Raw genomic sequence first — 56,881 nt, 5'->3', positions numbered from 1 at the left:
GGTTGTGCGTTTCCCTGAGACAGCTCGGATGGCTTGCTGCGTCCGTCGGCCCCGTCGATTTCCGGGGGTGCGCAGGCGCATTTCCGTCCGAATCGTGAAACGTCACCGCGGCCACGCTATGGAGGTGCTGTTGTGTGGTGCAATCACTGCTTTGCGTGCTCGACCGCGCCGGATCCGAGGGTGTAAGGGATCACTCGAATGTCTTTCGCGAAGCGCGCTGATTTCCGCCTCAATGCCGCACGGCGGAAGGTGAGTTGATGAATGAGCGCACGGGAGTCATCGCTCGGGATCCGGCATGAATTGATTCACCCGTATGGCAAGCCGACCGCCAAAAATACGGGCAACTTCACTCTTGGGCGTGCATGCTCGAAAGCACATAACAATACGGCGAATGAACCGGTTATTTGCCACCGGCGTACGCGGGCTCACGAAATTCTCGCATCAAACGCGAAATGAGCGGTCGCAGTGAGCCGGTGTGTCGGGTTCGGCGGGTGAGCGGGTGATGCGGGCCCCGGGCCTTCAGGCCGATGCGTTGCCCCAGGACCTCGGAGGGAGGTCGCGGGCCGCGAGCACGCCACGAGCGGCAGCCAGGGCTTTCGACTCGTCGCGAATGCCGGTAAGCACGCAGAGCGTGTAGAGCGTGCCCTCGGTCCCGGGCCTGACGGTGCAGTCCCACTGGGACGCGTCGAGACTCTGCAGCTCGTCGTAGCGGTTGACCAGCTCGCGCAGGATTTCGGGATTGGCTTGCAGCACCATTGGCCTTCCTCGGGTCCGGGTCACCTCTGGTTTCTCTACGATGGTGCGGTGCGCGACACGGCGCCGCCACTGCGGCCCGCCAGTCGGGAATCGACCGCCACGATCCCCATGGTTCGCCTGCTCGTGCATCTACGCTGTCAGGGAATTCCGCCGTGACCGTCGTCCGCGGCGAAGGCGTCGCGCACAAGGCGTCGAGCTGCCTATTCCCTCGCTCGTTCGAGGAAAGCGTGGATTGACCTCGCCCTGGATCTCGCCGGCGGCAGCGCCCGCCGGGTACGGGAGCCCTGCCCGCGTAGATCCACCTGCGCCCCGAGGCGCGCAGCGCCGAAACGCGCAACCGGCGGCCGGCCTCCCTCCCCGCGTGCGGGCAGCCCGCACACGGGGAGAGACCGGTCCCTACCGGCCCGGCACCGTGTTCGGCGCCGGGGCGTAGCCCGTGGCCCGGGTGGTGAACGTCCCCCGGCCCTGGGTCCGGCTGCGCAGCCGGGTCGCGTAGCCGAACAGCTCGGCCAGCGGCACGGTCGCCGTGACCACCGCCGTACCTGGCCGTGCGGTCGAGCCGGACACCTGGCCACGCCGTGCCGCCAGGTCACCGAGTACCCCGCCGACCGCGTCGTCGGGCACGGTGACCGTCACCTCGGCCACCGGCTCCAGCAGCACCATCGCGCAGGCGCGCAGCGCCTCCCGGAGCGCGAACCGCCCGGCCGTGCGGAACGCCATCTCCGAGGAGTCCTTGGCATGCGTGGCGCCATCGGTCAGCGTCACCCGCAGCCCGGTCACCGGATGCCCGCCGAGCGGACCCTCGGCCAGGGCGTCCCGGCAGCCGGCCGCCACCGCGCGGACGTACTCCTGCGGAACCCGGCCGCCGACGACGGACGAGCGGAACTCGAACTCCGCCCCACCCTCGCCGTCCTGACCGCCGGCGTCCCCCAACGGCTCGACGGTGAGCACGACATGGGCGAACTGCCCGGCCCCGCCGTCCTGCTTGACGTGCCGGTACACCAGACCCGCCACACCGCGCACGACCGTCTCCCGGAGGGCGACCTGCGGCCGGCCGACCCGGACCTCAAGGCCATGGGCCCGGCGGATCTTCTCGGCCGCCACCTCCAGATGGAGTTCGCCCATGCCGGAGAGCACCGTCTGACCCGTCTCGGGGTCCGTCCGCACCGCCAGTGACGGGTCCTCCTCCGCCAGCCGCGCCAGCGCCGACATCAGCCGCTCCGTGTCGGTGTTCCGGCCCGCCTCGACCGCAACGGAGACGACCGGCTCGGCCACGGTGGGCGGTTCGAGGACCAGCGGTGCACCCGGCGCGCACAGAGTGGCACCGGCACGCGCGGCCTTGAGGCCGATCACCGCGACGATGTCCCCGGCCACCGCCTCGTCCACATCGACATGGCGGTCCGCCTGGACCCGCAGGATCCTGCCGACCCGCTCGCCGCGCCCCGCACCCGCGTCCAGCACCGTGTCCCCCTTCCTGAGCGTGCCCGAGTACAGCCGCAGATACGTCAGCCGGCCGGTCGGGGTCGCGGTCACCTTGAACGCCAGCGCGGCGAGCGGAGCGGCCGGGTCCGCGTTCCGTTGCGCCACCTCGCCGCCGAGCGTGCCGCGCACGGGCGGCACGTCCAGTGGAGAGGGCAGATAGGCCACGACGGCCTCCAGGAGCGGCTCGACCCCCCGGTTGCGGTAGGCCGAACCGCACAGCACCACGACGCCCTCGCCGGTACGGGTCAGATCGCGCAGGGCCTCGGCCAGCGTCTGCGCGGAGAGCGTGGACCGTGCGCAGAACTCCTCCAGTGCGACCGGGTGGAGCTCCGCCACCGCCTCCTCCAGCAGCCGCCGGCGCCGTGACGCCTCCTCCCGCAGCTCATCGGGCACCTCCCCTTCCTCGTACGTGTCACAGCCGTCGGCCCAGACCAGCGCCCGCATGCGCAGCAGATCCACCACTCCGGTGAACCGCTCCTCTTCCCCGATCGGCAGCTGGACCACCAGGGGGACCGTGTGCAGCCGCTCCCGGATCGACGCGACCGCGGTGTCGAGGCGGGCGCCGACCCGGTCGAGCTTGTTGACGAAGGCGATGCGCGGCACACCGTGCCGGTCGGCCTGCCGCCACACCGACTCGCTCTGCGGCTCCACACCCGCGACCGCGTCGAACACCGCGATCGCACCGTCGAGCACCCGCAGCGAACGCTCGACCTCGTCGGCGAAGTCGACGTGCCCCGGGGTGTCGATCAGGTTGATCCGGTGCTCCGCCCAGGTACAGCTCACCGCGGCGGCGAAGATGGTGATGCCCCGGTCGCGTTCCTGCGGGTCGAAGTCGGTGATGGTCGTCCCGTCGTGGACCTCGCCGCGTTTGTGGGTGGTGCCGGTGGCGTAGAGGATCCGTTCGGTGACGGTGGTCTTGCCGGCGTCGACGTGGGCGAGGATGCCCAGATTGCGAACGCCGTCGAGTGTGTTGGTGAGTCGGCGGTTCAGTTCGGTGCGCACGGTCCGTGGCCCTTCGGGGTGATCCGGAAGAAGACGGCGCGATCCCCGGACGAGGAGGCCTGTGATCAGGCCTGCGGAACCCCTGGCCCCGGCGCGCCGCGCAGGGCGCGACCGCCATGACGGCTCGTCAATGAGGGTGTGGGGTTCAGGCGTTCGTCTCGGGTGTCCGGGGCCGGCCGCGCAGCCGGCGCCGGGCGGAGGTAGACACCAGGATCACCTCGTACCGCGACAGGGGAACGACGACAGCGGTGCGGTAGCGCACGACAGGTCTCCCCTCACTGGTCACGGTGCGCGCCCCGACGACAGTGCGGCGCGCGATTTCGTTGTGAGTCTAGGAAGTTGGGCACGGCGGGGGAACCGGTTTTCCGGCCGCCCCCCGCGCTGTTGCCGGGCCGTAGCCGTCCGGGGACGGGGCCGTGTCACAGGGGTCGTGTGGCAGGGGCTGTGTCACAGGTGCCGTGTCACATCGGAAGGGAACCGCGCCCGGCGGACCGGGTGCGGGACCGGCACGCCCTGCGGCACCGCCGCAGCGCCCCGCGGCCGCAGCCGCGCCACTCGGCGGGGGAGACGCCCGCTCCCCGGCCGCCCCGGGTGATGAGCGCGTTCACCGGACCGTGCGGGTCCAGGGCCGTCGTCCGGGCCAGCAGGACGCCGATCACCAGCGGGGCCAGGGTGACGGCCAGCGTGGTGCCGGCACTGGTGACGTGCTTGATGCGGGGGCGCGGTGCGTCGGGAGCCATGGTCCCATTCGAGCAGCGGGGGACCGGTGCGGGATCGGGTGGCGTACTCAGTCCGGGCGGCTCGGGTACTCACCCGGGCCGCCCGGCCCCGCTCGGGGGAGTGGCTACGCCGTGGTGCCGGGGCCGGAACCCGCACCGGCGCCCGAGGCGGCCTTGATGCCCTTGGTGATGTCCTCAAGGACGGACAGGGCGGGCGCCTTGCTGTTGATGTCGAAGCCCGAACGGACGACGATCAGCATGTTCTCGGCCCGGGGGGAGGGGAAGGCCAGCGACTCGACGTACCCGTCGTCGCCGTTCTTCGTCACGACCTTCCAGCGCACCCGGTAGCCCTGCTGGCCGGCCACCGTGACCGCCTCGGACTTCAGCTCCTGGTGCGAGGTGATGCCGCCGTAGATCTTCTCGCCGTACGATTCCTTCGCGTTGGCGGCGATGTCCTTCCGGGCGGTGGCCTTCGCGGTCTTGGTGCTCAGCTTCAGCGCCTCTGCCGGTACGGAGAACACTCCGCCGCGCACGCACTTCTCCTTGGTGTCCCCGGGGCAGGCGTACGAACCCGTGGTCACCCCGGCCCCCATGCCCGACTCGCCCTTCCAGCCGTCCGGGACCGGGATGCTGATGCCGCTCGCCAGGTCCGTCGCGTAGCCGTCCTCGGTCTGCGGCAGCTGCTGCTCCGGGTTCTGGTCCCCGTCACCGTTGCCGCCCCCGCTGTTCCCGCCACCGCCGTCGCTGCCACCCGGCGCGCCGGGCTGGCGGCTGGGTGCGTCGTGGGAGGGCGGGCTGGACGGTGCGGTGGCCGTGTTCTCCGACTTCTTGCCGGAGTCATCGGTCAGCAGGTACACGCCACCGCCGATTGCGGCGAGCACCACCACACCGGCGGTTATGCCGGCGCCGATGCGTATCCGGCGGCTGCGGACGGCCGCCGGTGGCACGCGGAGGTGATCGGTCCACTGGCTGCCGTCCCACCAGCGTTCCTGGATGGGGCCAAATCCTGTGTACCCGGGGTCTGGATGCCAGCCGGGCGGGCTCGTCTGCGTCACGGCAGCCACCGTAGCCGGGTTGCGTGAGAATCCTATGAATCAGATGAGCCGGATGAATGGGACGATCGGTCCCGGTCCTGCGCGCCACGTCCGGAAGCTGGTTGTGGTCTAGACAATTGATGAGCCCGCTCGCTAGCATCCGCGACGGGGCGCGGTGGCCCGGCGGCAGCGGTTCGCCCGGTCCGTCGGCCACGGCACTGGTCCGTCGGCCACGGCAGGAGAGAGGGCACATGGAAGCGACCGCTCCGGACCGTCGGTTCGCAGAGGACTACCGGATCGCCCGGGAGATTCCGCGCGACGGACTCACCGCCTGGCGCGCGGCCGTCGCCGCCGAGGTGCCGTTGGCGCCGGGGGCGGTCGTGCTGGACGTCGGCGCCGGGACCGGGGCCTTCGCGGCCGCGTTCGCGGACTGGTTCGGGGTGCGGGTGCTGGCGGTGGAGCCGGCCGCCGCCATGCGCGCGCTGATCCCCCGGACCGCGGACATCGAGGCGCTGGACGGCCGGGCCGAGGCGCTGCCGGTGCCGGACGGGTGCGCGGACGCGGCCTGGCTCGGCTCTGTCGTCCACCACATCGAGGATCTGCCCGCCGCGGCACGGGAGATACGCAGGGCGCTGAAGCCGGGGGCGCCGGTGCTGATCCGTAACTCCTTCCCCGGCCGGTGCACGCGTGACCTGCGGGTGCGGTTCTTCCCCGGGACCGCGCGCATCGTCGACTCGTACCCGACCGTCGAGCAGACCTGCGCGGCGTTCGCCACCGCCGGCTTCGCCCGGGTGGCGCTGCACGCCGTACCGCAGGAGAGCGCGCCGACCCTGTCCGGCTTCGCGGACCGGATCCGGCGGGACACCGACGCGAAGCTCCGGTCCCTCACGGACGAGGAGTTCGCGTCCGGGATGCGGCGGTTGCGGCGAGCCGCGGCGCAGGAGCCGGACCGGCCGGCCGTCAGCTGGATGGATCTCCTGGTCCTGGCCTGACCGCGCGCACCGGACCCCGCTCCCTGATCCGGCCGGATCCGAACGCAAGAACCTAGGCTGCTCGCATGGGCGGAAACGATGACGAGGAGGAGCGGTCCGTGCGGGCCGCTGTCGAGGGCGAGCTGCGGCTGCTGGATCCGGCGGTCCGGGCCCTGCCCGACGCGGTGACCGAGCTCCTGGACCCGGAGTTCACCGAGTTCGGTGCGTCCGGGAGGCGGTACGACAGGACGTCGATCCTCGGCGTCACCTCCGCCGACGCCGAGGGGACGCCCGTCGCGGCCACCGTCACCGGCATGTCCGGCAGACTGCTGGCCCCGGGCCTCGTCCACCTGACGTTCATGACGGAGCGGGACGGGCGCAGGGTGCGGCGCAATTCGGTCTGGCGGCGCACGGAGTCGCGCTGGCGGTTGTACTTCCACCAGGGCACACCGGTCAACGCGTCCTAGCAGAAGGCAGTTTGACGACAGGCCCTAGGCTCCTGGAATGACGAACGCCAGCTGTCCCGCCAAGCCCCGGCCCGGTGACCGCGTCGCCGTGGTGTCCCCCTCGTCCGGGCTTCCCGGCATCCTCCCGCTCCCGTACGAGCTGGGGCTGCGCAGGCTCCGCGAGGAGTTCGGGCTGGAGCCCGTGGAGTACCCGAGCACCCGGAAGATGGGCTCCACGTCCCAGGAGCGGGCCGCCGACCTCCACGCGGCGTTCTCCGACCCCACGGTCAAGGCCGTCGTCGCCAGCATCGGCGGGGACGACCAGATCACCGTGCTGCCGCATCTGGACCGGGAGTTGCTGCGGGCCAACCCCAAGCCGTTCTTCGGATACAGCGACAACACCAATCTCCTGGTGTTCCTGGAACACCTGGGCATCGTCGGCTACCACGGCGGATCGGTGATGGTCGAGCTGGGACGCCCGGGGGCGATGCACCCGCTGACCGCCGAATCGTTGCGGGCGGCGCTGTTCACCCACGATGCCCATGAGCTCGTCCCGGCGAAGGAGAGCGGCCGTGTGAACGGCCGCTGGGAGGACCCGCGGACCTTCGACGATGAACCCGCCATGATGCCCGTCGACGGCTGGACCTGGCACAACGCGGGGCGGGTGGTCGAGGGCGCGAGCTGGGGCGGCGAGCTGGAGATCCTGTCCTGGCTGCTGATGGCGGATCGGGAGATACGGCCGGTGGCCGAGTACGAGGGCCGGGTCCTGTTCCTCGAAACGTCCGAGGAGATGCCCGGCGCCGATCAGGTGTACCGGATCCTGCGGAACATGGGGGAGCGCGGACTCCTGCGCCGGTTCCCCGCGCTGCTGATGGGGCGCGCCAAGCACTGGTCCTTCGAGCAGCCCCTCGACCCCGAGGCCGGACAGCGCTACCGCGAGCGGCAGCGCGAGGCGGTGCTGCGTGCCCTGAGCGAGTACGCCCCCGACACCATGGCCGTCTTCGATGTCGACCTCGGCCACACGGACCCGCAGGTGATCATCCCGTACGGCGGCCAGGTGCGGGTGGACGGAGTGGACCGGCGCATCGTGGTGACGTTCTGAGCCGTGTCCGCCAGAAAGCCGGACGGCACGGCCTCGCGGCGGGCCGGGCGTGTCAGAGCCGTTCAAGAAGGCAGGGGCGGTGGTCCTCTGCCGTCGCTGCCATGAACAGCACGACAGATTTATGGTCCGACCACACATGCTGTGTGACATAGTGGACGGTCAGGACCGGACCGGTCGGCAGCGGAACGGCTCCGGCCGGGGCAGGGAGTGGCGGATGCCCGTCGAATGGCAGCCCGTACGGCAGTCGCGCACCCATGAGCTGGTGCTCCAGAGCATCGAGCAGCGGGTGTTCGCCGGTGAGCTCAAGGCCGGCGACCGGCTGCCGCCCGAACGGGAGCTCGCCCCGGTCCTCGGCGTCAGCCGGTCCGCCCTGCGCGAGGCCCTGCGGGTGCTGGAGACCATCGGCGTCCTGGTGGCGCAGCCGGGCCGGGGACCGGACGCCGGGGCGCGGATCGTGCGCCACCCCGACGACGCGCTCGGGCGCCTGCTCCGGCTCCACTTCGCCCTCGGCAGCTACAGCCTGGAGGACGTGCTGGAGGCGCGGGTCGTACTGGAGCGGTCCAGCTTCGAGGCCGCCGCGCACCACGCCTCCACCGAGGACTTGGACGAGGCCGGTGCGCTGCTCGTACGGATGGGGGCGCCGGACGTCGGCGTGCCCGAGTTCAACGACCTGGACACCAGGTTCCACGTACAGATCGCGCGCAGTTCCGGCAACGAGCTGACGTCCACGCTCACCTCCGCCGTCCGGGAGTCCGTCCGGCCGCTCATCCTGCGCGCCCTGGAGGCCGCGCCGGACTGGCGGGCCACCGCCACCGCGCTCAACGCCGACCACACCGAATTGCTGCGCCTGGTGCGCGCGGGCGAGGGGGCGCGGGCCGCCGATCTGGTGGAGGCGCACATCCGGGGGCTGCACGGAACGCTCGTCGACGAGAAGCCGGTGTCCTGAGCGGGGCTGCCCTCGGCGAGGACTGATCCGGGCGTGCCCCGAACCCTTCCGTCGGCAGACCGCGCGTACTATGGTCCGACCATACAATGGTTCATGATTCTGTTCGGGGTCATGAAGAGGATCATGACGATCACGTGCAGAGAAACGATCGGGGAAACCCATGCGCATCGGACTCTTCGCCACCTGCCTGGGAGACACGCTCTTCCCGGAGGCGGTGAAATCCACCGCGGTGCTGCTCGCCCGCCTGGGTCACGACGTGGTGTTCCCGCCGGGGCAGACCTGCTGCGGCCAGATGCACGTCAACACCGGCTACCAGCGCGAGCCCGTCCCGCTGGTGCGCAATTTCGCCGAGCAGTTCGGTGACGCCTCCATCGAGGCCGTCGTCATGCCCTCCGGATCGTGCGCCGGCTCCGTCCGTCACCAGCACGAGATCGTCGCCGAGCGGTACGGCGACGCGGCGCTGCGCGCGGGCGTGGCCACGGTCAAGGCGAAGACGTACGAGCTGTCGGAGTTCCTCGTCGACGTGCTGGACGCCACCGATGTCGGCGCGTACTTCCCGCACCGGGTCACCTACCACCCCACCTGTCACTCGCTGCGCATGCTGAGGGTCGGGGAGAAGCCGCTGCGACTGCTGCGGGCCGTCGACTCGATCGATCTCGTCGAGCTGCCGGAGGCCGACGCCTGCTGCGGGTTCGGCGGCACCTTCGCGCTGAAGAACGCCGACACGTCGACCGCGATGCTCCAGGACAAGATGCGCCACATCGCCACCACCGGAGCCGAGGTGTGCACCGCAGGGGACTCGTCCTGTCTGATGCACATCGGCGGCGGGCTCTCCCGGATCAGCTCCGGCACCCGAACCCTGCACCTGGCCCAGATCCTCTCCGCCACCCGCACCTCGCCGTACGTCCCGACGGAGGCCGCCCGATGAGCAGCACCTTTCTCGGCATGCCCGCGACGCCGCCCCGCTCCCCGTACGGGACGGGCAATCTGCGCGGCGACCGGAAATTCCCCGCGGCGGCCCACGACGACCTGGGCAACGGTCAACTGCGCCGCAACCTCGGCAGGGCCACCCACACCATCCGCGCCAAACGCCTCAACGTCACCGGCGAACTGCCCGACTGGGAAGAGTTGCGCGACGCGGGCGCGGCGATCAAGACCGACACCATGAACCGCCTCCCCGAACTGCTGGAGGAGCTGGAGCGCAAGGTCACCGAACGCGGCGGCACCGTCCACTGGGCCCGGGACGGCGGCGAGGCCAACGAGATCGTCGCGCGACTGGTCAGGGAGACCGGGAGCAAGGAGGTCATCAAGGTCAAGTCGATGGCCACCCAGGAGATCGGTCTCAACGAGCACCTCGAATCCATCGGCATCGCCCCGTACGAGACCGACCTGGCCGAGCTCATCGTGCAGCTCGCCCACGACAAGCCCTCGCACATCCTGGTGCCGGCCATCCACCGCAACCGGGACGAGATCCGGGAGATCTTCCTCAAGGAGATCCCCGGCGTCGACCCCTCGCTGGACAACGTCCCCGCCCACCTCGCCGCCGCGGCCCGCGCCTATCTGCGCGAGAAGTTCATGACGACGAAGGTCGCCGTCTCCGGGGCCAACTTCGGTATCGCGGAGACCGGCACCCTGTCCGTCGTCGAGTCGGAGGGCAACGGCCGCATGTGCCTGACCCTGCCCGACACGCTGATCACCGTCATGGGCATCGAGAAGGTGCTGCCGCGCTACCAGGACCTGGAGGTCTTCCTCCAGCTGCTGCCGCGCTCCTCCACCGGCGAGCGGATGAACCCGTACACCTCGATGTGGACCGGAGTCACCCCCGGCGACGGGCCGCAGACCTTCCACCTGGTGCTCCTCGACAACGGACGCACCGCCGCCCTCGCGGACAGCATCGGGCGCGAGGCGCTCAACTGCATCCGCTGCTCGGCCTGTCTCAACGTCTGCCCGGTGTACGAACGGGCCGGCGGCCACGCCTACGGATCGACGTACCCCGGACCGATCGGGGCCGTGCTCACCCCGCAGCTCGCCGGCATGCACGCCGCGAAGGACGACCCCAACAGCTCGCTGCCGTACGCCTCCAGCCTCTGCGGGGCCTGCTTCGACGCCTGCCCGGTCAAGATCGACATCCCCTCGCTGCTGGTCGAACTGCGCCACCAGCACACCGAGCAGGCCGGCACCACCCCCGAACAGCTCGCCATGAAGGCGGCGGCCGCGGTGATGGGCAGGCCGAAACTGTTTACCGCCGCGCAGAAGGCGTCCGGGCTCGGCCGCGTCATCGCCGGACGGGACAAGAAGATCTCCCACCTGCCGCCGCCGTTCAACGGCTGGAGCGACAGCCGCGACACCCCGGCCCCGCCCAGTCAGACCTTCCGCTCCTGGCTGGCCTCCGCCGAGGGCGCGACGACGATGCGGGCGGCCGCCGACGAGCACACGCGCAACCAGCAGCAGAAGGCCGCCGATGAGCACACGCGCAACCAGCAGCAGGAGGAGGAGAAGTGACGACCGCTCGCGAAACGGTGCTCGGCCGCGTCCGGGACGCCCTGGCCCTGGCACCCGCCGCAGAGACCCCGATCCCACGTGACTACCGCACCGGGCGCACGCTCCCCGACGCGGAGCGCCTGGCCCTGTTCACCGACCGGCTCGTCGACTACAAGGCACAGGTCCACCCCTGCACCGCGGAGCGCACGGCCGAGGTCGTCGCCGAGGTGCTGCGCGAGCGGGGAGCCGGCCGGATCGGGGTGCCCGCCAGGCTCGACCCGCGGTGGCTCGCCGCGTACGACGGGCAGGTCCAGCAGGACTCCGCCGACATTCCCGCACCCGCGCTCGACGCCCTCGACGGCGTCGTCACCGCATCGGCCGCCGGCTGCGCAGAGACCGGCACGATCTTCCTGGACGGCTCACCCGACCAGGGCCGGCGGGCGCTGTCCCTGGTGCCCGACCTCCATGTCTGCGTCGTCGACCTGTCGGCCGTGGAGGTGGGCGTACCGGAGGCGGTGGCCCGGCTGGTGCCCGAGCGGCCGACGACCCTGATCAGTGGCCCTTCGGCCACCTCCGACATCGAACTCGAACGGGTGGAGGGCGTGCACGGCCCGCGCACCCTGGCCGTCGTCATCCGCACGGACGCCTGACAGGTGTGACGGGGCGGGGCGCGCCGGAGTGCGCCCCGCCCGTCGGCTATCCGTGCTCGACCGTCACCGGGCCGAAGCGGACCCGGGTCGTCGCCGCGTCCTCGGCCCAGCACACCTCGACCGTGTCCCCGTCGACGTTCACCCCGCTCACCACCGCGTCGAGCGCGGCCGCGCCGGGCTCCGCGGTGAGCGAGGCGAGCGCGACCAGCACCACCGTGCCCTCCGCGTCGGCGCCCAGCCGGGGCAGCACCGCCCAGGGCGTGTAGGCGGTGCCCTGCGGGGCGCGTACCTCGTCCTGTGACTCCCAGCCGTGCAGACCGTGCAGCGCGGACGTGACCGAGGACCCCGGTCCGGTCGCCCAGCCCGTCTCCTCGACCCGGGCGCCGGGAGGCGCGCCGAGCACCCGGTGCACCCGGAGCTCGTAGCGGCCGCGGACCACCGTCACGCTCTCCACCCGCAGTCCCGGCTCCGTGGCGGCGCCGCTCGCGAAGACCGGGCGGTGCCAGGAGGCGGCCCAGCCCCAGCCGTCGCCGCCGCCCGCGCCGAGCGGGCGGATGGCGCGGCGGCGGCTGCGGTTACCGCCGACGAGCACGGCCAGATGGTTGTCCGCGGCGTTGGCCGGGGCCGTGGGGCCGGTGACCGTCGAGTACGCCTGGCGGCTGTACAGCGGATCGTCCTGCGCCGCCGACTCGCCCTCGTGCGGCCTGACATGGTCGCTGCCGTGGTTGTGCAGCCGGACGATCCCGTCCGCCCGGGTCGACTGGACGAGCAGGCCGGGCGCGGGCAGCGCGAGCACCCGGTCCGGCCCCTCGCTCGGCGCCGGCTCCTCGGTCGCCGTCCACAGCGAGTGGTCCTCAGGGGCCAGCAGGGATACGAAGGCCTTGGACGCCCAGTAGGGGGACGAGGGACCCGAGTAGGGCTGGAGCGTCGCCTCGTGCGGCCCGTGCCAGCCCAGGCTCAGCAGCCCGTCGGTGCCCGTCGCGCCCCGGTCCAGGAAGTAGCGCAGCGCCCCGCTGATCACCCGGCGCGACGCGCCCGGCGTGAGCGGGGTGTGCCCGGTCAGCGCACCGAGCCCGACCGCCGCACCGGCCGCGAACCGGTAGGTGAGTGAGCGGCCGAAGTGGATCGGTGCCCCGTCCCCGCCGAACAGCAGGCCGAAGCTCTCCAGGTGTTCACTCAGCCGCGCCCCGTAGTGCGCGGCGAACTCCGCGTCGCCGGAGAGGTGGGCGTCGAGCACGGGGTAGAGGTGCAGCGCCCAGCCGTTGTAGTGGTCGAAGGCGCGGCCGTCGCCGTCCGCGTACCAGCCCTGTCCCCGGTACCAGACCTCCATCAGGTCGCGGGCCCGCTCCCGGGCCCGTGCGGTCTCCGCGTCGCCCCGGCCGACCGACTCCAGGAACCCGGCGACCGAGTACGGGAACAGGTACCAGTTGTTCGCCGCCGGGGTGTGCCGCAGGGCGCCGCGCAGCCACTCCTCCGCACGGTCCTGCACGGCCGGGTCCAGCCGGTCCCAGAGCCAGGGCCGGGTGAGCCGCAGCCCGATGGCGACGGAGGCGGACTCCACCATGGGCTGGCCGAAGACGGTGTGGTCGCGGATCAGCGGCCAGGACTCGGCGTCGTCCCGGCCCGGCGTACGGGTACCGGCCGCGAGCCCGTCCGCGTACCGCTCCAGCCAGCCGTGGGGGTCCTTGCCGCCCGCGCCCGCGACCCGGAAGGCGGCGGCGAGGAACGTGCGCGCGTATCCCTCAAGCCCGTCGGAGCGGACCCCGGACGCGGACGGGCGTCCCGGCAGGTCGAGCATCGCGCTGCCGGGAGTGGCCCACTGCCAGGCGGCCTTCAGCAGTCCGTCCGCGGCGGCCTCCCAGTGCGCGCGGGTGTAGCCGGTGACCGGGCTCTTCGCCCGGTCGTCGGCGGGGAGCTCCAGCGGGGAGTCGGGGTGCGGTCGGTTCATGCGAGGAAGGCCAGCCTTTCGCGTCGTACGGGATGGGCGAATCCGTCGCCCGCGGCCCAGCGTTCGCTCTCGCTCACGGCCAGATCGACGAGCCGCCGCCACTCGTTGCCCTGGGAACCCGCGAGATGCGGGGTGATCAGGGCGTTCTCGCAGTCCCACAGGGGGTGTTCGGCCGGCAGCGTGTCGGGGTCCGTGACGTCGAGGACCGCCCGGATGCGGCGCTGCAGCAGTACGTCGGTCAGCGCGTCCTGGTCGACGACGGCGCCGCGCGCGGTGTTGACGAGCACCCCGTCCGGCCGCATGGACATGAGCAGTTCACGGCTGACGAGCTTGCGGGTGGCGGGCAGCAGCGGGGTGTGGACGCTCACCACGTCGCTGCGTGCGAACAGTTCGCCGAGGTCCACCGGCCGGACGCCGAGCGCGGCCGCCTCCTCGTCGGAGACGTACGGATCGTGCAGCAGCACCCGCAGGTCGTAGGGGCGCAGCAGCTCGATGACCCGGCGGCCGATGAGCGAGGCGGACAGGATGCCCACGGTCCGGCCGTAGTTGCCCACCTGCGGGGAGGTGGCCAGCCAGTTGCCTCGGTGGCGCTCTGCGCGGTAGTCGCGGGCCCGTTCCAGCGCCTGTTTGCCGGAGAGCAGGATCATCGCGACGGTGTACTCCGCGACCGGCAGGGCGTTCGCCGCGGCGGCCGAAGAGACCTCGATGCCGCGATCCCAGCAGGCCTCTGTGATGTGCCCGCGCACGCTTCCGGCCGTGTGCGCGACGGCGCGCAGCCGGGGCGCGGCGGCCAGCGCCGCCTCATCGAGCGGCGGACAGCCCCAGCCGGTGACCAGCAGCTCCGTGTCCGCGAGCACGGCACGGGCCCGCTCTGTGGTGAAGTCGTCGAGCACGGGCAGCGGCGCGAGATCGCACACCCGCGAGAGCGCGTCCAGCGACGGAGCGTCCAGCAGGGCGGCCGCGGCATCCGGTTTCATCGCGACGGCGGCACGCGGCCTGCGCCGGGCGGCGGGGGTGGGAACGGCGGTGCTTGGCATCTTTCTCCTGGTACGGGGACGATGTGCGGACCGGTACGGCTACTTGACGGCGCCCGCGGTGAGCCCCGACTTCCAGAAGCGCTGGAGCAGCGCGAAGGCGAGGATCAACGGCAGGACCGCGAGCAGCGAACCCATGATGACCACGGGGTAGTACTCGGGTGAGACGGTGGCGGAGCTGTTCCAGGTGTACAGACCGAGACTGACGGGATACAGGTCCTGGTCGGACAGCATCACCATGGGCAGGAAGAAGTTGTTCCAGATCGCGGTGAGCTGGAAGAGGAACACCGTGACCAGCCCCGGACCGAGCATCCGCAGCGCGACCCGGAAGTACGTGGTGAGCTCCCCGGCCCCGTCCACCCGGGCCGCTTCCAGCACCTCGTTGGGCACGTAACCCTGGCTGAATATCCGCCCCAGGTACACGCCGAACGGGTTGAAGAGCACCGGGATGAACACGGACCAGAAGGTGTTGACCAGGCCGGTGCCGGACGCCATCAGGTACAGCGGCAGCGCCAGCACGGTCTGCGGCACCATCACCGCCGCGAGGACCAGGCCGAACAGCTTCTCCTTGTGCGGGAATCGGTACTTGTCGAAGGCGTACCCGCAGGCGATGCTGATCAGCGCGCCGAGCGCCGCGCCGAGGACCGCGTACAGCAGGCTGTTGCCGTACCAGCGCCCGTACACACCGCCGTCCATCGCGAACAGGTCCTTGAGGTTCTGCGCGAAGGAGAAGTGGTCGAGCGAGAGCACATCGCTGCCGAACAGGGCGTCGCGGTCCTTCGAAGAGGCGAGCACCAGCCACAGCACCGGCAGCAGTGTGTACAGCACGGAGATGGCGACTACCAGGTTGACGACGGAGCGGCCGAGCAGCCGGGGGCGCAGGGCGGCGGCGGTGCGGGCGGGACTCGTCGCGCTCATCGGACGTCCTCCTCTGGGGCGTTGGAGCGGTTGGTCCAGCGGGTCACGCCGTAGGAGAGCGCGATCGTGAGGACCAGCAGGACGACCGAAGCCGCGGCGGCCAGCCCGTAGTTGTTACGGGTGAACGCGGCGTCGTAGATGTACATGCTGGGCGAGAACCGGGAGCTGATCATCGGCGTCGACTGGCTCAGCAGCATCGGCTCGGTGAAGAGCTGGAGCGCGAAGATCAGGGTGAACATCGCGACCATCACGATGGAGGAGCGCACCAGCGGCGTCTTGACCTGGAGCGCGGTCCGGACCGGTCCGGCACCGTCGACGACGGACGCCTCGATGACCTCGCGCGGCACGGCCTGCAACGCGGCGTAGAAGACCACCATGTTGTAGCCGAGGTTGCTCCACAGGGCGATGTTCACGATCGACGGCACGACCGTGTGCACGCCGAGGAAGTCGATCGTGATGTCGGCCTTGCCGAGCAGGTCGACCACCGGGCTCAGACCGGGCGTGTAGAGGTAGAGCCAGATGACGGCGGCGATGATGCCGGGCACCGCGTGCGGCAGGAAGAGCCCGAGCTGCGCCCAGGAGCGCAGCCGCACCACTCCGGAGTCCAGCAGCAGCGCCAGTGCGAGCGCGCCGATCACCATGACCGGGATGTAGATGAGGCAGTACAGGACGACGGTGCCCAGGCCGCTGAGGAACGTCGGGTCGGTCAGCACGGCGGTGTAGCTGCGCAGCCCGACGAAGACCCGGTGCTCGGGGCCGAAGCCGAGGCCGGGCTGGTCGTCGGCGAAGAAGCTGAGCCAGACGGCGGTGCCGACCGGGATCAGGAAGACCGTCACCAGGAGGATGAAGAAGGGGGTCATCAGGGCGCCGGCCGCGCCGAGTTCACGGCGCCGGGCGGACTTGCGGGGGGTGCCCGGGGGCGGGGTGGGATTCGGCGACGCGGCGGAACCGGTCGCGTCCACGGGGGCGGAAGCCTGCGTGGTGAGCGGGCTGGTCATCGGTGTCACCTGCCTCTCTGCTGCTGGGATCGGGGACGGGCCGCGGATCTGCTGCCGGGTACGGGTACGGGCTGCGGGCTGCGGGTCCGCTGCCGGGTACGGGTACGGGCTGCGGGTCTGCTGCCGGGTACGGGTACGGGCCGCGGATCAGCTGCTGTGTTCTGTGGTGGACAGGCCCAGCGCCTTGAGGTCGGGCATCGTGCCCCGCTGTGCGGCGCGCACGGACTCGATGACCGAGCCCTGGCCGCCGCCCACCCGGGCGAAGCCGTCCTGCATGACCTTCTGGGTGGCGGTCATCCGGGGTCCCCACGTCCAGCCGTCCCGGATCTTGTGGGCCTCCTGGTCGAAGAGCGTGTAGATGTCCTGGCCGCTGTAGTAGGCGCGGTCGAAGGCCTTGCGGCCGACGGCGACGAGTCCGGGGGCGGCCGGGTACTGGCTGCTGGCCCCGCTGGAGAGCCGGGCCAGCAGCGCGTCGGGGTGCGCGACCTGCCACTCGATGAACTCCAGCGCGGCTTCCGGGTGGTCGCTGCTGCTGGTGACCGCGAACGTCGATCCGCCGTGGGTGCCGAGCGCCGGTTCTGCCCCGCGCCACTGGGGGAGGGGGGCGATGGCCCACTGGCCCTTCTGACCGGGCCTGGCGTTCATCTGCGCCCCGGCCTCCCAGGCGCCGCTGAACCGGACCATGACCTCGCCGGTGCTGAGCTGGGCGTCGTAGGCCCTGCTGTCCACCGGGCTCATGACGACCAGGTCCTCGTCGATCATCCGCTGCCAGTACGCCGCCACCCGGCGGGTCGGCGCGTCGGCCAGCGACACGTTCCAGGCGCCGCCGCGGGTGTCGAACCACTGGCCACCGGCCTGCCAGGCGAAGGAGGCGAACTGGAAGGCGCCGTCGGTGGCGAACGCGGAGAGCCGCCGGCCGGGCGCCTTCTCCCGCACGGTGCGGGACGCCTCCTCGAACGCCTCCCAGGTGCGCGGGACTTCGATGCCGTACTTCGCGAACAGGTCCTTGCGATAGTGCATCACCATCGGTTCGACGTCGAGCGGCAGGCTGAAGACGCGCTTCTCGAACGTGGTGAGCCCCAGCGCCTGCGGCAGCAGCTTGGCGCGCAGGCCATCGCTCAGCATGTCCGTGATGTCCAGGGCGACCCCGTCGATGGCGAAACCGGGGATCTGGGGGTACTCGATCGTCGCGACGTCCGGGGCGTTGCCGGCCCGGGAGGCGTTGCTGAGCTTCGCGTAACCGCCCTGGGGCCCGGAGGGTATCTGCTGGAAGTCGACCTGGATCGTCCGGTGCGTCCGGTTGAACGCGTCCACCACCTCCTTGCTGCCGCGCAGCGCGGACCAGAAGGTGATGTGCGTGGCGTTGCGGCCGGTCCCGCCGGCCTCGCTGGTCCTGCTCGTGCTCTTCGACCCCGATGTGCCACCGCTACAGGCGCTCAGGGCGCCCGCCAGCGGTACTGCGGCCATCGTGGCGAGCATGGACCGACGGCTCTGTCGACCGGGCATGGGCGCCTCCCGCGGCTCTCGATTGAGGACACGGGGAATCCTGTTCGGCTGATCGGTAACGGTCAATAGATCGCTCAGAAGAAAATTAAAGCGGTCAAACGATCAGTCTGTGGTGAGAGTGACCGCCTGGGCCGATCCGCGGACCTTCAACTCCGGCAGCAGCTCCGTCCGGCGCACCGGCCCGGCCGCACCGGCCGCACCGGAGAGCCGGTGGAGCAGCAGCTCGGCGGCCGCCCTGCCGATCTCCGCCTTGGGCGGCGACACCGCGGTCAGCGGCGTGCTGCCGAGGGCCGCGACCACGTCGTCGTACGCCACCACGGAGCAGTCCCCGGGCACGCGCACACCGTTCTCGGCCAGGCGCTGCACCAGCATCAGCGCGTCCACGTCGCCGTGCAGCACCGCCGCCGTGGCCCCGCGCTCACGCAGCAGTGCGGCCAGGTCGGGCGCGTGGCCGGCGCTCCCGGGGAAGACGGGCGGCGCCTGCCCCGCCTCGGCCGGACCCGGGCCCGGCACCGCGTTCGATGAGCTCAGCACGACCGTCCAGTCCGCCACCTCTGGGCGCTCGGCCGCGATCGAGGCGAACGCGGCACGCACCGTGCGGGCCGTCGGGCTGTCGTCACGGGCGGCCAGCACGATCCGGCGATGGCCCAGCGCCACCAGGTGCTCCACGGCCAGGTGCACCCCGTACCAGTGGTCGGAACAGACGGAGTCCAGGGCGTGCAGCGCGCTGCCCGGCCGGGGCCGCCGCTCCATCAGCACGGTCGGCACCCCCACGTCCGCCAGCCAGCCGTAGTCCAGCTCCTCGGAGAGCGCGTGGCGCCAGCGCGGTGCGATCAGCAGCCCCCGCGCCCCGTCCGCCAGCGCCCGTTCCACCAGCGGCCGTTCGGCACCCGCCGACTGCGGTGCGATGTGCAGCGCGATCCGGATCCCGGCCTCCTCCAGCACGCTGCGGGCGCCGTGCAGCGTCTCGTACAGGTACGAATGCCGCTCCGGCACGACCAGCGCGACCGCCCCGCCCTCAGCGGCCGGACCGTCGCCCCGCACGGCCGGTGAGGGCGCGGCGCCCGCCGGTTCCCGCAGCGGCCTGGCCACGCCGTGACCGCGCCGCAGCCGCCCGGCCCGGGTCAGCTCCTCGACGTCGCGCCGGACCGTGACCACGGAGACGTCCAGTTCCGCGGCGAGCACGCTGACCTTGACCGGGCCCCGCGACTCCACCACCGACATGATCCGCTGACGCCTGAGCTCAACCGGCTCCCGCATGCTGCTGGCCCCCTGCCGTACCGCTGCGCGTTGTTCGTTTGAACGCTTCCAGTGAGCGCTTGGAGCGCAGCATAGCCATGCCGCTTCCCCGGCTGGGTAAAGGCCGAAAATCATGGCAGATTACGATCTGTTTTCGGCATGGACACTCTCACGCTCTGGCAACTGGCGGCACTGGCCGCGGCATCCGCGCTCGTCGGCTTCTCCAAGACGGCCGTCAGCGGCGCCAACACGATCAGTCTCGCGGTCTTCGCGGCGGTACTCCCCGCCCGCGAGTCCACCGGAGTGCTGCTCCCGATCCTCATCGCCGGCGATGTGCTCGCCGTGCTCACCTACCGCCGCCACGCGCACTGGCCGACGCTGCTGCGGCTCTTCCCCGCCGTCGCCGTCGGCGTGGTGGCGGGCACGCTGTTCATGATGTGGGCGGGCGACGCCGCCGTACGGACCTCGATCGGAGCGATCCTGCTCTTCATGGCGGGCGTCACGATCTGGCGCCGCCGCCGCACCGCCGCCGGGAGCGGGGAGCCCTCGGTGGAAGCGGGCCCACCGGACACGGCGGAGCGGCTGAAGACCCGCTCGTACGGGGTGCTCGGCGGCTTCACCACCATGGTCGCCAACGCGGGCGGCCCGGTCATGTCGCTCTATCTGCTCTCCGCCGGATTCCGCAAGCTCGGCTTCCTCGGCACCTCCGCGTGGTTCTTCCTGATCGTCAACACGTCCAAGGTGCCGTTCAGCGTGGGCCTCGGACTGATCGACGGGCGCTCGCTGCTGCTCGACGCCTGCATGCTGCTGTTCGTGCTCCCCGGCGCCTGGATCGGCCGCACGTGCGTGGACCGCATCAACCAGATGCTCTTCGAACGCCTGGTCATCGGCGCGACCGTGCTGGGCGGCCTCCAACTGCTGCTGAACTGACGGGGCGCGTCACGGAACCGGCGGCCTCCCGGATCGCGGTGATCGAGGAGGGCCGCCGGTTCCGCGACGGGTCGAGGCGTCAGATGATGCCTTCCTCGATCTCCGCCTGCTCACGGGCGTTGCCGTACGCCGACGGCGTGCTGTACGAACGCCGCGCGACGAACCACCACACGGTGGCCAGTACCAGCACGGCGACCAGCGCGATCGAGGCGTAGTTCATCGAGTCGATCGTCACCGGGGACGACTGCGGCAGCAGGAACAGCACGGTGACGATCGAGACCCACACCACGGCGATCCAGCCGACCGGCTTCGACCAGCGGCCCAGGTGCCACGGCCCGCGCTCGAAGCGGTCACCGGCGCGCAGCTTCAGGAAGATCGGGATCGCGTAGGCGGGCGTGATGCCGATGACGTTGATCGCGGTCACCGCGCCGTACGCGGTCGCGGAGTACAGAGAGGGAACGGCGAGCAGTCCGGCGACGACGACCGACAGCCACACCGCGTTCACCGGCGTCTGGGTGCGGGCGCTCACCTTGCGCCACAGCGCGGAGCCGGGCAGCGCGTTGTCCCGGCTGAAGGCGAACACCATCCGGCTGGCGGCGGCGACCTCGGCGTTGCCGCAGAACAGCTGCGCCGCGATCACGATCAGCAGCATGGCCGTGGCGCCCGAGGTGCCCAGCGCGTCGATCAGGATCTGGGCGGGCGGCACCCCGGTGGCGCTGTCCTGGGTGCCCGCGTAGTCCTGGATCGCGAAGGTCAGCCCGGCGAGCAGGACGAAGCCGGCCACCCAGGAGACCCAGATCGAGCGGACGATGCCGCGGGCCGCGGAGACCGAGGCGTTCGAGGTCTCCTCCGACAGGTGGGCGGAGGCGTCGTAGCCGCAGAAGGTGTACTGGGCCAGCAGCAGGCCGATCGCCGCCACGTAGAGCGGGTTCTCCCAGCCGGTGTCATTGACGAACTCGGTGAAGACGAACGACGGCGACTGGTGGTGCGAGGGAACGATCGCCAGTACGGAGACGATCACCGCGACGCCCGCCAGGTGCCACCACACGCTGATCGAGTTGAGCACGCTGACGAGCCGCACACCGAACAAGTTCAGCACGGCGTGCAGCAGCAGGATGCAGAGGAAGATGACCATCGTCCTGCCCGGGGTGGGGGTGAACCCCCACTGCAGATTCATCAACGCCCCGGTGAACAGCGCGGCCCCGTAGTCGATGCCGGCGATCGCGCCGAGCAGCCCGAGCAGATTCAGCCAGCCCGTGTACCAGCCCCACTTGCGGCCGCCGAGCCGGTCCGCCATGTAGTACAGCGCTCCGGAGGTCGGGTACGCGCTGGTGACCTCGGCGAGCGCCATGCCCACGCAGAGCACGAACAGGCCGACACCGGCCCAGCCCCACAGCATCACCGCCGGCCCGCCCGTCGACATGCCGAAGCCGTACAGCGTCATGCAGCCGGACAGGATCGAGATGACGGAGAAGCTGATGGCGAAGTTGCCGAAGCCGCCCATCCGGCGTGCGAGCACCGGCTGGTAGCCCAGCTCGCGCAGCCGCTGTTCCTCGTCCTTCGGCGTGTTGGCCTCGGAACCCGTGTGGGGCGAGGTGGATATGGACATGGGGGGACCTCCGTGAGCGGTGATGGTGCGGGGGACGGTGTGCTGGGGACAGAGAGGGGACGGCGCGGGCGCGCGGAAGGGCGGTGCGGGTGCCTGCTCAGCCGTGCGGTCCTCTGCCGGGGTCGCGGGCCGCGGCCAGCGCGCGGCCGCGGGCGCGCAGGAACACTTCCTCGGCGCCGCCGGGGTCCTTGGGGCCGCGGGTGCGGTAGGCCCAGGGCACCGAGGTGAAGTAGGGGCCGAGCTCCCTGAACACCGGTGCCGCGTCGGCGAACTTGAGCGCCCCCCACAGGGCGTGCGCCAGATGGTTGAGGTCGAGCAGCGTATGGCCGGCCGCAGGCGTGCGCAGGAACCAGATCTCCAGAGCGCGGACGGCGTCGCGCTCCGCGTCCTCGGTCACCCAGTGCAGGTCCAGGGCCTTCTCGTGGCCGTGTTCGCGCCGGTAGCGCTCGACCCGCACATACAGCGGAAGCACATGGAGCGCGGACCCGTCCGGCGCGGAGGAGGCCGCCCACTGAACGAAGTTGACCGCTTCGGAGAGGGAGCCGCCTGCCTTGCGCGCGTACACGAACTGGAGCATCCGGTGGTACGCCTCGCGGTTGTACGGATCGCGTTTGTCCGCCTCCGCCAGCAGGCCCCAGGGGCCGGGGAAGAGCATGGGCCCCGGCGGACGCAGCCGGTGCTCCTCCAGCCGCTGGCGCTCGTCCAGCTGGGAGAGGGCCAGCAGGCACACCCAGGGGACCGGGTCGGCGGGCGAGGCGTGGGCGGCAGAGCGGCAGGCCTCCCAGGCCTGCTGCCACAGCTCCTGGGCGCGGCCGTGCCCCTCGCGGTGGGCCCGGACGGCCCGTTCCACGACGACCCGGGCGTGCATCACGGTGGCCGCGACGCTGCGGGGCTCCTCGGTCAGCCAGGCCTGTACCGCGTCCGAGCCCGCGGCGACGGCTCCGAGCACCTGGGTGCGCTGGGTCCACAGGGTCCAGTCCGGGGTGCCCTCCAGCAGATCGCGCATGGAGAGCCAGCGCCCCGTCCGTAAGTCCTGTAACGCGGAACGGAGTTCGTTGTCGTGGCCGGCCGGATGGTAGACCGGCCGGAAATCACTGTTGGCCATGGACGTGCTCTGGGCATGGTGTCGTTCTCATCGATCCTCAAGGACGTGGGGGGTGAAGCACCTGTTTGAAATATGAACTGCTTTAAAGCGTCCGGTTGTTGTTCGGCGGTGAGTGTAGAGCCCATTGCGCCGAACCCCCGAATGAATCGTGGATCTTATTCAAGTCACGTCAGCGAATGGGAGGTTGGACTTCAAAGGACGGTTCCGGACATACGCATTTGGGGTGCTTGACTCAACCGCTGGGCTGCACCACTCTGGGGTCCCGCCACCGAAGATCACGATTCCGTTCAAGCGCCGGAGCTTGCGTACCGCTGGAGAGCCGATGACAGGGCCGGTACTCGCCGTGGACCAGGGGACCTCCGGCACCAAGGCGCTGGTGATCTGTCCGGAGCGGGGTGTGATCGGTTCCGCTTCGGCGCCCGTACGCCCCCGGTTCGGCTCCGGCGGAGTGGTCGAGGTGGACCCGGCCGAGCTGTTCGATTCGGTCGTCGACGCCGGACGGCGGGCCCTGGCCGGGGCGGGCGAACCGGCCGTCGCCGTCGGCCTCGCCAATCAGGGCGAGACCGTGCTTGCCTGGGACCCGGAGACCGGCAGGCCGCTCACCGAGGCGATCGTCTGGCAGGACCGCCGTTCCGCCGGTCTGTGTGCGGAACTCGCGGAACACGAGGAGGAGTTGAGAGAGCTCACCGGACTGCCCCTCGATCCCTACTTCGCCGCGCCGAAGATGGCCTGGATCCGCCGCGAACTGACCCGCGAGGGAGTCGTGACGACCAGTGACTCCTGGCTCGTCCACCGGCTCACCGGAGAGTTCGTCACGGACGCCGCGACTGCCGGACGCACTCAGCTGCTCGACCTCGACCGGGTCGGCTGGTCACCCGCCGCACTGGACATCTTCGGTCTCGGGGACGAACGGCTGCCGTCGGTGGTCGACGCCGCCGGAGCGTTCGGGACGACGACCGCGTTCGGGCCCGAGCTGCCGCTGACCGGCCTCCTCGTCGACCAGCAGGCCGCCCTGCTGGCCCAGGGCGCGCTGGAGCCTGGCACCGCCAAGTGCACCTACGGCACCGGTGCGTTCCTGCTGGCCCAGACGGGCCCGGTGCCGCGCCGCAGCTCCACCGGACTGGTCAGCTGCGTGGCCTGGCGGCTCGGCGGGCGGACCAGCTACTGCCTGGACGGGCAGGTCTACACGGCGGCCTCGGCCGTGCGCTGGCTCACGGACCTCAAGGTGATCTCCGGCGCCGCGGACCTCGACCCGGTCGGCGGCTCCGTCCCCGACTCCGGAGGCGTCACCTTCGTACCGGCACTCGCCGGACTCGCCGCCCCCTGGTGGCGCGGCGACCTCCGGGGTTCGGTGACCGGACTGAGCCTGGAAACCACCGCGGGACACCTGGTGCGGGCGCTGTGCGAGGGCATCGCCGCACAGGTGGTCGAGCTGGCCGAAGCGGTGGCGGCCGACCTGGGGGAGCGGCCCGGGGCGCTGCGCGTCGACGGCGGGCTGACCCGCTCCGCGCTGCTCATGCAGACCCAGGCCGATCTGCTGCAACGGCCCGTCGAGGTGTCCGCGCTGCCCGACGTCACCGCGCTCGGCGTGGGCGCCGTGGCCCGGCTCGGCCTCGATCCCGGGCTCTCGCCGCACCGGGCGGTGCCCGACTGGGAGCCGGCCGCGGTGTACGAGCCGAGGATCGGCCCCGACGAGGCCGCCGAGCGGCTCGCTGGATTCCGGGCGGCTGTCGGCACCCTGCTGGAGCGGTCGTGACCGCTTCCCGGACCGGCCGATGATCCGGACCGTCACCAGGGCCGGGCAGCCGCTGCCCGGCGGCCAGGACTACGACGTCACGGTCATCGGCGCCGGAGTGGTCGGCACCGCCATCGCCCGTGAACTGGCCCGCCACCGTGTCCGCACCGCACTCGTCGAGGCCTCTGACGACATCGGCAACGGCACGTCCAAGGCCAATACCGCGATCCTGCACACCGGGTTCGACGCCGTGCCCGGCTCGCTGGAGGCCCGGCTGGTCCGCGAGGGGCAGCGCGAACTCGCCGCGTACGCGGCCGAGACGGGCATCCCCGTCGAACGCGTCGGCGCCCTCCTCGTCGCCTGGGACCAGCAACAACTCGACGCGCTTCCCGGCCTGTTGGCCAAGGCCGAGAGCAACGGCTACCACGCGGCCCGGCTGCTGGACGCGAGCCGGCTCGCCGAGCTCGAACCGCACCTGGGGCCGGGCGCGCTCGGTGCGCTGGAGATTCCCGACGAATCCGTCATCTGCCCGTGGACCACCCCGCTCGCCTTCGCCACCCAGGCGGTCCTGGCCGGCGTCCACCTGCACCTGGACTGCCGCGTCACGGCCATCGAGCCCGGCACTGAGCCCGGCACCGAGCCCGACAGGGGGCCCGGCACCGGCATCCACACCCTGACCACCACCCGCGGCCCGCTCCGCACCCGGGCGCTGATCAACGCCGCCGGACTGCACGCCGACGAGATCGACCGCCTCCTCGGGCACGACGCCTTCACCGTCACCCCGCGCCGCGGACAGCTCATCGTCTACGACAAGCTCGCCCGCGACCTCGTCCGCCACATCCTGCTCCCCGTCCCCACCGCCGCCGGCAAGGGCGTCCTGGTGGCACCGACCGTCTTCGGCAACGTGCTGCTCGGCCCCACCGCGGAGGAGCTCGACGACAAGGCCGCCACCGAGTCGACGGAGGACGGGATCGCGCTGCTCCGCGAGAAGGGCCGCCGCATCCTGCCCCGGCTGATCGACGAGGAGGTCACCGCCGTCTACGCGGGGCTGCGGGCGGCCACCGGACACGAGGACTACCGGATCAAGGAGTACCCGGAGCTGCGCTACGTCACCGTGGGCGGCATCAGGTCCACCGGGCTGACCGCCTCCATGGCCATCGCCGCACACGTCACGGAGCTGCTCGCCCGGACCGGCCTCGAACTGGGCGCCCCCGCCGAGCTGCCGCCCGTCACCATGCCGAACCTGGGAGAGGCCGCGGAGCGCCCCTACCTGGACGCCGGTCTCATCGCGGCGGATCCCGCCTACGGCACCGTGGTCTGCCACTGTGAACGCGTCACGGAGGGCGAGATCCGGGACGCGCTGGACTCCGTACTGCCGCCCCGCTCCGTCGAGGGACTCGCGCGCAGGACGCGGGCCGGCAACGGCCGCTGCCAGGGCTTCTACTGCGGAGCCCGGCTCCGCGCACTGACCGGGAGGACGCGGACATGACCCGCCGCGAGCGGACGACTGACGTGCTGGTCGTCGGAGCGGGCCCGGCCGGACTCGGAGCGGCGGCCGAACTCGCCGCGTCCGGGGTACCGGTGGAGGTCCTGGAGCGCGAGCAGAGCGCGGGCGGCATTCCCCGCCACTGCCACCACGGCGGCTTCGGCGGCCGCCGGACCACCAGCAGCAGCGGCGGTCTGAGCGGCCCCGAGTACGCCCTGCGGTGCGCGGCCGCCGCCGAACGGGCCGGCGCCACCCTGCGTACCGGCACCACCGTCACCGGCTGGGCCGGACCCCGCACCCTCGACGTCACCGGACCGGGCGGACTGGAACGGATCACCGCCCGCGCCGTCCTCCTCGCCACCGGCGCCAGGGAACGCCCCCGCAGCGCCCGGCTCGTCCCCGGCAGCCGCCCCGCCGGCGTCTACACCACCGGAGAACTGCAGCAGGCCGTCCACCTCCACCACCAGCACATCGGCGCCCGCGCGGTGGTCGTCGGCGACGAACCCGTCGCCCACGCCGCGGCCGACACCCTGCGCGCCGCCGGAGCCGAGGTGGCCGCCCTAGTGACCGCCCGTCCACCGCAACCCCTCGCCCCGCTGCGCCGGGGCCCAGGCGCACCGGTGCTCAGCCGCACCACCGTGACCGGCCTGACCGGTCGCGGCCGGCTCACCGGGGTCACGGTGCGGCACGAGGACGGCCGGACCGTGACGCTCCGCTGCGACACCGTGGTCTTCACGGGCGACTGGATCCCCGACCACGAACTGGCCCGGCGCGGCGCCGTCGCCCTGGACCCCGGCACCCGCGGACCCGCCCACGACGCCTCGTACCGGACCGGCGAGCCCGGAGTCTTCGCCATCGGGAATCTGCTGCACGCGGTGGAGAGCGCGGGCACCGCGGCCGCAGAGGGACGGGCGGCCGCCGCCCCCGTACTGCGCCACCTGGCCACCGGATCCTGGCCCACCGGACGTACGACGCTCGCGGTCGAGGCCCCGCTGATGTGGATCGCGCCCAATCTCATCGGCCCCGACGGGGACCCGCCGCTGGACAACCGCTTCGTCCTGCGCACCGGGCGGCGCCGGGCCGCCCCGCTGTTCGAGGTCCGGCAGAACGGGCGGCTGCTGCACCGGCAGCGGCTGCTGCTTACCGCCCGGCCCGGCGCCCCCCTCCATCTGTCCGCGGACTGGCTGGACCGGGCGGACCCGCAGGGCGACACCGTACGGATCCGCATGCGCTGACCCGACGGCGCTCCCGGGGTCAGGGAATCAGCAGCCAGTCCGAACCGATCGCCGCGAGCAGCCCGATCCCCAGCAGCCAACTGCCCAGCCGGGTCCGGCCGTTCCGGCTGAGCTCGATCACGATCCCGCACAGGATCAGCGCCAGCCCGTACACCCCGACCACCAGGACGGAGGACCGGCTCGCGATCCGCAGCCCCAGGACGACCGCCATCGCGGCCATGCCGACCGAGGACAGGACGATACGCAGCCGTCTCGCCTGACGTGGTGTCAGCCGACGCTCCTCGGCGTCGGGTGCGGCTATCGGGGTGTCCACGGACTGGTCCTGGTCAGAAGTGCTCATGACGCGGGATGGTAATAGCTTCGCGCGGCCCTGTTCACCGCTCTCGGTCAAGGGGAGGGAAAGGACCCGCGCCCCGGGCGCCCGCCACCGGCCGGGCTACCGGCCGCCGCCCCGCAGTCGTGGCGCCTCGGCAGCGGCATCGACGGGCTCCGCACCCGGCCCCTCCACCCGTCCGGCAAGCTCCCGCGCCCAGCCGGTGAGCGCGCCGACATCGATCCCGTGCGCCGGAGCACCACCGGCGGCAGAGTCCACGGACTCCACGAACTCCACGCCGTCCAAGCCGTCCAGGAACTCCGTGAGCGCCGCCGCGCCCCGCCGCAGCAGCCGCGCACCGCCCGTCACATTGCCCCGGGCGGCATGGGTCAGCCCGACCGCGAGCTGGGCCAGCCCGCGCCACAACTCCCGTTCGGCCACGGGGCCCCACTTCCACGCGTCCTCGAAGACCTCATGGGCGTGGAACGGCATCCCGGCGTCCAGCAGCCGCTGCGCCTCCCGCACGGTCTCCTGCGGGGAGCGGACCACCCCCTCCGGCTGCCGCTCCACCCCCGGCGAGCCGTACGGCAAGGGGCGCCCCAGCCCGTCGCGGGGGCGCGCGTTGTGCGCCCGGCCTTCCGTGTCGCGGTCCCTGCGTGTCTCGTCCACCCCTCGATTGTGCCCCGCACCTGCGGCGAACTCCCCGAAGCACTGTCGGTGGGCACCCGCGCACGACTACTCTCGACAGTTGTCCGTACCACTTTGGGGGAGGGTAGACATGCAACCGTCCCGGCCGCTGTACGAGCGCGAACCGGAGATCGCCGCTGCCGCACAAGCCGTCGACGCACTCTGCGGCGCGCAGGCGTCCGGCGGACTGCTGATCTTCAGCGGCGAGGCCGGCATCGGCAAGACAGCGCTGCTGGCCGAGATCCAGGCCATGGCGGCCGACCGGTGCACCGTCTGGTCCGCACGCGGCGGCGAGACCGTCACCTCCGTACCGTTCCACGTCGTACGCCAACTGCTCCAGCCCGCACTGGAACAGCTCCCCGCCGACGACGTACGCGCCCTCTTCGGGTCCTGGTACGAGATCACCGCACCCGCCCTCGGACTCGTCGAGCCGACCGGCCCGCAGCCCGATCCGCAGGGTGTGCGCGACGGCCTCGACTGGGTCGTCTCACGGCTCGCCTCCCGGCTGAGCCACCGCCCGCTGCTGCTCCTCATCGACGACGCGCACTGGGCCGACGGCGAATCCCTCGCCTGGCTCGCCTCGTTCACCGCCCGGCTCGGTGAACTGCGCGTCCTGGTCGTCCAGGCGCACCGCCCGGAGGAGCTCGCCGCCCGGGAGTCCGCGCAGACCGCGGCGGGCGGGCATCCGGCGCAGGTGCGGGTCGCCCTGCGGGCCCTCACCCCGGACGCCACCGCGGAACTCGTCCGCGCGGGCCTCGGTGAACACGCGGACGACCCGTTCTGCCGTGAGGTCTGGGCCGTCACCGGCGGCAACCCGTACGAGGCGGTCGAACTCGTCGCCAAGGTCCAGGACCGCGAGCTGGCCCCGCTGGAGGAGTCCGCCGGGCTGCTGCGCGAACTCGGCGCCTCGGCCCGGGGCAGCGGACTGGTCGCCCGGCTCGAACGGCTCGGCACCAACGCCAACCGCTTCGCCTGGGCCGCCGCCGTGCTCGGCACCGACATCTCCCAGGACCTCGCCGCGACGCTGGCCGGAATGAGCCCCGCGGAGGCGGCGGACTGCACGGCCCGGCTGCGCGAGGCACGTATCGTCAGCGGCTTCGACCCACTGGAGTTCGTGCACCCGCTGATCGCCACCGCCGTGTACCGCTCGATTCCGCCGGCCACCCGCACCGCCATGCACGGCCGGGCGGCCTGGGCCATCACCCGGGCCGGTCTCGGCCCCGCCGCGGCCTCCCGGCATCTGCTCGAAGTCCATCCGGACGACGATCACGAGCTGGTCGAGCAACTCCGGGCAGCCGCGGCACAGCACCTCGCCGTCGGCGCCCCGGAGGCCGCCCGCCGCTGTCTGGAACGGGCCCTTGAGGAACCACCGCGCCAGGACGTGCACGCCACCCTGCTCTACGAGCTGGGCTGTGCCACGCTGCTCAGCTCGCCGCCCACCACGGTGCGGCATCTGCGTGCCGCGCTCGACCTCCCGGGACTCGCCGACAACCTGCGGGTCGACGCCACGTTCCGGCTCGCCGCCGCGCTGTCCCACAACAACCAGCTCAAGGAGGCCGCGCTCGCCCTCGCGGCCGAGGCCGAGCGGACCGCGCCCGGCCCCGGCCTGATGCGTCTGCAGGCGGCGCACTTCCTCTGGGAGGGCATGCAGGCGACCGAGGACGACGGTCCGGGCCGCTCCCGCCGGCTCGCCGCCAACGCCGACCACCTCACCGGCCGGGACAACGCGGAGCGGGCCCTGCTCACCCTGCGGGCCTTCGACGCCATGCTGCGCGGCGAGAACTCCCAGCTGATCGTCGACCTCTGCGAACGCGCCCTGGTCAACGGCCATCCTGCTCGTGGCCTCGGCTGGACCGATACGGAATGGGGCTTCGAACTCCCCACCCTGCTCGGCATCACCTATGCCTTCACCGACCGGCTCGACCGCGCGGAGGAGCTCTTCGGCGAAGCGGTGCGCGCCTTCGAGATCTCCGGCTGGAGCGGCGCCCACCTGGCCTTCGCCCATACGCTCCTCGGCCTGGTCAACCGCCGTCGCGGGCGTCTCGCGGAGGCCGAGGGGTTCCTTCGCGAGGGCCTGCGCCTGGCCGACCGGGTCGGCAGCGGACTGCCCGTCCACTGGGACGCCGCCTGCCTGCTCATCGACACGCTGCTGGCCCGCGGCCGCGTCGCGGAGGCCCGCAAGATCGCGGACCGGTACGACTTCGGCACGCCCTACCCCAGTGCCATGGTGCTGCCCGACGGCCCGTGCGTCCGGGGCCGCCTGCTGCTGGCCGAGGGGCGTACGAAGGAAGCGGTCACCGAGCTGGAGGCGGCCGGCCGGGCCCTCGAACCGCGCGGCAGGTTCAACGGCATCTGGGGACCCTGGGCCGGCGACCTGGCACGCGCACTGGCGGAGGAGGACCCGGGCCGCGCCGCCCGGATCGCCAACTCCGCCCGGGTGCACGCCGAGCGCTTCGGAACGGAAACCGCGATCGGTGAGGCACTGCGCTGCGTCGCGCTGTTCGCCCGCCCGGAGGAGGCCGAACAGCTGCTGGCCGAGGCGGTCCGCCATCTGGAGGCGTCCCCGTCCGGCTACGAGTTCGCGCTCGCCCTCGTCGAGCACGGCATCGCGGCCCGTTCCCCGGGAGAGCTCGCGCGGGCGTACAAGCTGGCGACGGCCTGCGGTGCGGAATCCCTGGCGACCCGCGCCCAGCAGGCACGGGCGTCGATGCGGTCCACCGAGTGAGGTAATGTTTGTCCTGCGCGGCCGCCCGGGACACCGGGAGGAATCGCGGCGGGACGTGGCGCAGCTTGGTAGCGCACTTGACTGGGGGTCAAGGGGTCGCAGGTTCAAATCCTGTCGTCCCGACTGGAGACAGTCGTAGATCAGGGCCGGTTTCGGAGCAATCCGAAACCGGCCCTTGATCCTTTTTGGGGTCCAGTCCGGTCACAAGAGCCGACCTGCTCGGGGAGCGCGAGCAGGTCCTTGTCGAGTGGGACCAGCGGGCCTCCGGCAGGACGGGGTGCCCGTTCCGCCCCGGCCCTCCGGGCGAGCGCGAAGTCGGCTTCTGCTCCGGGTGTGCGGCGCATTCTCCGCCGGCCCCATTGACGCGTACCCGATACGTAACTACGTTCCACATCGGGCACTCGACACCCCCCCCCGCTGACCACACTCTCGGATCGCGCACCAAGGTCTTGACAACGTTGTCACATGCCCGTGCAAGCCCTTTCCGCTGTCCGGCGGTGTGGACCCCGCTCCGTCGGCCCCACGCATGTGGAGGCACGAAGAATATGAGACGTCCCTTACGGTCGGTCGCCGCTCTCGGTGCCGGTGTCCTGGCCGCCACCGCGCTCGTGGTGGCCCAGCCGGCCGGCTCCGCCGCAGCCGCGCCCCGGCCCGCGGCCCTGGTCACGGCCCCGGCCACCCTGGTGAATCCCTTCATCGGCACGTCCAACCAGGCCAACGACTTCCCCGGGGCGGACGCCCCGTTCGGCCTGGTGCAGTGGAGCCCCGACACGCCCTCGCGGCCGCCGGGCGGCGGCTACGAGTACAACGACAAGTCGGTCACCGGCTTCAGCCTGACCCACATCGCGGGCCCCGGGTGCGGGGCGGCGGGTGACGTGCCGGTGCTTCCCACGGTGGGCGCGGTCGACACGAAGGCGAGCATCGGCTTCAGCCACGCCAACGAGTCGGCCTCGGCGGGCAGCTACAAGGTCGCGCTGGACAACAAGGTGACCACCGAGCTGACGGCGACCAAGCGCAGCGGAATGGCGCGCTTCTCATTCCCCTCCACCACACAGGCCAACCTGGTCTTCAAACTCACGGGCAGCCAGAACGGCGCGAGCAACACGCAGTTCACCAAGGTCTCCGACACCGAGGTCAGCGGGCAGGTGACCAGCGGCCACTTCTGCGGCGCGGGCAACACCTACACCGTCTACTTCGACATGGTCTTCGACCAGCCCTTCAGCACGAGCGGCACCCCGGCCGCCAAGGCGACCCTGCGCGGCCCGGCCGGCAAGGGCGCGGGGAAGAACGCCGCCGAGAAGCCGAACCACCCCGCCCTGCACGGCACCCCCGCGAAGCCGAGGGCATCGGCAGGCGTCATGGCCGCCGCGAACAACGGCTACGTCACCTTCGACGCCACCAAGCACCCGGTGGTGCAGGCGAAGGTCGGCGTCTCGTACGTCTCCGTCGCCGGTGCCAGGGCCAACCGCACGGCGGAGAACTCCGGCTGGGACTTCGACGCCACGCGCAACGCGGCCCAGGGCGCCTGGAACACCGAGCTGGGACGGGTGCAGATCGGCGGCGGCACGGCCGCCCAGCAGCAGCAGTTCTACACCGCGCTCTACCACTCGCTGCTGCACCCGAACGTGATCAGCGACGTCGACGGGCAGTACCCCGGCTTCGACGGCAAGGTCCACACCGTGGACTCCGGCCACCAGGCCGCGTACGGGAACTACTCCGGCTGGGACACCTACCGCTCCCAGGCGCAGCTGGAGGCGCTGGTGGACCCGCAGGCCGCCTCCGACACCGCGCAGTCCATGCTCGACGACTACCGGCAGACCGGGATCTTCCCGAAGTGGTCGGAGAACAACGGCGAGTCCTACGTCATGGTCGGTGACCCCGCCGCCGGGATCATCGCCGACTTCCACGCCTTCGGGGCCCGGCAGTTCGACACCGCCGAGACGCTGCGCGGCCTGGTCGCCCAGGCGTCCAAGGCGAATAACGACCGCCCGGGTCTGAACTACCTGGACTCGCCCGGCTACATGCCGCACGACGGCAGCTACGGCTGCTGCAACTTCTACGGCCCGGTCGCCACGACGCTCGAATACAACACCGCGGACTTCGCCCTCTCCGCCCTCGCCGGTGCGCTCGGAGACACTACGAACCAGTCCCGGTACGCGACCCGCGCCCAGAACTGGCGCAACGTCCTGAACCCGGCCTCGGGCTTCGTCCAGCCGCGCAACGCGAACGGCACCTGGACGGGCGGATTCGACCCGACGAGCGGTACGGACATGGTCGAGGCGGACTCCTGGATCTACACCGGCATGGTGCCCTTCAACGTGCGCGACCTGGCCCGTGCCAAGGGCGGCAACGCCGCGATGAACCACTATCTGGACACCGTCCTGCGCAGCTACACCGGCGCCAACGGCTACGCGTGGGTCGGCAACGAGCCGAGTATCGAGCTGCCCTGGGAGTACGACTACACCGGCCAGCCCTGGAAGACCCAGGGCACCGTCCGCGCCATCCAGCAGCAGATCTGGTCCGCGACACCCGGCGGTCTCGCGGACGGCAACGACGACCTGGGCGCCATGAGCGCGTGGTACGTCTTCTCCGCACTCGGCATGTACCCGCAGACGCCGGGCACCGCCGATCTGGCGCTGGGCTCCCCGCTGTTCCCGCAGGCCGTGATCACGCTGCCGTCCGGCAAGAAGCTGACCATCAACGGCAACGGCGCCGCCGACAACGCCCCCTACGTGCAGTCCGCGGCCTGGAACGGCTCGGTGTGGAACAACGCCTACGCGCCCACCTCGGCCGTGACCGCGGGCGGCACGCTGGACTTCACCCTCGGCACGACCGCCAACACGAACTGGGCATCCGGAAGCGCGGCGGCACCGCCCTCGTACGGGGGCGGCACGTCGGCCCCGGCGATTCCCCGGGTCGGACCGGTCGTCTCCGGCGTCACCGGCTCCGATGGCGGCAAGCTCTGCGTCGACGTGGCCAACTCGGGTACGGCCGACGGCACGGCCACCCAGCTCTGGACCTGCAACGCCACCTACGCACAGGACTGGACCGTGGCCACGGACGGGTCCCTGCGCTCGCTCGGAAAGTGCCTGGACGTGGACAACGGCGGCACGGCCAACGGCACGAAGGTGCGGCTGTGGACCTGTAACGGGACCGGCAGCCAGCAGTGGAAGGCCGGCGCCGACAACTCTCTGGTCAATCCGCAGTCCAGCCTGTGCCTGGACGACCCCAACAGCTCCACGGCGGGCGGCACCCAGCTCCAGCTCTACACCTGCAACGCCAGCGCCGCCCAGAAGTGGACGCTCCCCACGACCGCCGCGTCCCTGACCAGGAAGGCGCCCGTCGCCCCCTCGGGCACGCCCGACTGGAAGCCGGGCCACAACCCGACTGCGGAACCGAGGGCCGCGACCCGGGGGTGACCCTCCCGCCCTGCCCCGAGCCACTCGCCCGGCACACCGGTCCGACCGCCTCCTACCCGGAGGCGGTTCGGACCGGCGTGCCGGGTCATCGAAGGGCGGCTTCCCGGCAGGCCCGGATCGCGGGAGCGGTCCGGGCCAGGCTTCGGGCGGCCGGGTCAGGTGGTCAGCCGATGGTGAACTTCTGGGCCGCCGTGCCGTTGCAGTCGTAGATCTGGAGGCGTGTGCCGTTGGCCGTGGCGCCGGATGGGGAGTCCACGCAGCGGCCGCTGGTCGGATTCTTCAGCGCGCCGTTGCTCTGCGGAACCCAGTTCTGGTAGCCGCCGCCGTTGCAGTTGGCCAGCTGGAGCTTGGTGGTGTTGGCGCTGTTGCCGCCGGCGATGTCCAGGCACTTGCCGAGGGTCTGCAGGGTCTGACCGCTCCAGGTCCAGTGCTGGTCCTTCGCCGCCGACTGGCAGTCCCAGAGCTGGACCGCAGTGCCGTCGCCGCCGATGTCGTCGCCCGCCACGTCCACGCACTTACCGCCAGGACCGGTGATCTTCTGGCCGGTCGGCGTGCCGCCGCCGGAGCCGGGCGCCTTGTTGTACACGGCCACTGAGTCGATCACGAGCTTGCCGCCGGAGACAGTCGCCGCGTTCGGACCGCCGCCGAACGCGTCCGGGAAGCCCCCGCCGATCGCCAGGTCGTAGATGATGAAGAAGGGGTGGTCGATCGCGTCGGCCCAGGTGGTCGCGTCGACCTGGCTGGCCTTGACGGTGTAGAAGTTGCTCCCGTCGAGGTAGAACCGGACCTGTTCCGGCGAGACCGAGCGGTCGATCTCCACGGCGTAGTTGTGGAAGCCGGTCTGGCAGCCCGAGCACGCGCGTTCGCCGGAGCCGATGCCGGTCGACTCGTTGCACGGGCCGCCCGGGTTCACACCACAGTGGATGGTGCTGAAGTGGGAGTCGCGGCCGTTGATGTTCTCCAGGATGTCGATCTCGCCCGACCTCGGCCAGGAGACACCGGAGCGCAGGGGCGCGCCGAGCATCCAGAACGCGGGCCAGTAGCCCGCCCCGTTGGAGGTGTTGACGTTCGGTTGCTGGAGTACGGACTCCATACGGACGATTCCGCCCGCCGGCGCGCCGAAGGTCGCCGCCTGGGTCTCCACGCGTCCGGATGTCCAGCCGCTTCTGGGGTCGGAGCCGGAGTGCAGGGCCCGGAGCACAAGATGACTCTGGCCGTCGTAGTAGACGTTGGACGTGCTGTTGGTCATCGTCTCGATCTCACCGGTGCCGAACGAACTGCCCGGACCGGTGTCGTACTTCCACAGCCCCTGGTCGATGCCGGTGCCGGAGGCGCCGTTGAAGTCGTCGCTCCAGGTGAGAGTGAAGCCCGCCGGGGGAGCCGGGATCGCCGCCTGGGCGACGTTCGACGAACCGACGAGGGTGGTCGCCACCGTGACGGCGACGACAGGGATCAGTCCGAGGGTTCTTCGCCACCCGCTGCGCCGTCGTACTGGCCAACTCAATCGCATGTGTCCGACCTCCGTGAGGGTGGGCGGAGAGGCATGCTTTCGCCTGTCTCTGAACCGCCTCTGACGGGACATCACTGATACTGGCGTCGCCTTGCGTCGATCCCGTCCTGCAGGATCGAGATGACAGTGAAACATGTCATGGACACAGAATGTCGACCCAGGTGATTGTTCGGCAAGGTGTCGGGACCGGCAACCTTCAGCCTGGTCATCGCCCCTGTCATCAGAGATCGACCACAACGACGGCTGCCCGCTCGGCCAGGCGCGGACGACGTCGGCTCCGACCGTGAGGTCATCCCGGGCGACGACAGCCGCGCCGCCCGGACCGCGATCACCTGTGCAGACTCCGGCCCGCGCCACGGCTTCGAACGCCTCGACCGGTATGAGGCCCGCATCGTGTCCGCCATGGAGTTCCCGGCCCGGAAACGGGACGGTATCGGCAGACTGCCCCGATGGGCTGTCGCCTCACCGCGGCATCGGGATCTCGAAGTGCACGGTGCCCACACCGGGACCGTGCTCACCGGTGGTCCGGGCGTCGAAGACCTCCTTGGCCATGGTCCGCCAGAAGGCTTCGGCTCCCTTCACCTGCGCGTTCGTGTGCAGGTAGATGCTGTCGTAGCCCGCCTGGGCGGCGGCGAAGGCGCAGGCTCTGCGCACCATGGTGCGTGCCAGGCCGTGCCGCCGGTGCTCCGGTGCGACGTAGACGCGGACGATCTGTGCGGTCGTGCCCGAGGGATAGCGCTCGGCGAGCCAGCGCGGGTGCGGCGGATGGGCGGGGCCGGCCGACCGCACGCCGGTCGTGGCCACCACCTCGTCGCCGAGCGCGGCGACCAGCAGCAGATGCCGGGTGTCGTCCAGGTAGGTGCCTTCGATGTCGACGACGTCGCGGTGCCATTCGGGCACGTAGCCGTAGCCGAAGTCCCGGTAGAACGTGTCGAGCATGACCCGGCGCGCTCCTTCCGTGTCGGCGGCGGTGGCGGGACGCACGCTGAACGGGGAGCGAGGGGCGTCCTGCGGGGTCTCGGTCATTGGATGGCTCCGGTGGGGGGTGGCGGGGATGTCGGGGGTCACGGGTCTCGCGTTCGGGAATCGAGGGGGACTCAGATGACAATGAAAACGATTGTCGATAGCGTATGGTCGCGTCAAGTCGAGCGGGCCCGTGTCGGGTGCTGCCGACGCGTCATGAGTCCAACCCGCCTATGGAGACGAGGAATCCGTGGCCCATCTGCTGATGGTCGAGAGCTGGGTCGGGTCGATGAGCAGGCTGTTGCCCAGAGCGATCCGTGAGGGCGGGCACGACTTCACCTTCATCACCCGCGATCTGCACCACTACCTGCGTGCCGCTCCAGAGGGCACCGCGCATCCGCTGCTCGCGGCACGCAACGTACTGACCGCCGACACCAACGAGGCCGGGACACTGCTGCCCCTGGTCGAGCGCGCCCACGGTGCGCTGCGCTTCGACGGGGTGGTCACCTCCTGCGACTATTACCTCCCGGCGGCCGCGCGTATCGCCGGACGACTCGGGCTGCCCGGCCCCTCCCCGGCGGCGGTGGAGAACGCCTGCCGGAAGGACGCGACCCGTCGTGTCCTCGCCGACGCCGGTGTGCCGGGGCCCCGCTTCGCGGTCTGCGCGGACTGGGCCGCGACCGTCTGCGCGGCGCGGGAGATCGGCTACCCGCTCGTGCTCAAGCCGGTGGACCTGTGCGCCGGGATGTTCGTACGGCGCGTCGACGACGAGGCAGCGCTCGCAGAGGCACACCGGGCGCTCGCGGGCTTCCCGGTCAACGCGCGTGGCCAGCGCCGCGGGCCGGCGGTCCTGCTCGAAGAGTTGCTGCGGGGGCCGGAAGTCAGCGTCGAGACGGTGTCGTCCGGCGGAACGGCCCAGGTGGTCGGGGTAACCGACAAGAGCATCGGCGGGGCCCCGGCGTTCATCGAAACGGGTCATATGTTCCCCGCCGCGCTCGACGCCGCTGACTGCCTGGCGGCTGAGCGGACAGCCGTTGAGGCACTGAACGCCCTCGGCCTCGACGGGGTCGTGGCACACACCGAGATCAAGCTGACGGCCACCGGGCCCCGGGTGGTGGAGGTCAACCCCCGCCCCGCCGGCAACCGCATCACCGAACTGGTCCGCCACGTGACGGGCATCGACCTCGCCGCCGCCTGCGTCGACCTGGCCCTCGGCCGCGAACCGGACCTGCGCCGCCGGGACACCGGACTGCGCAGCGCGGCCATCGGCTTCCTGCTGCCGGAGAGCGAGGGCGTGCTCGACGCCATCGACGGCGCCGACGGCGTCCGCACGGCAGACGGCCTGCTGGAACTCCAGCTCGCCGGCCCCGGCAAGGCCGTCAGGGCGGCGGCCAGCAACAACGAGTACCTGGGCCATGTCATGGTCTCCGACGCCGCGGGCCTCGGGGCCCGTGACCGGGTCGAGAAGCTGCTCTCGGCTCTGCTGCCGAAGGTGGTCGGCCGATGACCGCCCTCGCTCACGTCCCGAAGGTGGTCGGCCGATGACCGCCCTCGCTCACGCGCACACCACCGCGTCCTCGTACCAGGAACTCGTCGACGACGTGCTCCGCGGGCGCTTCGGCCCCGACCCGAGGACGCGGCGGATCGCCGTGGCGTTCACCACGCGCCAGGCCGTGCGGCATCACGGGCGCAGCTCCGGCTACCGGAACGAAGTGCTCAGTCTGCGCCTGGCAGCGGCCCTCGGCTCGTGCGCGGTAGAGCCCGGCGCCCTTCCCGACGGTGCCGTCGAGGACTGTGTCGGATCGGATGTGGCCCGGCTGCTGGCGCACGAACTGCCGTCGGTGCGGGTGGCCGCCCTGGACGCCTACCTGATGCACGTGCTTCCCCACGGCCCGGCGAGCGGCTCCGCACCGTGTCCGCTTCCCGCCGGGACGTCGCTGGAGAAGTCCCGGGCGCGGGCCAAGGCCGTCACCGGTCTGCTCGACCTCCCGCCGGGAAGCGTCGTGCTCGTCGTCGGCGTGGTCAACTCGCTGCTGGAGGCGCTGCGGGACCGCGGGTTCGCCTGCATACCCTGCGACCTCAAGGGCGGCACGACCGAGTGGGGCGAGCCGGTACGCACCGACGCACTGGCCGAACTGGAACGCTGTGACGCCGTCCTCGCCTCGGGCATGACCCTCGGCAACGGCACCTTCGAGCCGTTGCGCGAGCACGCACTGCGCCACGGCAAACCGCTGGTGATGTTCGCCCAGACCGGCAGCGCGGTGCTGCCGCGCCTCATCGGCGCCGGAGTCAGCGCGGTGTCCGCGGAGCCGTACCCCTTCTTCTGGCTCGACGGCGGGCCCGGCGTCATCCACCGCTACCGAGGCATTGAGCGTCCGGGAGGCGCCCTGTGACCACAGCCGTCCTCAGCCCCGCCGGCAACAGGGAGCTGCTCGCCCTGGTCGGCCGGACCCCGCTCGCCCGCGTCGCCGTCGATCTGCCCTGCCCGCAACCCGGATTCTGGGCCAAGCTCGAAGGTCTCGGCGTCGGCGGCATGAAGGCACGCGCGGCCGTCTCGATGCTGCTCGGTGCCGAGGAGCGCGGTGAACTGCGGCCCGGAGCAACGGTGGTGGAGTCCACCTCCGGAACCCTCGGCATCGGACTGGCCTTCGCCGGGCAGGCCCTGGGCCACCCGGTCGTGCTGGTCGGCGACACCGAGCTGGAACCCTCGATGCGCCGGCTGCTGCACGCCCACGGCGCCCGGCTTGAGCTGGTCGACCGCCCGGCGGCCGAGGGGGGCTGGCAGGCCGCCCGGCTGACCCGGCTGCGCGGGCTGCTGGCATCGCTGCCGGACGCCTACTGGCCGGACCAGTACAACAACCCCGACAACATCGCCGGTTACGCCTCGCTCGCCGCCGAACTGGCCGTACAGCTCGACCATCTGGACGTGCTGGTGTGCAGCGTCGGCACCGGCGGCCACAGTGCCGGTGTCATCGGTCCGCTGCGCCGTCACTGGCCGGGGGTCCGGCTGATCGGCGTGGACGCCATCGGCTCGACCATCTTCGGCCAGCCCGCCAGGCCGCGCGTGATGCGTGGCCTGGGCAGCAGCATCCACCCGCGCAACGTCGTCCACGAGGCGTTCGACGAAGTCCACTGGGTCGGGCCCGCAGAGGCCGCGGACGCCTGCCGCCGGCTGGCCGCGGGCGCCTTCGTCAGCGGCGGCTGGAGCACCGGAGCGGTGGCGCTGGTGGCCGCGTGGGCCGCGCGCGTCCATCCGGGAGCGGTTGTCGCCACCGTCTTCCCCGACGGTCCGCATCGCTACCTCGGCAGCGTCTACGACGACGACTTCGCCGTCGCCCACGGGATCGACCTGGCCGCCGCGGCGAGGCGACCCGTCGAGATCGCCCATCCGCAGGCCGTGGAGGCCACCGGATGGACCCGGTGCCGCACCGTCACCGCCCCGCCGCACAGCCGGACCCCCTGCCCGGAAGAGAGCCAGTGAACGTCACCCAGCGCACCGTGCGCCTCCGGCTCACCGAGCCACTGCGGATATCCCGCTCCACGATGGCGGCCCGCGACGCGGTCTGGTTGTCCGTCGAACACGAAGGCCGGACCGGCCGCGGAGAAGCCGTCAGCAGCGTGTACTACGGCCTCGACGCCCGCACCCTGACGCGGCTGCTGCACGCCGAGTCCCGGTGGCTGGCGCGTTTCGCCGAACCGGAGAGCGCCTTGGCGGAACTGCGCACCGCGAGCCGCCGCACCCCGCCCGCAGTGCGCGCCGCCGTCGAGAGCGCACTGCTCGACCTGACGGGCAAGCGCGCGGGCCTCCCGGTCCACGAACTGCTGGGCACCCCCGGGCCGCAGTCCGCCGCGACCTGCCGCACCATCGGCATCGTGCCGCCGGACCGGGCCGCAGCCGAGGCCGCCCGGCTCGTGCGGAACGGGTTCACGGCCCTCAAGATCAAGGCCGGGACCCCGGACCCCGAGGACGACCTCACCCGCGTACGTGCCGTACGGGCCGCCGCTCCCACCGCCCGGCTGCTCCTGGACCCCAACGGAGCCTGGTCCGTCGAGACCGCGGAGCGGCTGCTGCCCCGCCTCGCGGAACTGGGGATCGAGGCCGTGGAGCAGCCGGTCCCACCCGGCGACCCCGAGGCGCTGGCCCGGCTCGCCCAACGCTCACCGCTGCCGGTCATCGCCGACGAGGACGCGATCGGATACGAGGACGCCCGCCGCCTCGCCGGGCGGGTCCACGGCATCAACGTGAAGCTCGCCAAGTGCGGCGGCGTCACCGCGGCACTGCGGATCGCCGAACTGATCGAGGGGACCGGCACGGAGCTGATGCTCGGCTGCCTGACCGCCAGCACGCTCGGGATCGCCCCCGCCGTGCACCTGGCCGGCCGGGCCCGGTGGACCGACCTCGACGGGCACCTGCTGCTCGCCCGCGACCCGTGGGCCGGCATCGGCGGCGCCGACGGCACCGTACGCACGAGCAGCCGTCCCGGTCTCGGCGTGCGCCCGCGCACCGAGGAGGACCCCCGGTGAGGACGTGGCGCGAGATACGCGGCTTCCCCCTCGCGATACGGCTGCTCCTGATCAACCAACTCGGCGTCAACACCGGGTTCTACCTGCTCATCCCGTATCTCGCCGTGCACCTGAGCGAGGATCTCGGGCTGTCGGCCACCGTCGTCGGTATCGTGCTCGGCGTACGCAACCTCAGCCAGCAGGGCCTGTTCCTGCTCGGCGGATCGGCAGCCGACCGGCTGGGCGCGCGAGGCGTCATCATCGCCGGATGCGCGCTGCGCACCGTCGGCTTCGGGCTCTTCGCGCTCGGGGACGGACTGACCGTGCTGCTGACCGCGTCCGTGCTCAGCGGCCTGGCCGGGGCGCTGTTCAACCCGGCCGTACGCGCGTACCTCACCCTGGAGGCGGGGGAGCGCAAGGCCGAGGCGTTCGCCCTGTTCAACGTCTTCGCGACCACCGGCGCCCTGATCGGCCCGCTGATCGGCAGCGCCCTGCTGCTGGTCGACTTCCGCACCTCCGCGCTCACCGCGGCCGGGATCTTCGCCGTACTCACCCTCGCCCAGGCCCTCGTGCTCCCCGCCCGAGCTGTCACACCGTCGGCGAACAGCGTCCTGGGGGACTGGCGCGAGGTGATCGGCAACCGGGGCTTCGTGGCCTTCTCCGTCGCCATGGTCGGCATGTTCACCATGGAGAACCAGCTGTATCTGCTGCTGCCGGACAGCGCCCGCCGGGCCACCGGCTGGGACGGCGCGGCCGGTCTCGTCCTCCTCGTCGGCACCCTCACCGGCCTCGGGCTGCAACTGCGCATCACCCGGGCGCTGAAGAAGACCGGCAGCCGGGCGAGATGGGTCGGTGTGGGGCTCACGCTGATGGGGCTCGCCTTCATTCCGCCGATGACGGTGAGGGGCACGGCCCGGGGCGGCGCCGGTGACGCGGTGCTCGGCGCCCTGCCGGTGCTGGCCGGGGCGCTGCTGCTCTGCCTGGGCCTCATGATCGCCCAGCCGTTCGTCATGGAGCTGATCGCCCACTTCGGCCGCCCAGAGCTCTCCGGCACCTACTTCGGCCTGTTCTACCTGTTCTCGGGCATCGCCGCGGCGGTGGGCAACGCGATCGTCGGCCGGGCCATGGACGCGGGCCATGGCGCCGGAATGCCGTGGCTGCCCTGGACCTGCTGCCTGGCCCTCGGACTGGCCTCCGCCACCGGCGTGGCATGGCTGCACCACCGACGCGTGCTTCCCGCCCGAGTGACGCCACTGCCGGCACCGGCCTGAGGACACAAGAGGAGACAGGATGAGCAGCACCAACCTGCTGACCGACAACCCGGCCCTGTACGAAGCCCGGTTCCCCGACGAGGAGCGTCTGGCGGGGCGTTGGGCCGAGGACTGCCTGCGGCGGCACGGCGCCGGGGCACGCGTCCTGGACCTCGGATGCGGAACCGGCCGCGACGCCGCGCACCTGCACGCGGCCGGCCGCACCGTCGTCGGTGCGGATCTGTCGGAGGCGATGCTGGACCACGCGCGCGGGCACCACCCCGGCCCCCGGTACGTCCGGGCGGACCTGCGCGGGTTCGACCTCGCGGAACCGCCCTTCGACGCCGTGGTGTGCCTGGACAGTGCCCTGCTGTACTGCCACACCAACGACGAGATCGACGGCTTCCTGAGCTCCTGCCGCCGCTGTCTGGCACCCGGCGGGCTGCTCGTTGCCGAGATGCGCAACGGGGCCTTCTTCCTCGGCCGTACCGAACTCCTGGACCGGCCGTCCTTCAACGGCTTCGCCTGGCAGGGCACCACTTACCGCTCCACCACAGAGCTGGGGGTGGACCGGACCGCTCAACTGCTGCGACGCACCCGGGTATGGACAGCCGACGACGGAACGCCACCCGTCGAACAGCACTCCGCCTGGCGGCTGTTCTTCCCCCAGGAACTGCGCCATGTCCTCGCCGCCCACGGCTTCGAAACACTCGCCCTGCACGACGGCCCCGGCCCCCGTACGGAGCCGCCTTGGCGGGAGGGTGACCTGCCGAACGCCACGGCCGACGCCGACCGGCTGCACCTCGTCGCCCGCCTCACCCGCTGAAAGCAGGATGCCGTGCCCGTTAAGACAGGGCGCCGCCCCCGCTGAAACAGGGCGCCGCCCCCGCAGACACCCCTTCACACACCGAGGAATCCCTCATGAACGACGCCCCTGCCCACGGCTCCCGTCCTCCCGGCCCGCGCCGCCGCGGCCTCCTCGCCGCGGCCGGAGGCGCGGCCGGACTCGGCGCCCTCGCCCTGGCGGGCTGCGCCGGCTCCGGCACGGCAGCCGGCCCCGCCGCGGCGGACGGCAGACCCCGACGCGGCGGGCGGCTCCGCGCCGCCTTCGCCGGCGGCGGCGCGAGCGAGACCCTCGACCCGCACCTGGCCAACCTCTTCGCCGACGCGGCCCGCGCCAAGGCCCTCTTCGACAAGCTCGCCGACTACGGATCCGACCTCTCGGCACAGCCCCGGCTCGCCTCGGCCTGGGAGGCGAACAGGGGCCTGGACCGCTGGAAGGTGACCCTGCGCGAGGCCACCTTCCACGACGGCAGGCCGGTGACCGCCCGGGACGTCCTCTACAGCTACCGCCGCATCACAGACCCGACGAAGGCGTTCCGGGCCAAGGCGTCGCTGGAGCCCATCGACCTGAAGTCCAGCCGCGCGCTGGACGCGCGCACCGTCGAGTTCGTGCTGCGGCGCCCCACCGCCGAATTCCCCAACGTAATGGCCGCGTTCGGCGCGTTCATCGTCCCCGAGGGCGCTCAGGACTTCGATCGCGAGCCGGTGGGCAGCGGCCCCTTCCGCTTCGTGTCCTTCGCACCCGGTAAGTCCGCCGTCTTCGCCCGCCACGACGCCCACTGGGACGGCGCCCCGCACCTCGACGAACTCGAATTCCTCGTCGCCAACGAGGAATCGGCCCGCGTCAACGCCCTGCTCGGCGGTCAGGTCGAGTACGCCCACGAACTCAACCCGGCCACCGCCCGCGCCCACGAGAACAAGGGGCGGATCCAGATCGTCCGGCTCCGCAACAGCGCCATGCAGGGCTTCGTCATGAAGACCGACCGGCCTCCGTTCGACGACCAGCGGATACGTGAGGCCTTCTGCCTGATCGCTGACCGGAGAGAACTGGTCGACGGCGCACTGTCCGGCGCCGGACAGATAGGCAACGACCTGTTCGGCAAGGGCTACGAGTACTACGCCGACAGCCTGCCGCAGCGCGAACAGGACCTCGACCGGGCCCGCAAGCTGCTGAAGGAGGCCGGCGCCGAGAAGCTCACGGTCACCCTCGACACCTCACCCGTCGCGGCCGGGTTCACAGAGGCCGCGGCGATCTTCCGCGACCAGGCCGCCGGAGCCGGGGTGCGCATCGAGATCAGGACCGGCAGCAAGGACAGCTACTGGAAGGACATCCTCGACTCCGGGACCCTGGCGTCCTACCGCTCCGGCGCCATGCCCATCGAGACCCACATCTCCCAGCGCCTGCTCACCGGGTCCACCACCAACGCCACCCACTGGCGGCACCGGGACTTCGACGCCCTGTACCAACAGGCACAGTCCACCAGGGACAAGCGGGACCGCACCGCCGTCTACACCCGCATGCAGCGCCGCCTGCACACCGAGGGCGGCTTCCTGATCTGGGGATTCGCCGACTGGATCCTCGGCACCGCCCGCACCGTCCGGGGCGTCGAGCGGAACGCACCCGCCAACTCCCTGGACTGGGCCCGCTTCGACAAGGTCTGGCTGGCGTGAGCGGTCTCCGGTCCTGGATCGCCCGGCGGCTGCTGCTCGGCGTGGCGCAGACGGCAGCGGTCGTGCTGCTCGTCTTCACGCTCACCGAGGCGCTGCCGGGCGACGCCGCCGTGGCACTCGCCGGGGACCAGCCGGACCCGGAGCGGATCGCGGCCATCCGCGAGGCGATGCGGCTGGACCGTCCGGCCCACGAGCGCCTGGCGGACTGGGCGGCCGGGCTCCCGCACGGCGACTTCGGCACGTCCCTGACCTCCGGACGCCCGGTCGGCTCCTACCTCGCGGACGGCTTCGGGCCCACCGCGTTGCTCGCCGCGCTCACCCTGGTGCTGCTGGTGCCCGTCGGGGTCGGCCTCGGAGTGCTGGCCGCCCGCCACGAGGGGCGGCTCGCGGACCGGCTCGTCAGTTCGGTGACGCTCGGCGTGTACGCGGTACCGGAGTTCGCCCTCGGCGTGCTGCTCGTCACCGTGTTCGCCCTGCGGCTCGGCTGGCTGCCCCCGACGGCCGTGGGTTACGGCGACGATCTGCTCGGCCATCCCGCAGCCCTGGTCCTGCCCGTGCTCGTACTGCTGTCGCGGCCGGTGTGCTCACTGGCCCGGCTGGTCCGTGCGGGCATGATCGACGCGCTGGCCTCGCCGTACGTCGCTCACGCCCTGCGCTGCGGAGTCTCCGGAACCCGCGTCCGCTACACGCACGCGCTGCCCAACGCCGTCGCTCCCGCCGCCCAGCAACTCGCCCGCACCGTCGACTGGCTGCTGTGCGGCGTCATCGTCGTGGAGGCGCTGTACGTGATCCCCGGGCTCGGCACCGTGCTGATGAACGCCGTCGCGGAACGGGACGTCCCCGTGGTGCAGGGCCTCGCGGTGGTCTTCGGGCTGACCGCCGTCGTCCTCAACCTGGGGGCGGACCTGGTCGCCCACCGTCTCGCGCCCCGGGCGGGGGTGGCCGCGTGAAGCGCCGCGTCGTGCTCGGTGCGCTGATCGTCGGCGTACCGCTCGTCCTCGCCCTCCTCGGCCCGATGGCCGCCGGGCCCCCCGGTCCGCGGGCCGCCTCCTTCACGCTCGGTGGCGGACATGGGCTCGGCACCGACTTCGTCGGACGCGACGTCTGGCGGCAGGTGCTGCTCGGCGGACGGTCCGTGGTCCTCGTGGCGCTCACCGCGACCGCCCTCGCCTACCTCGCGGCCCTGCCGCTCGGCCTGATCAGCGCGCTCACCCGGCGCCCCTGGCTCGAAGAGCTGCTGATGCGCCCCCTGGACGTGCTGCTCGCCGTGCCCTCGCTGCTGCTCATCCTTCTGGTGGCCGCCGTCTTCTCGCCGGGAGCCGTGGGGCTCTGCCTGCTGGTGGCCCTGGTCAACGTCCCGGACGCCGCGCGGATCGTCCGCGCGGCCTCGGCCGCGGCGGCCGCACGCCCCGCCGTCGAAGCGCTCCGCATGCAGGGCGAGACCTGGTGGCGCACGGCCGTCGGCCATGTCGGCAGGTCGATCGCGCGGACGCTCGCCGCCGACGCGGGCGTACGGCTCACCGGCGTGCTCTACCTGGTGTCCACAGCGGCCTTCCTCGGAGTGGGCGTCGCGCCGGACGCCCCGGACTGGGCTGTGATGGTGGACCGCAACCGCACGGGCCTGTTCGTCCAGCCCTGGGCCGTGATCGTCCCCGCGCTGCTGATCATCGCCCTGACCATGGGCGGCAACCTGCTCTTCGACGGCGTACTGGAAAAGAGGGCCCACCGTGACCGCGATCGCTGAAGTCAAAGACCTGCGTGTCGAGGTCGGCGGCCGCGCGATCGTCGACGGAGTCAGTTTCCGGGTCCGGCCCGGGAAGGTCACGGCACTGGTCGGTGCCTCCGGCAGCGGGAAGACGACCACGGGCCTCGCCCTGCTCGGCGAGTACCCGGCGGGCGCCCGGGTCACCGGCGAAGTACGCCTCGCCGTCGGCCGCGCCGGATACGTGCCCCAGCACCCCGGCGCGGTGCTCAACCCCGCGCGCCGGGTCGGCGCCCTGCTGGGCGACATCGCGCGCGAGCAGGTGCGCGGCCTGCCCAGGACCGAGCGCCGCGCCGCCGCCCGCAGACGTGTCCTGCACGCCCTCTCCATGGCCGAACTACCGGAGATCGATCCGCTGTTGCGGCGCTTCCCGCATCAGCTGTCGGGCGGCCAACAGCAGCGCGTCGTCCTGGCGCAGGCGCTGCTCCTCGGCGCCCGGGTGGTCATCGCGGACGAACCGACCACGGGTCAGGACGCGCTGACCAAGCGGCGCATCGTCGAGCAGCTCGCGGCCGTGGCCCGGCAGGGCATCGCCGTGGTACTGCTCAGCCACGACCTGGACGTCGTACGGGCCCTGGCCGACGAGGTACTGGTCCTGCGCGCCGGCCGGGTGGTGGAGGCGGCGTCCCCGGAGGACCTCTGGCTCGCACCGCGGCATCCGTGGACGGCCGAGCTCCTCTCGGCGGACAGGACGACGGTACGCGACCGGGCCACTGGTGACGGGGGTGCCGTGGCCCTCCGGGTGCGCGGCCTGCGGGCCCGGCACCGCGACGGCACCGGAGTCAGCGAGGTGGTGCGCGTCCCCGAACTCGCCCTCCGTGCGGGCGAGTGCCTGGCTGTCGTCGGCCGCTCCGGCAGTGGCAAGACCACCTTCGCCCGCTGCCTGGCCGGCCTCCACCGCGACCGGACGGGTGACGTCCTGCTCGACGGCGTACCGCTGCCGCGCAGCCTGCGCGGCCGGACCAGGGAACAACTGGCGTCGGTCCAATACGTGTTCCAGGACGCGAAGGCCGCCTTCGACGCATACCGGCCGGTCCTGGACCAGGTCGCGCGCACGGCGGCCAGGCTGCGCGGAGCGGGCCGGGGAGAAGCACTCGCTCAGGCCCTGGACACCCTGACCGGCCTCGGGCTCACCGAGGAACTGGTGCGCCGCAGACCCGGCCTGCTGTCCGGCGGCGAGCTCCAACGGGCCGCGCTCGCCCGCGCCCTGCTCGCCCGGCCACGGGTGCTGATCTGCGACGAGATCACCTCCGGGCTGGACGCGATCACCCGGCGCCGCCTCCTCGACCTGCTCGCGGCGTTGCTGCGCGAGCGCCCCGAACTGGCCCTCGTCCTGATCACCCACGACCTCGCCGTCGCGGCGACCGCCGACCGGATCGCCGTACTGGACGCAGGCCGGCTCATCGAGCAGGGGCCGGCGGCGCAGGTGCTCGCGGCGCCGTTGCGCAGTGACACGTCGTTTCGGCCCCGGCATCCGGAGCAACCGCCACGGCTCCCCGGCTGATCCTTACGGCCCTGATGCCGGCCGACCGGAACCAGCCCTCGGGCGACGCGGGGCCACCGGGGGCTGCGGACTCTCACACGTAGGTGCGCAGCTCCGGCCATATCTCTCCCCAGGGGCGGCGGGGGCCCGTGCAGACGTAGACGTGGCCGCCCTGCTCGACGTTGGGCACGCCGTACGGGTTGGAGAGGGTGGCGGCCACCCGGACGTGCCGGAAGTGGCTGCGCAGCTGGGCCACGTAGCGGGGTTCGTGCTCGGGGCCGGGGGTGATGGCCACCACGGTGGTGGCGTCCGGGTTGCCCGGACCCCACCACCAGTCGGTGTTGTGGGCGCTCACGGCGGTGGGCAGTCCGGTGCCTCGGCCCAGTTCGTTGACGGCGCCGGCCTCGCCGTAGTCCGCCGTGAATATCACCGCGTTCGCGCGCTGCCCGGCCGGCAGCCCGGTCCACACCTGCCGTACGGTGCCGACGAGTTGGGGCCAGCCCACCGACTCGCCCGAGTTCGAGCTGACGCCGTACGTCCAGGCCACCTCCGAGGGCGGCAGCACCGGCAGGACCATCACCGCGAACAGCCCCGCGGAGGCGGCGGTCCCGATCATCAGGCCGCGGAACCGGCCGGGACGGGCGTGCAGCCAGCCGTCGAGTCCGAGGACCCGGCCGCCAGCAGGCACACGTACAGCCCGCCCAGGTAGTACACCTGGGCTCCGGTCGTCACGGCGAACAGTACGAACAGCACGGCGTACGCGGCCACCAGGCACTGCCACAGCGGGCGGCCGGAGCGCCACAGGAACCGCAGGCCCGCCATCCACAGCACCGCCAGCGCCAGGCAGGACATGCCGAGCTGGCCCACGATCCAGGTGGGGATGTTCCCCGGGCCCCCGTTCTGGCCGTTCAGCGCCCGTGTCATCTCGAACATCGCCCAGCCGTGCCGCGACTGCCACCACAGGTCGGGCAGCACCAGCAGTACGGCGACGGCTGCGCCCGCGAGCAGCCGGCGGTCAGCCACGGTCCGGCGGGCCGGGCCGAGGAGCACGGTGGCCAGCAGCACGATCCCGAAGATGGCGGCGAGGTGGTTGAACTCCGAGCCGACGCCGACCAGCGCTCCCACGGCGAGCCACCACCGGGTGTCGCCGGTGCGGCCGATCCGCACGACCACCAGCGCTGTCGCCGCCCAGGCGAGCACTTCGTACGACGTGGTGTTGGCGATGTGCGCTCCGCCCAGCAGGACGGGCATCGTGCCGGTCGCGACCGCCGCGAGCAGCTGGGCCCGGCGCGCGCCGCCGAACTCACGCGCCGTCAGGCCGCCCACGACCACCGTGCCCGCCGCCGCCAGCGCGGGCCACAGCCGCAGCCCCGCCTCCGAGACCCCGAACAACGACAGGGAGATCCGGGCCAGCAGCGGAGCGAGCACCGGCTGGTCCACATAGCCGGCCTGGAGGTGCCGGGCGCAGTCGAGGAAGTACAACTCGTCGATGTGGAAGCCGTAGCGCGGGGACAGCGCCATCAGCAGGGCGAAGACCAGCCCCGCGACGGCGAACACCCTCCGGTCCGGCGGAGCCGTCCGCCCGTCGGCCTCGTCGGCGCGCACCGTGCCCGTACTCTCCGCCATCTCCGCAGAACCCCCCGGTCTCGATCCCCTGGCCGCGGAGCACACGCCTCCCGGGCCGCTCGTACCTTAGCCACCCGTCCGGCGGGCGGTGAAGTATCCGGCGGTGCTTCACCGGAGTATCAGGACTGGCCGCCCCCGGGGCCCGCCAATAACTTGGCTCCGGTAGGCGGCCGAGGTACCTCCGACGGGCGGGATGGTCCGATGCAGAGCACAGCCGTACGCCTCGGCGGCGCCGAGGACCCACTGGGTCCGGGCTACAAGTGGATCGCGCTGTCGAACACCACGCTGGGTGTGCTGATCGCGACGATCAACCTGTCCATCATCCTCATCGCGCTGCCGGACATCTTCCGCGGTATCGGAGTGGACCCCCTCCAGCCGGGCAACACGAGCCTGCTGCTCTGGCTGATCATGAGCTACATGGTCGTCACCGCGGTCCTGGTGGTGAGCTTCGGCCGGCTGGGTGACATGTACGGCCGGGTCCGGATGTACAACCTGGGGTTCGCGGTCTTCACGCTCTTCTCCGTACTGCTCTCGGTGACCTGGATGCACGGCACCGCCGGCGCCCTGTGGCTGATCGGGATGCGGGTGCTCCAGGGCGTGGGCGGTGCGATGCTGATGGCGAACTCGAACGCCATCCTCACCGACGCCTTCCCGCCCCGGCAGCGCGGTCTCGCCCTGGGGCTCAACCAGGTCGCGGCGATCGCGGGCTCGTTCATGGGACTCGTGCTCGGCGGGCTGCTCGGTCCCTTCGACTGGCACCTGGTCTTCCTGGTCTCCGTCCCGATCGGGCTGTTCGGCACGGTCTGGGCCTATCTGAAGCTGCACGACACCGGCGTCCGCACCCCGGCCCGGATCGACCGGTGGGGCAACCTGACCTTCGCGGCCGGTCTGATCGCCGTACTGTCCGGCATCACGTACGGCATCCAGCCCTACGGCGGCGACACCATGGGATGGACCAACCCGTGGGTGATCACCGCTATCGTCGGCGGGCTGGCCGTGCTCGGGCTCTTCTGCGTGATCGAGACCCGGGTCGCCCAGCCGATGTTCCATCTGGCGCTGTTCCGCATCCGCGCCTTCACGGCGGGGAACGTGGCGAGTCTCCTGGCGTCCCTGGGGCGCGGCGGCCTGATGTTCATCCTGATCATCTGGCTCCAGGGGATCTGGCTGCCCCGGCACGGCTACGGCTTCGAGCAGACCCCGCTGTGGGCCGGTATCTACATGCTGCCGCTGACGATCGGTTTCCTGATCGCCGGCCCGTTTTCCGGGTGGGCCTCCGACCGCTACGGCGCCCGGCTCTTCACCACCGGCGGCATGCTCCTGGCGGCCGCCACCTTCGTGGCGCTCAAAGTTCTGCCGGTCGATTTCGACTACTGGCTCTTCGCGCTGATCCTACTCGTCAACGGGCTGGCCATGGGGCTCTTCGCCTCGCCCAACCGGGCGGCGATCATGAACAGTCTGCCGCCGGACCAGCGTGGGGTGGGCGCGGGAATCAGCACCACCTTCCAGAACTCGGCCACGGTGCTGTCGATCGGCATCTTCTTCTCGCTGATGATCGCCGGGCTCGCGAGTTCGCTCCCGGACACGCTGGCCCACGGACTCACCGAGCAGGGCGTGCCGTCCGCCGACGCGGCACGCGTCGCGGCCCTGCCACCGGTCGGCGTGCTGTTCGCGGCGCTCCTGGGATACAACCCGGTACGCAGCCTGCTCGGCCCGGAGACCCTGGCGCAGCTGCCCACCAGCCACGCCGACTACCTCACCGGCCGGGCCTTCTTCCCGACGCTGATCTCCGGACCGTTCGAGCAGGGCCTCTCCGTCGCCTTCGACTTCGCCATCGCGGCGTGCCTGGTGGCCGCGGTCGTCTCGCTCCTCCGCGGCGGTCGCTACGTCCACGGCGAGACGGAGTCCGCGAAGGCGTGACGCCCCCGCGCCTCGCCAACCGCCGCGCCCGCCGCCGGGGCCATCAGGCGCTGCGGCGCAGCCGCAGCGGGGCGTACACGGCGAGGGCCGCGAGGAACGCCACCCCGTAGGCGAGGTCCGCCCCGTGCAGCGCCTTCGCCACCGGGCCCACGTACAGGCCGGTGCTCATGAACGGCACCGCCGCGGCGAACGCGGCGGCGAAGGCGGTGAGCGCCGGCCACCACGGCTGGGGGCGGGCGCTCTCGGCGGCCAGGTCGACGGCGGAGCCACCGCGCGCCCTCGCCCGGACGATCCAGTCGACGGCCACGATCGCGACGAACCCGGGGATCCAGTAGCCGACGAGCAGCAGCACGTTCTGGAAGCGGGCCGTGGTGTCGGCCGCGTGCATCCACAGGACGAGGGGGAAGCCGAGGGCGGCGGCCAGCGCGGCGGCGACGGGGCGCGGCAGGCGCACCCCCATGGTCTGCAGTGCCAGCGATCCGCTGTAGTCGTTCATGGCGTTGCTGCACAGCGCGGCCAGTGCCACGGCGAGCAGCCCGAACGCCCCGAGCGCGCCCCCGCCCAGCAGGGTGTCGACGCCGTGCGCGGTCTGGTCGGTGAAGACGGACGCACCCCACAGGCCGAGCGTCTGGACCGCCACGAACGAGACGCTGATCCCGAGCAGGGTGCACCAGAACATCCGGGGCCGCGACGTGGTGCGCGGCAGATAGCGGCTGAAGTCGCTGGCGTACGGCGCCCAGGACAGCGCCAGGCTCAGGGCGATGGTGCACGTCAGGACGAACGCGCCCGCCCGGTCCGCGCCGTGCGCGCTGCCGGTCGCGGCGGGGTGGACCCCGTCCAGGAGCTTCGTGGCGAGCACCGCGAAGGCGGCGGCCAGGACGAAGGTCATCACGGTCTGGAGCCGGTGGATCACCTCGTACCCCAGGACGCCGAGCGCGCCCTGGGCCGCCATCATGACCAGCACTCCCAGCCAGAAGGGCCAGCCGCACAACTGGGCCAGCGCCTCGCCGCCGAACAGTCCGATCAGCGCGTCCCAGGCGATGGACGACAGCCACTGGAGCGCGCCCGGCAGCACCACGCCTCGGCCGAACGCCAGCCGGGCGAGCGGGAGTTGTCCGGCACCTGTCTGACTGCCCCAGGTGCCCAGATACGCGGTGGGCACGGCGCCCACGAGCGTGCCGAGCACGACGGCGGTGAGCGCTGTGGCGAAGTCCAGGCCCAGCGCGATGCCGACGGTGCCGGTGAAGACCCCGGTCATGGTCAGGTTGGGGGCGAACCAGACGGTGAACAGCCGGCCGGGCCCGCCGTAGCGGCGGTCCTCGGGAACGGGGGCTATCCCGTGCGCCTCGACGCGCAGATCGCCCGGGGCGGTGGGCATCCGCCCGTCGAACGCGGGCCGCCGGTCCGTGGCCGCGCGCTCGTCCTGGGCATACGGCAGTGACATGAAGACATCCCTCCGCCAGTGCTAACTGGTTCAGGTTCGACGGGTGTGTTCTCAGCCCCTGTGCAGGGGCACCCCGTGTCCGGTGAAGCGGCCAGGATAGCCGGGCGGTCGCGGGTCGCGGTGCGGGGGGCCGGACGCCGGGCGGACGCCGCCGTGGCCCCGCGCGACTCGTGGTGCGGGCGCGGCCGTCAGCCGTAGAGCTTGGCCACGAACGCGGCGAGGTTGGCCGAGGTGCGGGCGATCTGCTCCTCCACCGTCAGCGACTCCTTGAACCGGGCGCCGGAGGGCACGGCCTTCTTCCCCCGGACGTAGAGCGAACAGGCCAGATCGGTGCACATGTACAGGCCGACGGAATTTCCCTCGCGCCCGGCCTGCCCGGTCTTGCGGGCGGTCATCAGGGAGACGCCGCTGCCGGGGTGCGTGGTCAGACAGAGCGAGCACATGCTCCGGTGCAGGAAGCCGCGCTGCTGGGACGGGAAGCGAAGCGTGATGCCCGCCGTCCGGCCGTCGTGCTCGGTGACGATGTAGCTGCGCCCGGGAGCGGACAGGTCACGCCAGCCGAGGAAGTCCAGATCCTCCCAGGGCAGCTCCTCGAAATCGCGGGGGAGCGGCAGACGCTTGGCTTCCCCCTTGGAGCAGTTGACGAACGATGTGCGGATGTCCTGCTCGGTCACGGCTTTCATGACATCGACGCTAACTCTGCCTACGACCCCTAGGCAAATGAATAACTGTTTAGGGTTTCACCTGTATGGCATCGGGCACTACGGCCAGTCGGTGGGCGGGTGGGTGCTCGATGCCGAGATCGGGACGCCAGGCCGCGAGGATCTGCGCCGAGGGGTCGAACAGCGGCGTCGGCAGGGCCTCTGGCCGGGTCCACCGCCAGGTGCTGATGAGGTGGGGTTCGGTCACCTGGGGGCTGCCCGACTCCACGGTGACCAGGGCGGCCATCGTCACCCGGTTGATGCCGCCGGCCACGTCGTGCAGCATCGCGAAGACGCCCATGCGGTGCTCGGGGACCTCAAGGCCGGTCTCCTCGCGCAGCTCCCGCACCGCCGCCGCCGCGATGGACTCGTGCGTCGGATCGACCTTCCCGCCGGGCAGCTCCCAGCTGCCGCTGTGGTGCCGGCCGAGCAGGACGCGCCCCCGGTTGTCCTGCACGATCACGCCCACCCCGAGCGCGGCCTGGGCCTGTGGCGGCCGGGAGTTGCGGTCCGGGACCGGTGCCGTTTCGCTGTCCATGTCTGCGTCTGCTCCTCCGGCTGATCGGCGGCCGGGTGACCGCCACAAGGTGTCGAGCCTACGGGCGGGCGGCGCGGGTGCCCGAGGTCATCCGGCCAGCCGGAGAGATGTGGGCGCGATGCCGAGCCGCACCGTCTGCCCCCATGCCAGCTCCAGCGCGTCCGACTCCATGCCGTCGCCGAAGACCACCACCCGGTCGGACTCCACGGTCAGCCGCAGCGCCTGCCCGCGCCCCAGCTCGCCCGAGACCAGCGAGGTGCCGGTGACAGGTGACGGCCAGGCCTCCCGGACGAACCAGAGCAGCCGGGGGTCTGTGGGCGCCGGCAGCGTGAGCGGGCTGCGGCGTTCCTGCCACAGGGAGCGCAGCCAGCCGGTGGCGCCGGTGCCGGTGCCGACCAGGACGCCGGAGGACGCCTGCGCTTCGGCGGGGGAGTCCGCCGTGTCGGGGCCGAGCCGGTAGCGAGCCGTCTGGTGCCCCGGCGGACCGAGATAGATCTCGTTGAGCGCCAGCAGCCGCTGGGTGTCGTCGGCCACCGCCTCGACCATCGTCAGCTCGTCCGCCGTGCCGCCCGGCGTCACGGCCGCCCGCAGCAGCGCCGCCGCGTCGGCGGGCCGGTGGCGGACCAGGACCCCGGGATTGCGTCCGGGGTCGGTGTCGATGCCGACGACCGGCTGTCCGGAGAGGTACTTGGCGGCGTTGGCGACCAGCCCGTCCTGGCCGACCACGACCACCACGTCCTCGGGCGCGAACAGGAACCGGTCCAGATCCTGGCGCTCCACCCGGGACTGCCGCCACTGCAGCGGAACGGCCGCCGCCACCTCGCTGAGCGCCTGCCGGGTCCGTTCGTGCCGCCGGGCGACCTCCTCGATGGACCGGCCCCGGCTCGTCAGGAAGAACGCCGCCTGACCGTGGGTGCCGTGCCGGGCGAGCAACTCCTCGTACTCGGTGGTGCGATGGACCAGCACCGCTCTCGGTGCCAGGCTCATGCCCGGCTCTCGGGAGCGGGCCGGCCGAGCTTGGTGAGCAGGCCGGTGAGGACGTCGGGCGAGAGGGTGAGGCTGTCGATGCGCGGCAGGTTCTCCGCGAGCCGGGTCGCGGCCAGCGCGTGCAGGGTCGCGGCCTCCACCTCTCCGTGCACCCGCAGCCAGGCCGCCTGGGACTCGGCGCGGGCCGCGCCGACCTCACGCGCCGACTCCGCCTCCGCGCGGGCGAGGCGCACCTTGCGCGCCGCCTCGGCCTCCGCGCGCACCCCGTCGGCCGCGGCGTTCTCCTCCGCCTCGCGCCGGGTGTTGGTGCCGCGCTGCTCGACGAGCTGCTCCTCGCGGCGGGCCAGCTCGATCTGGCTGGCCAGCTCGTTCTCCGCGATGGTCCGCTCGCGCTCGACGGCCACGGCCCGCCGTTCGTACGTCGCGCGGTCGGCCTCCTGCTGGATCTGCTCCCGGGCGGGGGTGCGCAGGGCCCGCTCCACCTCGGCCTCCGGCCGGATGGCGACGACGCGCACGGCCACCACCTCGATCCCGGTGGCGGGCAGCCGGGGCTCGTCGGCCAGCCCTGCGGCGACCCGTTCGCGCACGGCGGCGACGCCGTCGACCAGTGCGCCGGCCAGCGGGGTGCGGGCCAGTACGTCCAGGGTGTGCTGCTGTGCCGTCTCGGTGAGCAGTGTCGCGATCTGCTCCAGCGGTGCGCCGCGCCAGACGCCGGAGTCCGGGTCGACGGAGAAGTCGAGGCGTGCGGCGGCCTCGGCCGGATCGCTGATCCGGTACGTCACGGTGGCCTGCACGGTGACGTCCTGGAAGTCGGCGGTGCGGGCGTGGAAGGCCATGGCCAGTTCGCGGTCGTTGACCGGCACCTCGGAGAGCGCGGCGCTGAGTGACCGGTACCAGAAGCTCAGCCCCGCTCCGTCGTGGGCGAGTACCCCGCGCTTGTGGTGGCGGATGTGGGCCGTGGGCGCGGAGCGCAGATGGCGCCAGCCGAAGCGCCTGGTGATGTCGGCCATGAGAGGACCCCCTTGTTTTCGTCATGGAGACGATAACCGGCGTCGCGCTATATCGTCAAGAGGACGAGAAGAGGTGTGAGTGCGTACGAAAACGGGCGGCCGGTGACTTGCGGTGCAGTAAACAGCCGCCCCGGCGGGGGGCCCCCCCCCCCACCACCGGGCGGGGCGGGGGGGCCCGCGGCAAACCCAAGGGGGCC

At 72.0% G+C, this 56,881-nt stretch carries 47 protein-coding genes, 1 tRNA gene and 1 riboswitch; of the genes, 25 read left to right on the top strand and 23 right to left on the bottom strand.

Translation table 11 applies throughout. From position 1 onward, the window contains the following. Window positions 1–519 precede the first annotated feature (519 nt). The 4 genes from ACZ601_RS02775 to ACZ601_RS02760 form a co-directional block, all read right to left on the bottom strand. Window positions 520–756: a DUF5133 domain-containing protein gene (locus tag ACZ601_RS02775; RefSeq protein ID WP_469532288.1), complete on the bottom strand. Its 237-nt coding sequence runs from the start codon at window positions 754–756 to the stop codon at window positions 520–522. Between the two features lie 396 nt (window positions 757–1,152). Next, entirely contained in the window at window positions 1,153–3,240 is a 2,088-nt protein-coding gene (gene fusA / locus ACZ601_RS02770; RefSeq protein WP_469532286.1) for an elongation factor G, read from the bottom strand. 461 nt (window positions 3,241–3,701) lie between these two features. Further along, a complete protein-coding gene (locus ACZ601_RS02765) occupies window positions 3,702–3,980 on the bottom strand; it encodes a hypothetical protein (RefSeq protein ID WP_469532284.1) in 279 nt (92 codons plus the stop codon). Between the two features lie 104 nt (window positions 3,981–4,084). After that, window positions 4,085–5,014 (bottom strand): DUF2510 domain-containing protein, encoded by a 930-nt coding sequence (locus ACZ601_RS02760; RefSeq protein ID WP_469532282.1) that lies wholly within the window; start codon window positions 5,012–5,014, stop codon window positions 4,085–4,087. 230 nt (window positions 5,015–5,244) lie between these two features. Here ACZ601_RS02760 and ACZ601_RS02755 point away from each other — a divergent pair, with 230 nt between their 5' ends. From ACZ601_RS02755 to ACZ601_RS02725, 7 genes are all read left to right on the top strand, one after another. Next, entirely contained in the window at window positions 5,245–5,985 is a 741-nt protein-coding gene (locus tag ACZ601_RS02755) for a class I SAM-dependent methyltransferase (protein ID WP_469532280.1), read from the top strand. Window positions 5,986–6,050: 65 nt separating this feature from the next. Continuing rightward, window positions 6,051–6,431, top strand: a complete 381-nt coding sequence (locus ACZ601_RS02750) for a nuclear transport factor 2 family protein (protein ID WP_469532278.1) — start codon at window positions 6,051–6,053, stop codon at window positions 6,429–6,431. A 37-nt stretch (window positions 6,432–6,468) separates the two neighbouring features. After that, complete coding sequence (locus ACZ601_RS02745; RefSeq protein WP_469532276.1) at window positions 6,469–7,512, top strand: S66 family peptidase; 1,044 nt, start codon at window positions 6,469–6,471, stop codon at window positions 7,510–7,512. 214 nt (window positions 7,513–7,726) lie between these two features. After that, window positions 7,727–8,458, top strand: a complete 732-nt coding sequence (locus ACZ601_RS02740; protein ID WP_469532274.1) for a FadR/GntR family transcriptional regulator — start codon at window positions 7,727–7,729, stop codon at window positions 8,456–8,458. Between the two features lie 160 nt (window positions 8,459–8,618). After that, complete coding sequence (locus tag ACZ601_RS02735; protein ID WP_073734490.1) at window positions 8,619–9,386, top strand: (Fe-S)-binding protein; 768 nt, start codon at window positions 8,619–8,621, stop codon at window positions 9,384–9,386. After that, complete coding sequence (locus tag ACZ601_RS02730) at window positions 9,383–10,960, top strand: LutB/LldF family L-lactate oxidation iron-sulfur protein (RefSeq protein WP_469532272.1); 1,578 nt, start codon at window positions 9,383–9,385, stop codon at window positions 10,958–10,960. Before ACZ601_RS02735 ends, ACZ601_RS02730 begins: the two co-directional genes overlap by 4 nt. Continuing rightward, window positions 10,957–11,589 (top strand): LutC/YkgG family protein, encoded by a 633-nt coding sequence (locus ACZ601_RS02725; RefSeq protein WP_469532270.1) that lies wholly within the window; start codon window positions 10,957–10,959, stop codon window positions 11,587–11,589. The genes ACZ601_RS02730 and ACZ601_RS02725 overlap by 4 nt, the downstream gene beginning before the upstream one ends. Before the next feature lie 46 nt (window positions 11,590–11,635). On the opposite strand, the gene ACZ601_RS02720 is transcribed toward ACZ601_RS02725, so the two are convergent. The 6 genes from ACZ601_RS02720 to ACZ601_RS02695 all read right to left on the bottom strand — a co-directional run bounded on the left by ACZ601_RS02720 (window position 11,636) and on the right by ACZ601_RS02695 (window position 19,253). After that, complete coding sequence (locus tag ACZ601_RS02720; RefSeq protein WP_469532269.1) at window positions 11,636–13,537, bottom strand: DUF2264 domain-containing protein; 1,902 nt, start codon at window positions 13,535–13,537, stop codon at window positions 11,636–11,638. Beyond that, entirely contained in the window at window positions 13,534–14,574 is a 1,041-nt protein-coding gene (locus ACZ601_RS02715; RefSeq protein ID WP_440575186.1) for a hydroxyacid dehydrogenase, read from the bottom strand. The genes ACZ601_RS02720 and ACZ601_RS02715 overlap by 4 nt, the downstream gene beginning before the upstream one ends. 39 nt (window positions 14,575–14,613) lie before the next feature. Beyond that, entirely contained in the window at window positions 14,614–15,489 is an 876-nt protein-coding gene (locus tag ACZ601_RS02710) for a carbohydrate ABC transporter permease (protein ID WP_469532267.1), read from the bottom strand. Next, a complete protein-coding gene (locus ACZ601_RS02705; protein ID WP_469532265.1) occupies window positions 15,486–16,487 on the bottom strand; it encodes a carbohydrate ABC transporter permease in 1,002 nt (333 codons plus the stop codon). Before ACZ601_RS02705 ends, ACZ601_RS02710 begins: the two co-directional genes overlap by 4 nt. Before the next feature lie 147 nt (window positions 16,488–16,634). Beyond that, the gene (locus ACZ601_RS02700) at window positions 16,635–17,993 is read right to left on the bottom strand and encodes an ABC transporter substrate-binding protein (RefSeq protein ID WP_469532264.1); all 1,359 of its coding nucleotides are present in this window, start codon (window positions 17,991–17,993) and stop codon (window positions 16,635–16,637) included. A 102-nt stretch (window positions 17,994–18,095) separates the two neighbouring features. Next, entirely contained in the window at window positions 18,096–19,253 is a 1,158-nt protein-coding gene (locus tag ACZ601_RS02695) for a substrate-binding domain-containing protein (protein ID WP_469532262.1), read from the bottom strand. 138 nt (window positions 19,254–19,391) lie between these two features. On the opposite strand from ACZ601_RS02695, the gene ACZ601_RS02690 reads away from it, so the two are divergent. Beyond that, window positions 19,392–20,162 (top strand): sulfite exporter TauE/SafE family protein, encoded by a 771-nt coding sequence (locus tag ACZ601_RS02690; RefSeq protein WP_469532261.1) that lies wholly within the window; start codon window positions 19,392–19,394, stop codon window positions 20,160–20,162. Window positions 20,163–20,241: 79 nt separating this feature from the next. Here the strand turns inward: ACZ601_RS02690 and ACZ601_RS02685 are convergent, their stop codons facing one another. Both ACZ601_RS02685 and ACZ601_RS02680 read right to left on the bottom strand, forming a co-directional pair. Beyond that, window positions 20,242–21,771, bottom strand: a complete 1,530-nt coding sequence (locus ACZ601_RS02685; RefSeq protein WP_469532259.1) for an amino acid permease — start codon at window positions 21,769–21,771, stop codon at window positions 20,242–20,244. A 97-nt stretch (window positions 21,772–21,868) separates the two neighbouring features. Next, window positions 21,869–22,876, bottom strand: a complete 1,008-nt coding sequence (locus ACZ601_RS02680) for a hypothetical protein (RefSeq protein ID WP_469532258.1) — start codon at window positions 22,874–22,876, stop codon at window positions 21,869–21,871. A gap of 322 nt (window positions 22,877–23,198) precedes the next feature. On the opposite strand from ACZ601_RS02680, the gene ACZ601_RS02675 reads away from it, so the two are divergent. The 3 genes from ACZ601_RS02675 to ACZ601_RS02665 are packed head-to-tail and all read left to right on the top strand — an operon-like array spanning window position 23,199 to window position 27,332. Next, the gene (locus ACZ601_RS02675; protein ID WP_469532256.1) at window positions 23,199–24,632 is read left to right on the top strand and encodes an FGGY family carbohydrate kinase; all 1,434 of its coding nucleotides are present in this window, start codon (window positions 23,199–23,201) and stop codon (window positions 24,630–24,632) included. 19 nt (window positions 24,633–24,651) lie between these two features. Continuing rightward, complete coding sequence (locus ACZ601_RS02670; RefSeq protein ID WP_469532254.1) at window positions 24,652–26,100, top strand: FAD-dependent oxidoreductase; 1,449 nt, start codon at window positions 24,652–24,654, stop codon at window positions 26,098–26,100. After that, window positions 26,097–27,332, top strand: coding sequence for an FAD-dependent oxidoreductase (locus ACZ601_RS02665; RefSeq protein WP_469532251.1), 1,236 nt, complete (start codon window positions 26,097–26,099; stop codon window positions 27,330–27,332). Before ACZ601_RS02670 ends, ACZ601_RS02665 begins: the two co-directional genes overlap by 4 nt. A 19-nt stretch (window positions 27,333–27,351) precedes the next feature. Here ACZ601_RS02665 and ACZ601_RS02660 read toward each other — a convergent pair whose 3' ends face one another. Further along, window positions 27,352–27,672, bottom strand: coding sequence for a hypothetical protein (locus ACZ601_RS02660; RefSeq protein WP_311301909.1), 321 nt, complete (start codon window positions 27,670–27,672; stop codon window positions 27,352–27,354). Window positions 27,673–27,768: 96 nt separating this feature from the next. Next, window positions 27,769–28,314 carry a DUF309 domain-containing protein gene (locus tag ACZ601_RS02655; RefSeq protein WP_469532250.1) on the bottom strand — a complete coding sequence of 182 codons (546 nt, stop codon included), beginning with the start codon at window positions 28,312–28,314 and terminating at the stop codon, window positions 27,769–27,771. Window positions 28,315–28,423: 109 nt separating this feature from the next. Here ACZ601_RS02655 and ACZ601_RS02650 point away from each other — a divergent pair, with 109 nt between their 5' ends. The 3 genes from ACZ601_RS02650 to ACZ601_RS02640 all read left to right on the top strand — a co-directional run bounded on the left by ACZ601_RS02650 (window position 28,424) and on the right by ACZ601_RS02640 (window position 34,476). Then, window positions 28,424–31,057, top strand: coding sequence for an ATP-binding protein (locus tag ACZ601_RS02650; protein ID WP_469532248.1), 2,634 nt, complete (start codon window positions 28,424–28,426; stop codon window positions 31,055–31,057). A 49-nt stretch (window positions 31,058–31,106) separates the two neighbouring features. Then, a tRNA-Pro gene (locus ACZ601_RS02645) sits at window positions 31,107–31,180 on the top strand. A 422-nt stretch (window positions 31,181–31,602) separates the two neighbouring features. Further along, on the top strand, window positions 31,603–34,476 hold the full coding sequence (locus ACZ601_RS02640; protein ID WP_469532246.1) for a lectin: 2,874 nt from the start codon (window positions 31,603–31,605) through the stop codon (window positions 34,474–34,476). A gap of 163 nt (window positions 34,477–34,639) precedes the next feature. On the opposite strand, the gene ACZ601_RS02635 is transcribed toward ACZ601_RS02640, so the two are convergent. Further along, on the bottom strand, window positions 34,640–35,986 hold the full coding sequence (locus ACZ601_RS02635) for a ricin-type beta-trefoil lectin domain protein (protein WP_469532244.1): 1,347 nt from the start codon (window positions 35,984–35,986) through the stop codon (window positions 34,640–34,642). Between the two features lie 462 nt (window positions 35,987–36,448). Then, window positions 36,449–37,012 (bottom strand): GNAT family N-acetyltransferase, encoded by a 564-nt coding sequence (locus tag ACZ601_RS02630; protein WP_469532242.1) that lies wholly within the window; start codon window positions 37,010–37,012, stop codon window positions 36,449–36,451. 187 nt (window positions 37,013–37,199) lie between these two features. Here ACZ601_RS02630 and ACZ601_RS02625 point away from each other — a divergent pair, with 187 nt between their 5' ends. The 10 genes from ACZ601_RS02625 to ACZ601_RS02580 all read left to right on the top strand — a co-directional run bounded on the left by ACZ601_RS02625 (window position 37,200) and on the right by ACZ601_RS02580 (window position 48,482). Continuing rightward, window positions 37,200–38,456 carry an ATP-grasp domain-containing protein gene (locus tag ACZ601_RS02625; protein ID WP_469532240.1) on the top strand — a complete coding sequence of 419 codons (1,257 nt, stop codon included), beginning with the start codon at window positions 37,200–37,202 and terminating at the stop codon, window positions 38,454–38,456. Window positions 38,457–38,490: 34 nt separating this feature from the next. Then, window positions 38,491–39,342, top strand: coding sequence for a Rossmann-like domain-containing protein (locus ACZ601_RS02620; RefSeq protein WP_469532239.1), 852 nt, complete (start codon window positions 38,491–38,493; stop codon window positions 39,340–39,342). Then, window positions 39,339–40,430 carry a PLP-dependent cysteine synthase family protein gene (locus ACZ601_RS02615; RefSeq protein WP_469532237.1) on the top strand — a complete coding sequence of 364 codons (1,092 nt, stop codon included), beginning with the start codon at window positions 39,339–39,341 and terminating at the stop codon, window positions 40,428–40,430. Before ACZ601_RS02620 ends, ACZ601_RS02615 begins: the two co-directional genes overlap by 4 nt. Beyond that, window positions 40,427–41,473 (top strand): dipeptide epimerase, encoded by a 1,047-nt coding sequence (locus tag ACZ601_RS02610; RefSeq protein WP_469532235.1) that lies wholly within the window; start codon window positions 40,427–40,429, stop codon window positions 41,471–41,473. Before ACZ601_RS02615 ends, ACZ601_RS02610 begins: the two co-directional genes overlap by 4 nt. Further along, window positions 41,470–42,723 carry an MFS transporter gene (locus tag ACZ601_RS02605; protein WP_469532234.1) on the top strand — a complete coding sequence of 418 codons (1,254 nt, stop codon included), beginning with the start codon at window positions 41,470–41,472 and terminating at the stop codon, window positions 42,721–42,723. The genes ACZ601_RS02610 and ACZ601_RS02605 overlap by 4 nt, the downstream gene beginning before the upstream one ends. Window positions 42,724–42,742: 19 nt before the next feature. After that, the gene (locus ACZ601_RS02600; RefSeq protein WP_469532232.1) at window positions 42,743–43,528 is read left to right on the top strand and encodes a class I SAM-dependent DNA methyltransferase; all 786 of its coding nucleotides are present in this window, start codon (window positions 42,743–42,745) and stop codon (window positions 43,526–43,528) included. 95 nt (window positions 43,529–43,623) lie between these two features. After that, window positions 43,624–45,216: an ABC transporter substrate-binding protein gene (locus tag ACZ601_RS02595; protein WP_469532230.1), complete on the top strand. Its 1,593-nt coding sequence runs from the start codon at window positions 43,624–43,626 to the stop codon at window positions 45,214–45,216. Further along, entirely contained in the window at window positions 45,213–46,166 is a 954-nt protein-coding gene (locus tag ACZ601_RS02590; protein ID WP_469532228.1) for an ABC transporter permease, read from the top strand. The genes ACZ601_RS02595 and ACZ601_RS02590 overlap by 4 nt, the downstream gene beginning before the upstream one ends. Then, window positions 46,163–46,960, top strand: a complete 798-nt coding sequence (locus ACZ601_RS02585; RefSeq protein WP_469532226.1) for an ABC transporter permease subunit — start codon at window positions 46,163–46,165, stop codon at window positions 46,958–46,960. Before ACZ601_RS02590 ends, ACZ601_RS02585 begins: the two co-directional genes overlap by 4 nt. After that, a complete protein-coding gene (locus tag ACZ601_RS02580; protein ID WP_469532225.1) occupies window positions 46,944–48,482 on the top strand; it encodes an ABC transporter ATP-binding protein in 1,539 nt (512 codons plus the stop codon). The genes ACZ601_RS02585 and ACZ601_RS02580 overlap by 17 nt, the downstream gene beginning before the upstream one ends. Window positions 48,483–48,555: 73 nt before the next feature. On the opposite strand, the gene ACZ601_RS02575 is transcribed toward ACZ601_RS02580, so the two are convergent. Together ACZ601_RS02575 and ACZ601_RS02570 are read right to left on the bottom strand one after the other, a co-directional pair. Beyond that, complete coding sequence (locus ACZ601_RS02575; RefSeq protein ID WP_469532223.1) at window positions 48,556–49,077, bottom strand: hypothetical protein; 522 nt, start codon at window positions 49,075–49,077, stop codon at window positions 48,556–48,558. Then, the gene (locus ACZ601_RS02570; RefSeq protein ID WP_469532221.1) at window positions 49,077–50,087 is read right to left on the bottom strand and encodes a glycosyltransferase family 39 protein; all 1,011 of its coding nucleotides are present in this window, start codon (window positions 50,085–50,087) and stop codon (window positions 49,077–49,079) included. Before ACZ601_RS02570 ends, ACZ601_RS02575 begins: the two co-directional genes overlap by 1 nt. A 201-nt stretch (window positions 50,088–50,288) precedes the next feature. Here ACZ601_RS02570 and ACZ601_RS02565 point away from each other — a divergent pair, with 201 nt between their 5' ends. Continuing rightward, the gene (locus ACZ601_RS02565) at window positions 50,289–52,004 is read left to right on the top strand and encodes an MFS transporter (protein ID WP_469532218.1); all 1,716 of its coding nucleotides are present in this window, start codon (window positions 50,289–50,291) and stop codon (window positions 52,002–52,004) included. A 43-nt stretch (window positions 52,005–52,047) separates the two neighbouring features. On the opposite strand, the gene ACZ601_RS02560 is transcribed toward ACZ601_RS02565, so the two are convergent. The 5 genes from ACZ601_RS02560 to ACZ601_RS02540 form a co-directional block, all read right to left on the bottom strand. Continuing rightward, a complete protein-coding gene (locus ACZ601_RS02560; protein WP_469532216.1) occupies window positions 52,048–53,448 on the bottom strand; it encodes a purine-cytosine permease family protein in 1,401 nt (466 codons plus the stop codon). Next, window positions 53,439–53,534: riboswitch (TPP riboswitch) on the bottom strand. Its footprint overlaps the gene before it by 10 nt. A gap of 102 nt (window positions 53,535–53,636) precedes the next feature. Continuing rightward, window positions 53,637–54,131, bottom strand: coding sequence for an FBP domain-containing protein (locus ACZ601_RS02555; protein ID WP_440575947.1), 495 nt, complete (start codon window positions 54,129–54,131; stop codon window positions 53,637–53,639). A 49-nt stretch (window positions 54,132–54,180) separates the two neighbouring features. Next, window positions 54,181–54,687 (bottom strand): nucleotide triphosphate diphosphatase NUDT15, encoded by a 507-nt coding sequence (locus tag ACZ601_RS02550; RefSeq protein WP_469532212.1) that lies wholly within the window; start codon window positions 54,685–54,687, stop codon window positions 54,181–54,183. A gap of 87 nt (window positions 54,688–54,774) precedes the next feature. Beyond that, the gene (locus ACZ601_RS02545; protein WP_469532210.1) at window positions 54,775–55,674 is read right to left on the bottom strand and encodes a hypothetical protein; all 900 of its coding nucleotides are present in this window, start codon (window positions 55,672–55,674) and stop codon (window positions 54,775–54,777) included. Continuing rightward, complete coding sequence (locus tag ACZ601_RS02540; protein WP_401927861.1) at window positions 55,671–56,684, bottom strand: SPFH domain-containing protein; 1,014 nt, start codon at window positions 56,682–56,684, stop codon at window positions 55,671–55,673. The genes ACZ601_RS02545 and ACZ601_RS02540 overlap by 4 nt, the downstream gene beginning before the upstream one ends. Between the last annotated feature and the right edge of the window lie 197 nt (window positions 56,685–56,881).

Source organism: Streptomyces sp. NPDC104307 (assembly GCF_055584045.1).
The sequence above is the reverse complement of the archived record's forward strand: the minus strand, read 5'-3'. Positions and strand labels throughout refer to the sequence as shown.

Excerpts from the sequence above, each read along its gene's own strand:
- ACZ601_RS02595 (WP_469532230.1), top strand. The coding sequence starts at position 43,624 with ATGAACGACGCCCCTGCCCACGGCTCCCGTCCTCCCGGCCCGCGCCGC.
- ACZ601_RS02550 (WP_469532212.1), bottom strand. The coding sequence starts at position 54,687 with ATGGACAGCGAAACGGCACCGGTCCCGGACCGCAACTCCCGGCCGCCA.
- ACZ601_RS02730 (WP_469532272.1), top strand. The coding sequence starts at position 9,383 with ATGAGCAGCACCTTTCTCGGCATGCCCGCGACGCCGCCCCGCTCCCCG.
- ACZ601_RS02630 (WP_469532242.1), bottom strand. The coding sequence starts at position 37,012 with ATGACCGAGACCCCGCAGGACGCCCCTCGCTCCCCGTTCAGCGTGCGT.
- ACZ601_RS02700 (WP_469532264.1), bottom strand. The coding sequence starts at position 17,993 with ATGCCCGGTCGACAGAGCCGTCGGTCCATGCTCGCCACGATGGCCGCA.
- ACZ601_RS02680 (WP_469532258.1), bottom strand. The coding sequence starts at position 22,876 with ATGGCCAACAGTGATTTCCGGCCGGTCTACCATCCGGCCGGCCACGAC.
- ACZ601_RS02555 (WP_440575947.1), bottom strand. The coding sequence starts at position 54,131 with ATGAAAGCCGTGACCGAGCAGGACATCCGCACATCGTTCGTCAACTGC.
- ACZ601_RS02685 (WP_469532259.1), bottom strand. The coding sequence starts at position 21,771 with ATGTCCATATCCACCTCGCCCCACACGGGTTCCGAGGCCAACACGCCG.
- ACZ601_RS02600 (WP_469532232.1), top strand. The coding sequence starts at position 42,743 with ATGAGCAGCACCAACCTGCTGACCGACAACCCGGCCCTGTACGAAGCC.
- ACZ601_RS02715 (WP_440575186.1), bottom strand. The coding sequence starts at position 14,574 with ATGCCAAGCACCGCCGTTCCCACCCCCGCCGCCCGGCGCAGGCCGCGT.
- ACZ601_RS02575 (WP_469532223.1), bottom strand. The coding sequence starts at position 49,077 with ATGATCGGGACCGCCGCCTCCGCGGGGCTGTTCGCGGTGATGGTCCTG.
- ACZ601_RS02775 (WP_469532288.1), bottom strand. The coding sequence starts at position 756 with ATGGTGCTGCAAGCCAATCCCGAAATCCTGCGCGAGCTGGTCAACCGC.
- ACZ601_RS02735 (WP_073734490.1), top strand. The coding sequence starts at position 8,619 with ATGCGCATCGGACTCTTCGCCACCTGCCTGGGAGACACGCTCTTCCCG.
- ACZ601_RS02720 (WP_469532269.1), bottom strand. The coding sequence starts at position 13,537 with ATGAACCGACCGCACCCCGACTCCCCGCTGGAGCTCCCCGCCGACGAC.
- ACZ601_RS02695 (WP_469532262.1), bottom strand. The coding sequence starts at position 19,253 with ATGCGGGAGCCGGTTGAGCTCAGGCGTCAGCGGATCATGTCGGTGGTG.
- ACZ601_RS02660 (WP_311301909.1), bottom strand. The coding sequence starts at position 27,672 with ATGAGCACTTCTGACCAGGACCAGTCCGTGGACACCCCGATAGCCGCA.
- ACZ601_RS02710 (WP_469532267.1), bottom strand. The coding sequence starts at position 15,489 with ATGAGCGCGACGAGTCCCGCCCGCACCGCCGCCGCCCTGCGCCCCCGG.
- ACZ601_RS02545 (WP_469532210.1), bottom strand. The coding sequence starts at position 55,674 with ATGAGCCTGGCACCGAGAGCGGTGCTGGTCCATCGCACCACCGAGTAC.
- ACZ601_RS02705 (WP_469532265.1), bottom strand. The coding sequence starts at position 16,487 with ATGACCAGCCCGCTCACCACGCAGGCTTCCGCCCCCGTGGACGCGACC.
- ACZ601_RS02640 (WP_469532246.1), top strand. The coding sequence starts at position 31,603 with ATGAGACGTCCCTTACGGTCGGTCGCCGCTCTCGGTGCCGGTGTCCTG.
- ACZ601_RS02765 (WP_469532284.1), bottom strand. The coding sequence starts at position 3,980 with ATGGCTCCCGACGCACCGCGCCCCCGCATCAAGCACGTCACCAGTGCC.
- ACZ601_RS02650 (WP_469532248.1), top strand. The coding sequence starts at position 28,424 with ATGCAACCGTCCCGGCCGCTGTACGAGCGCGAACCGGAGATCGCCGCT.
- ACZ601_RS02620 (WP_469532239.1), top strand. The coding sequence starts at position 38,491 with ATGACCGCCCTCGCTCACGCGCACACCACCGCGTCCTCGTACCAGGAA.
- ACZ601_RS02565 (WP_469532218.1), top strand. The coding sequence starts at position 50,289 with ATGCAGAGCACAGCCGTACGCCTCGGCGGCGCCGAGGACCCACTGGGT.
- ACZ601_RS02690 (WP_469532261.1), top strand. The coding sequence starts at position 19,392 with ATGGACACTCTCACGCTCTGGCAACTGGCGGCACTGGCCGCGGCATCC.
- ACZ601_RS02570 (WP_469532221.1), bottom strand. The coding sequence starts at position 50,087 with ATGGCGGAGAGTACGGGCACGGTGCGCGCCGACGAGGCCGACGGGCGG.
- ACZ601_RS02635 (WP_469532244.1), bottom strand. The coding sequence starts at position 35,986 with ATGCGATTGAGTTGGCCAGTACGACGGCGCAGCGGGTGGCGAAGAACC.
- ACZ601_RS02745 (WP_469532276.1), top strand. The coding sequence starts at position 6,469 with ATGACGAACGCCAGCTGTCCCGCCAAGCCCCGGCCCGGTGACCGCGTC.
- ACZ601_RS02540 (WP_401927861.1), bottom strand. The coding sequence starts at position 56,684 with ATGGCCGACATCACCAGGCGCTTCGGCTGGCGCCATCTGCGCTCCGCG.
- ACZ601_RS02740 (WP_469532274.1), top strand. The coding sequence starts at position 7,727 with ATGCCCGTCGAATGGCAGCCCGTACGGCAGTCGCGCACCCATGAGCTG.
- ACZ601_RS02755 (WP_469532280.1), top strand. The coding sequence starts at position 5,245 with ATGGAAGCGACCGCTCCGGACCGTCGGTTCGCAGAGGACTACCGGATC.
- ACZ601_RS02665 (WP_469532251.1), top strand. The coding sequence starts at position 26,097 with ATGACCCGCCGCGAGCGGACGACTGACGTGCTGGTCGTCGGAGCGGGC.
- ACZ601_RS02750 (WP_469532278.1), top strand. The coding sequence starts at position 6,051 with ATGGGCGGAAACGATGACGAGGAGGAGCGGTCCGTGCGGGCCGCTGTC.
- ACZ601_RS02560 (WP_469532216.1), bottom strand. The coding sequence starts at position 53,448 with ATGTCACTGCCGTATGCCCAGGACGAGCGCGCGGCCACGGACCGGCGG.
- ACZ601_RS02675 (WP_469532256.1), top strand. The coding sequence starts at position 23,199 with ATGACAGGGCCGGTACTCGCCGTGGACCAGGGGACCTCCGGCACCAAG.
- ACZ601_RS02670 (WP_469532254.1), top strand. The coding sequence starts at position 24,652 with ATGATCCGGACCGTCACCAGGGCCGGGCAGCCGCTGCCCGGCGGCCAG.